Genomic DNA, 55063 nt, shown 5'->3' on the forward strand with positions numbered 1-55063 from the left:
CGGGGGCCCGTCCGTCGAGCTGGATCCAGATCCGCACCTCGGTGCCACCGAGCACGGAGGAGCCGATGCGTACATCGCCGCCGGTGGACTCGGCGAGCCTGCGCACGATGTCCAGGCCCAGCCCGGTCGATCCGTCGGTGCCGGAGCCCCGGCCGCGGGCCATCGCCGCCTCCGGGTCGGGTATGCCGGGGCCCGCGTCGGAGACCAGCACGATCACCGCGTCGTCGCCGTTGTGCACGTCGACCGCGAAGGCGGTGCCCTCCGGGGTGTGCCGGAAGACATTGCCGAGCAGGGCGTCCAGGGCGGCGGCCAGATCGGCGCGGGCCACGGGTATGCGCACCGGCCGGTCGACGCCGGCCACCCGCACCTTGCGGCCCTCGTCCTCGGCGAGAGCCGACCAGAACGCCATCCGCTCGCGCACCACTTCGGCCGCGTCGCAACCCGCGCCCGGACCGGCCGCCTGGGTCTGCGGCTTGGCCTCGCGGGCGGTGCGGATGATGGTGTCGACCTCGCGCTCCAGCTGGGCGACGGCGGCCCGGGTCTGCTCGGCGGCCGGTCCGTCGCCGAGCGAGGCGGCGTTGAGCCGCAGCACGGTCAGCGGGGTGCGCAGCCGGTGCGACAGGTCGGCGGCCAGCTCCCTTTCGTTGGCGAGGAGTTGGACGACCTGGTCGGCCATGGAGTTGAACGCGGCGGCGGCCAGCCGCAGTTCGTTCGGCCCCTCCTCCGGCACCCGGGCGCCCAGCTTGCCCTCGCCCAGTTCGTGCGCGCCCTCGACCAGGCGCTGCGCGGGCTGCACCATCCGCACCCCGAGCCGGTCGGCGACCGCCACCGAGCCCACGATCAGGGCGATACCGACGACGGCGAGGACCGCCCAGGCCGTGGCGACGCCATTGCTGACCTCGGACTCGGGGACGTACACCTCCACGACGGCGATCTCGGCGGAGCTGACCGCGACGGGCTGGAGCAGGGTGGAGCCGCCGGAGACCTCGGTGGTGGAGGCCCGGCCCAGCTCGCGCACGGTGGCGATGTCGTCGTAGTCGGCGCGGCTGCGGCCGATGTCGACGGCGTCGGCGCCGTCGCCCGCCGGTATGTGTACGGCGATGTCCGACCCGGATCCGGCGGCGGCCACCACCCGTTCCAGCTGGTCGCGGTCGGTGGTGATGGACAGCGCGGGGGCGACGGCGGCGGCCTCCCGCTCGGCGTTGGAGAAGGCGCGGTCGCGGGCCATCTCCTTGATGACCAGGCCGAGGGGTACGGCGAAGGCGAGCACGACCATCGTGGTGACCGCCAGCGAGACCTTGACCAGGGCCCATCTCATCGCGGCGGCCCTTCCTGCGCCGGTGGTTCCAGCTTCACCCCGACCCCGCGCAGGGTGTGCAGATAGCGGGGGTTGGCGGCGGTCTCGCCGAGCTTGCGGCGCAGCCAGGACAGGTGCACGTCGATGGTCTGGTCGTCGCCGTAGGACTGCTGCCAGACCTCGGCGAGCAGTTCCTTGCGCGGGACGACGACGCCGGGTCGGCCGGCCAGGAAGGCGAGCAGGTCGAACTCGCGGCGGGTCAGGTCCAGGCGTACGCCGTCCAGTTCGGCCTGGCGGCGCAGCGGGTCGACGGTGAGGCCGCCGACGCGCAGCACCGACTCGGGGGGTGCCTCGCCGACGGTGGCCCGGGACCGGCGCAGGACGGCGGCCATGCGCGCGGACAGGTGCTCGACGGAGAACGGCTTGGTGAGGTAGTCGTCCGCGCCGGCGTTGAGCAGCCGGACGATCTCCGCCTCGTCGTCTCTGGCGGTGGCGATGATCACAGGGACGTCGGTGATTCCGCGCAGCATCTTCAGGGCCTCGGACCCGTCCAGATCGGGCAGTCCGAGGTCCAGGATGACCACGTCGAAACGGAAATGGGCGACCTCGCGCAGCGCCTCAAGGGCGGTGCCGACACTGCGCACGGTGTGCGCGGCATCGGTCAGATGCCGGATGAGGGCGGAGCGTACGAACTGGTCGTCCTCGACCACGAGCACACTTGCCATGCGCCGCACCGTACGCCATGCGGGGGACACCGGTCCGGACCTGTGGACAACTCCCCTGTTGGGGACAGCGGGGCGACACGTGTGGGGCTGGTGGTGCAGTATGGCCCGCGATGCGCAGAGGACTCGTACACGCGTTGGCTTGGTCGCTCGCCACGGGCGCGGCGGTCACGCTGTCGTGGTGGGGTGTCCACACGGTGATGGCCGGTACGGCCTACGACCCGCCGCGCGCCCTGCCCATCGCGGCGGCGGACGCCACCACGCAGGAGTCGAAGCCGGTGTCGTCGTCGACCCGGCGGGCGGCCCCGTCGTCCAAGTCCACGAAGGGCCCTTCGGCCAAGCCGTCCCCGTCGAAGACCCCGGCCCCCTCCACCACCCCCACGCGCACCCCGGACCCCTCCCCCACCGCCTCCGGCGAGGTCAAGGCCTACGACACCAAGGGCGGCCGGGCGGTCTTCGAACTGCACGACACCTACGCCACGCTGGTGTCGGCGACGCCGGGTCCTGAGTGGTCGATGCAGGTGTGGAAGACGGAGTCGTGGATCCGGGTGGAGTTCGCCAGCGGCGCGGACCGGGTGTCGGTGTTCTGCACCTGGCACGACAGCGCGCCGCGGGTGGAGATCGGGACGTACTGACGTCCGGCTGACGTCTAGCGGAAGACGGACGCCGGGGGCGCCGGGGAGGCGACGGCGGCCGCGTCCGTGACGGGGGTCGCTCCGCCCGTGAAGTCCGTGAGTGTCCTGCCGTGTTCGACGCGGCCCGGGTGCGGGTCGGAGGCGGCGCGGCGGGTCAGTTCGGCGACCGGGAGCGGGTGGTCGGCGGCGACCAGGACGGCGTTGCCGAAGCGCTTGCCGCGCAGCACGGTCGGGTCGGCGACCAGGGCCAGCTCCGCGAACCGGGCGGCGGCGGTGGCGATCTGGCCGCGCAGATGCGCCAGCGGCGGCCCGTCGGCGAGGTTGGCGGCGTACCAGCCACCGGGGCGCAGGGCCCGGCGCACCTCGTCGAGGAACTCCGTCGAGGTGAGGTGGGCCGGGGTGCGGGCCCCGCTGAAGACATCGGCGATGACGAGGTCGGCCCAGCCGTCGGGCACCTTGGCGAGCCCTTCGCGGGCGTCGGCCGAGCGCACCCGGATACGGGCGTTGCGGTCCAGGGGCAGTTCGCGCCGGACCATCTGGGCCAGGGGCCCGTCCCGCTCGACGACCTGCTGGGTGGAGCGGGGGCGGGTGGCGGCGACGTACCGGGCGAGGGTGAGGGCGCCGCCGCCGAGGTGGACGGCCTGGACGGGCTTCCCGGGCGGGGCGACGAGGTCGATGACGTGCCCGAGGCGCCGCTGGTACTCGAAGGAGAGGAAGCCGGGGTCGTCCAGGTCGACGTGCGACTGCGGGGCGCCGTCGATGAGCAGGGTCCAGGCACGGGCCCGGTCCCGGTCGGGTATCAGCTCGGCGAGTCCGCCGTCCACGGCCTCGACGACGGCGGCGGCCGCGTCCTGGCGCCGGGATTTCTTGGACTTGCCCATCAGGCCATTATGCGGAGCCCACCTCGATCACGCAGACGCGCCTGAGCACGGACGAGGGACGACGGACCCACGGCGACGAGCCCGGCACGCGCCCGCCACACCGGGCCCCGCGGCGACACACAACGGGCCCACGCCGACGAGCCCGCCACGCATCCACCACGCGGGCCCCCGCAGGCGAAGCACAGCGAGCCCACGGCGAAAAGCCCGGCACGCACCGGCGAAAAGCCCCGCACGCACCCGCCACGCAGGCCCCGCAGGCGCCTGTGCGGCACGTGCTGCCAGCCGTGGCGGTGGCACCAGAGCTGCGCGGGTCCGCGCGGGCGCCCGCGGGGCACGTACTCGCCCGGCCGCGGCGGTGACAGGAGGGATACGAGGGCGCCCGCGTGGCACCCGCCCCGCCTCGCCCGCCCGCCGGAGGTCACCGGCAGTTGTCCGCCGCCTCGATCAGCCGGGCCGCCTCCCCGAGCGCCGCGCGCAGGACCGCGGGGTCCGTCGCGAGGTCCGCCTCGCCGGGGGGCAGCAGCCAGTCGGAGCCCTCCACCGGGGGCTCGGGGGCGAGGCTCAGGCCCCGGCCGTCGGTCTCCGTGCAGGTGCTGCCGGGAACGTCCCATCCGGCGGCGGTCCCCGGCGGGACCACGAACCCGAGGGTGTCGCAGCCGTCGTCGTGCAGGACCGGTCCCACCGCGTCCCCCGCGCCCCGGCGCAGGATGTCGACCGCCTCAAGTCCCTGCCGCGTCGGCACCGTCACCAGATCGCACCGCTGACTGTTCTCCATCCCGGCCTCCACCACGGAACCCTCCTCGAACCGAGCGGGTCGGGAGTCGGGCGGCTCCCGGTCCACGTGGTTCAACGCGGCCGTCTGTCAACGGCTACGGCGCAAGTCCGCCGCAAAGGATGGCAGTTCATGGCAGATGCTGGATGAGATATCCGGTTTGTAGCCAAACACCGCGTGACGGGTCCGGTACAGCAGGTACGTTCTTGCCCGCCGGGCACCGGGGGTACGAAGCGAACAAAACGTTCAACTCACCATCGGTCCGGCATGGTTCGACGGTTCGCACGAGAGGACCCGGCCATGACGTCGTCGGAGCTGAACTCGTCCCGGCCCACCAGGCCGCCCCGACCGAATCTCGCGTTCCGGGAGTTGCGCGGTCAGCGCTCACCGGCCGAGTTCGCCGCGGCGGTACGCAGGGCCGCACGCGAGATCGGGGAGCGGGTCAGCTGTGACGCGCGCTACATCGGACGGGTCGAGGCGGGCGAGATCCGCTGCCCCAACTACGCGTACGAACGGGTGTTCCTGCACATGTTCCCCGGCCGCACGCTGACCGACCTCGGCTTCGCGCCCCGCGCGTCCGTACGCGGACGCCGGTCGCGCGAGGCGGAGGACGCGCCCGCGGGCCCGTTCGCGAGCCCCGCGCTCGCGGTCCGTGAGACGCGCGGGGCGCGCGAACCGTATGACACGCAGGACCCGTACGACACGCACGAGAGACCCGAGGAGAGCGACGTGCTGCGTCGCGCATTCATGACCGGCTCCGGTGCCACCGTGGCCGCCGCCTCGCTCAGCCCCTTCGGGCTCGCCATCGACGCGACGGCCGCGGAACGCCCCGCGCGGCGGATCGGCACCAGCGAGGTGCAGGCCCTGGAGGAGGCGGTCCGCAGAATCCGGCTGCTGGACGACCGGCACGGCGCGGACGGCCTGTACCGCCGCGCGGCCGCCCCGCTGCGCGCCGCCTACGCGCTGCTGGACGCCGGCACCACCCGGCACGCCACCGGGGAACGGCTCCACTCCGGCGCCGGTGAGCTGGCCATCTCGGTCGGCTGGCTGGCCCACGACTCGGGCCGCTTCGACGACGCCCGCTCGCACTACGCGGAGGCGCTGGCGACCGCCCGGATGGCGGGCGACCCGGCCCTGGAGGCGCACGCCTTCTGCAATACGTCGTTCCTCGCGCGGGACGCCGGCCGCCCGCGTGAGGCGGTGCGCGCCGCACAGGCCGCCCAGCGCGTCGCCCGCTCCCTGGGCTCCGACCGGCTGATGTCGCTGCTGGCGATGCGCGAGGCGGGCGGCTGGGCGGGGCTCGCCGACCGCACCGGCTGCGCCCAGGCCCTGGCACGGGCCCAGGCCCTCTACGCGCGGGGCGGCTCGGACGCCGATCCCGAGTGGATGAGCTTCTACGGCGAGGCCGAGCTGGAGGCCCTGGAGGCGCAGTGCTGGTCGACGCTGGGCGACTGGAACCGGGCGGCACGGCACGCGGGCCGGGCGGCCCACCTCCAGAACCCGCACTTCACCCGCAACATCGCCCTGTACACCGCGGAACTCGCCGACGACCTGGCGCGCGGCGGGCGCCCCGACGAGGCGGCGGTGGCCGGGATGCGGGTGCTGGACCTGCTGACCGAGGTCCAGTCGTCCCGCGTCCAGACCATGCTGGCGGGCACCGCGCGCGTACTGCTACCGCACCGGAGGGCGACGGGCGTGTCCACGTTCCTGGAGCGGCACGCGAGCCTGCCGAAGGCGGTGTGAGCGAGCTGTCAGCCCGCCAGGTGTCCCACGTCGTTCCAGTTCTCCAGCGCCGGCTCCCCGTACGCCCAGCCCAGCACCGACAGCGAGGTCGGGTTCAGGCGGATGCGGGCCGCGAAGTCCAGTGGCAGGCCCAGCCAGCGGGCGCCTATGGAGCGCAGGATGTGGCCGTGGGCGAAGACCAGGACGTCCCGGTCGGCGGAGCGCGCCCAGGCGACCACCTCGTCGGCCCGCGCGGTGACCTCGGCCAGGCTCTCGCCCTCGGGGACGCCGTCGCGCCAGATCAGCCAGCCGGGGCGCAGGTCCTGGATCTCTTCCGGGGTGAGGCCCTCGTAGGCGCCGTAGTCCCACTCCATGAGCGTGTCCCAGGAGGTGGCGCGGTCGCCGAACCCGGCGAGTTCGCACGTCTCACGCGCGCGTGCCAGCGGGCTGGTGCGCACCTCCACGCCGGGCAGCCCCTCCAGGGGAGCGCGGTGGAGGCGCTCGCCGAGCAGTTTCGCGCCCCGGCGCCCCTCCTCCAGCAGCGGCACGTCCGTCCGCCCCGTGTGCTTCCCGGCCAGTGACCACTCGGTCTGCCCGTGCCGGGCCAGCAGTATGCGCGGTGCCATGCGGTCGAGTGCCTTTCCAGGAAATTGCGAGGCGGAGCCCGTCCATCATCCCGCACCCTGGACAGGGGCAACCCGGGGGGCGATCTCAGCGTCTATCAGGGCCGGGGGCGCCCGACACGGGCGTGCACGTACAACGTAGAGTGGCCCGTCCGCGCAACCGGCGCCACGAGCAGAAGGGGGAGGCGATCGGATGCCGCACGCCGAGTCACCGGGCACTACGGCGGCACCACGAGGCCGTCTCCGCTGGTGGACCGAGCTGCCGCTGATCCTTCTGGTGTACGCGTGCTACTCCGGCGGGCGCCTGCTGGCCCGCGGCGACGTCGCCTCGGCCGTGGACCACGGCCTGACGATCCTGCGCGTCGAGAAGCTGCTCTACCTGAACGCCGAGCACCCGCTGAACCGCCTCTTCACCCGCGAGCCGTGGCTGGGCGTGCCGGCGGACTTCTGGTACGCCTCCCTGCACTACCTGGTGACCCCGCTCGTCCTGGTGTGGATCTTCAGGTCCCACGCGGTGCGCTACCGCGTGGCGCGGACCTGGCTGATGACGTCCACGTTCATCGGCCTGATCGGCTTCACCCTGCTGCCCACCTGCCCGCCCCGGCTGCTCGCCCCGACCCACGGCTTCGTGGACACGATGGCCTACTACAGCTCGTACGGCTGGTGGGGCGGCGAGGCCAGCGCCCCGAAGGGCCTGGGCGGTCTGACCAACCAGTACGCGGCCATGCCGAGCCTGCACTGCGGCTGGGCCCTGTGGTGCGGCGTCATGCTGTGGCGCTTCGGCGGCAACCGCATCACGAAGATCGCCGCGGTGATCTACCCGGTGGTGACGATCATCGTGGTCATGGGCACCGCGAACCACTACTTCCTGGACGCGGTCGCCGGCGTCGCCGTGATGGGCGCCGGACTGCTGCTCACGCCGTACGTGCTGCGCGCCGCGGACCTGGTGCGGGCCCGCTTCGACGGCCGCGGCACGCTGGTCGCGGCGCACTCCGCGCAGGGCGCCGGCGAGTCGACTCCCGCCACCAAGGCCTCAATTGTCAGTGGTGGATGCCAGACTTCCGCGGGTGAGCGATTTCCACGGCAGCGCGAGTCACGGTTCGAGCCCGGAGCCGAGCCGGGTGCCTCCCCCACGGACGCGGGGGACGGCGCTCCGGCAAAGGCTCGCTGAGCTGCGCGGTCCCGAGGTACCGGCCAAGGCGCTGGACGCCCGCGCCCTGGCCGCCCTGGCCGCCAACCCCGGGTGCAGACGGCGCGCGATCCTGGACGGCGCCGGGGTGAACAAGACGGCGCTGGCCGACGCCCTCGGCGCTCCCTCGGCCTTCGGGCAGTCGCAGTTCGCCCTCACCCGGGGCAACGCCTTCGAGGCGAAGGTCAAGGCGGACGGCGGCGCCGAACTGCTGCGGCTGGTCCACGCCAAGCTGGACCGCGCGGCCGAGCCGCCCGAGCGGGCGCACGTGCCCGACCTCACCGCGACGGGCCCCGAGGGCCGCGCGGCCCGTACGGCGCTGGCGCTGCGCGAGGCCGGGGAGGCGCCCGGCGCCTGGACGCTGCTGGACCACCCCATGCTGGCGCTCGACGTCGCGGGCTCGCCCGCGTTCCTGGAGCCGGACGCGGTGGTGGTGCACCCGGACGGCTCGTGGACGGTCGTGGAGATCAAGTCCTTCCCGATGCTGGACGGCTCCGCGGACCCGGCGAAGGTCGGCGCGGCGGCCCGGCAGGCGGCGGTGTACGTGCTGGCGCTGGAGGAGGTCGCCGCGCGCCTGGCCGAGCACGGCCCCGCCCCGCGCGTACGCCACCGGATCCTGCTGGTGTGCCCGAAGGACTTCTCCAACCAGCCCACCGCCTCCGCGGTCGACATCCGCAAGCAGCGCGCGGTCACCGCACGGCAGCTGGTCCGCCTCACCCGCATCGAGGACATCGCCGACACCCTCCCCGAGGGCACCTGCTTCGACCCGGCCCTGCCCGCCGCCGAACTGACGGCGGCCGTGGAGTCGGTCCCCGCCACGTACAGCCCCGAGTGCATGTCCGCCTGCGAACTGGCCTTCCACTGCCGCGACCGCTCCCGCGCGGCCGGCGCGGTCACCTCCCTGGGCCGGGCGGTCCGCGCCGACCTCGGCGCCCTCTCCACGGTCGAGGACGTCCTGGCGGCGGCACACGGCACGGCGGGCGACCCCACCGACCCGGCGGTGGCGGCCCTGCGCAGAGCGGCCCGGCTCCGCGCGGAAGCACTGGGCACCCGGGAGGCGCTCGCGTGTCCCTGACCACCCACACGGGGCAACCGTCCCCCGCCGATCCCATCACCCCCGAGGGCCGGCCCCGCCCGACCACCGCCACCCCGCACAGGGCAGCCGCCCGGCACCCGGGAAGCGGTCGTATGCCCCTCGCGAGGTGGCCGCACCCGACCGACAACGCCCTCACGACAGCCCGCGCGACCACCGAGGACCGGCCCCGCCCGACCACCGCCACCCCGCACAGGGCAGGCAGTCGGCGCCCGGCAGACCGTGCCGTGCCCCGGACCACCGCCCCGCGCGGAGTCGCGCCGTCCCGGTGCCTCGGCAGGCAGGAGGCGCTCCCGTGTCCCTGATCACCCACCTCGCCCGGCTGGAGGCCGTCAGCGCCGGGCGGGCGCAGCTCGCGGCGACCGTGCGGCACCGGCATCTGTCGGAGCGGCCGCTGGTGTTCGTGCCGCTGACCACCGCCGGTGAGACCGGGGCGCCGCTGGGGGCGCTGGTCGGGACCGAGCGGGACGCGCCCCGGCTGCTGGTGGTGCCGCAGCCGCGCGACCGTGACCTGCGCTTCCAGTTCCTGGCCGACCTCGCGGACGTGGTGCTGCCGTACATCGAGGGGCACAGCGAGGTCGTCGAGGCGGCCGAGCGCACCGACACCGACCCGGAGACCGGCAAGCGGGTCAAGGTCGAGGTCGACCTGTGCGCGGACGCCGCCCAGCTGATCGTGCCGAGCCGCGCGGGCCTGGAGTACGTACGCCTGCTCGGCCGCTCCATGCGCTTCCGCCGTACGGCGGAACAGGACCCGGACACGCCCTACCCGGCCCCGCCCCGCGTACCGCTGCTGGGCCGCTGGCTGACCCACTACGGCGAGCGCTCCCGCGTACCCGGCTCCTCGCTGCTCCTGGCCATGACCGACGTGCTGTCCCGGCACTGGGCGACCGGCCAGTCCACGCTGGAGGACCAGCACCTGGGCGCGCTGCTCGCCTGGATCGACCCGCCCGAGGGCGCGACCGGGGCCGAGGCCGCCCTGCGCCGGGAACTGACCCGCGACGAGCGCGGCCAACTGCTGTGGCCGCCCGCCGGACCGGCCACCGACCCGGCGTTCGACAACAAGCTGCTCGCCCCCGCCCTGGAGCGCTACGACCGGGCGCGCACCGCGCTGGCCGCCGCCGAGGACGGCCTGGAGGCGGACACCCGGCTCGGTGTGCTCACCGCCGCCGAGCAGGAGATCCGCGCCCTGGTCGAGGCGTGCACCCGGCCCACCTGGGACGCGGTGTGGCAGGGCCTGGACCTGCTGCGCGAGCGCCTGCCCGAGGAGGGCGCGCACGTCGAGGAGCGGTGGACGCGCGACCGCTGGTCGTTCACCGCCCACCGGGACCGGATCACCGCGGGCGAGCCCCCGCAGCCGCGCCGCGACGACGCGGTGACCGCGGCGAACAAGCTGGCCGCGCGCGAGCGCGAGCAGGCCCGCCTCGACGCCCAGGAGGCGCTGGACGACCCGCTGGTGATGGCGGCGCGGCGGCTGTCCGGGGAGGCGTTCGCGGGCGAGGTCACGGATGTGGTGATGGCGTACAGCGAGGGCAGGCGGCCGAGCCCGCGCCCGCTGGTGACGGTCCGCACCGACGACACCCCGCAGCTCGCCGAGCGGGTGAAGGTGTACCGCTCGCTGGGCGGCAAACCGCAGTCGGCGGAGTTCGTCGAGGCGGACGGCGACCAGCTGACGCTGCGGATCCTGGACAAGATGGGCCGCGGCAAGGAGCCGGAGCCGGGTTCCGTGCCGGAGAAGGGCGACCGGGTCTGCTTCACCCTCTTCGAGCACGACCAGCGCGGCGGCCCGAAGCTGCCGGACCCGGAGCAGACGCCGTGGACACACGGCGGGCCGCCCGGTGAGCCCGTACCCGAACCCGCCGACCTGCCCACCGAGGAGGACATCCTTTGACCGCCGTGTTCGACCCGGGCGCGGCGGCCGCGCGGGCCACCGACGCGATCCTCGCGGACACCCTGCACAGCACCCACCGCGGCGTGGTGGTCGACTCCCCGCCCGGTGCCGGGAAGTCCACGCTGGTGGTGCGCGCGGCGCTGGAACTGGCCGACGCGGGCCGCCCGCTGATGGTGGTGGCGCAGACCAACGCGCAGGTCGACGACCTGGTGATCCGCCTCGCCGAGAAGAACCCCGACCTGCCGGTGGGCCGCCTGCACAGCAGCGACTCCGACCCGTACGACAAGGCGCTGGACAACCTGCCGAACGTACGCAAGTCGGCGAAGGCCGCGGACCTCACCGGGCTCCCGGTGACCATCTCCACGGCCGCGAAGTGGGCGCATGTGAAGGTGGACGAGCCGTGGCGGCACGCCATCGTGGACGAGGCGTACCAGATGCGCTCCGACGCGCTGCTGGCCGTGGCCGGGCTGTTCGAGCGGGCGCTGTTCGTGGGCGATCCGGGCCAGCTGGACCCGTTCTCGATCGTGGGCGGCGACCAGTGGGCAGGCCTGTCCTACGACCCCTCGTCCTCGGCCGTGACCACCCTCCTGGCCCACAACCCGGAACTGCCCCAGCACCGCCTGCCGGTGTCCTGGCGCCTGCCCGCGTCGGCGGCACCCCTGGTCTCGGACGCCTTCTACCCGTACACCCCCTTCCGCAGCGGCACCGATCACGGCGACCGGCGCCTCACCTTCGCCGTCCCGTCCGACGGATCCGGACCGGACCGGGTGATCGACGAGGCGGCCGAGGCCGGCTGGGGCCTGCTGGAACTGCCCGCCCGCCTCACCCCGCGCACGGACCCGGAGGCGGTAGGGGCCGTGGCGGCCGTGGTACGACGCCTGCTGGACCGGGGCGGCGCGACCACGTCGGAACGCTCCCCGGACCCGTCCCCGCTGACCGCGGACCGGATCGCGGTCGGCACCGCCCACCGCGACCAGGCGGCAGCGGTCCGCGCGGCGCTGGAAGCCGTCGGCGTGCGGGACGTCACCGTGGACACCGCCAACCGCCTCCAGGGCCGCGAGTACGACGTCACGGTCGTCCTGCACCCGCTCTCCGGCCGCCCCGACGCCACCGCCTTCCACCTGGAGACGGGCCGCCTGTGCGTCCTCGCCTCCCGCCACCGCCACGCCTGCATCATGATCTGCCGAGCGGGCGTGACCGACCTCCTGGACGACTACCCGTCCACGGAACCGGTCCAGCTCGGGACGGTGGTGAAGTTCCCTGATGGGTGGGAGGCCAACCATGCGGTGCTGGCACGGTTGGGGGAGCATCGGGTGGCCTGGCGACCGTGAGCTGCGGTGACGCGCGGGCAGTCAATCAGTCCTCAGTCAGTCCAGGGACGCCAGCGCACCGGCTATGAGAGCACGTGCAGCCGCTCCCCTCACGGCATCCTGTGACAGCCGTTCAAAGGCTCGGCTGTACAGCTCCACCTGGCTGGGCTGCGTGAGAGTGGCGGCAGCATCCAGGGTGTCCGCGTGCACCCTGATGTCGTCGAAGATCGTGAAGGTGGGCATGGGCCACACGGCTCGTTGAGCCGAGAACGGGATGAGCCCCACGGCAACGTTCTGGAGGTCCATGACTCCGAGCAAGTGACCAAGCTGTGCCGCCATGGTCTCCGCGCTGCACAAGCGGTACCGCAACACCGATTCCTCCAGCACGAATGAGAACCGGCGTGCGCCGTTGGCCAGCACCTCGTTTCGCCTCATCCGGGCCGCCACGGCATCGCTCACGTCGTCCGGAGTCCCCCGGAAGTGTGCGATGGAGGACAGCAGGGCGGCGGCGTATCCGGGTGTCTGAAGAAAGCCGGGGATCACATCGGAGACGTAGACCCTGAATGTCTTTGTCTGTCGGTACAGATCCCCGGTGGACTCCTGCAAACGACGGAGACCGCTTCGCTGGAGTCGCCTCCACTGCACATAAGCATCTGCGGACTGCCTGTTGGCTGCGATCAGGTCGGGGGCTTGGTCATCAGCGCCGCAGGCTCGGCACCAGGCTTTGATGTCCGCGTCGGAGGGCGGGGTCTTGGCGTTCTCGATCCGGGATGACTTCGACTCCGACCAACCGCACCTGACGGCCAGCTCCCGCCCGCTGATCCCCGCGTCCTTCCGGATCTCCCGCAGGCGGCCGGCCAGTTCTTCACGGGCCTTCTGCACGTGTGAGGAGGGGTGTGGGGGCATGGAGCCGGCTTTCGTCAGATCTCGTACAGGTGGTGCGGGATCGCTCGCTCCCAGACCGCTTCGAAGGCTACGGAGCACAGCTTCACGGCTTCCGGGTCCGCCGTGATCTCGTCGTCCACCACCACTCCATCACCTGAGAAGTGGTGCACCCGCAGCAGGGTGCCATCGAAGAGCCAGAAGTCATTGCCCGGCAGGGCGATAGTCGTGGCCCGTCGCCGTGGCAGCCACCGCACCTCCTCACCGGCCATGACGTTGGCGCGGGTGACGTAGTGCTCCCAACGGATGTAGTCCGATACCGGCTCGGAGATGACCCGAGCCCGGCGGATCACCACTCCCCGGGCCACGGTGTCCGCGAGCCGTTCGCGGGGCTACTCGCCTCACACTCCGCCTGAGTCTCGGTGCTCGGCTTCCACCCCTGCAACAGGATCTCCTGAGCGTCCGCGTCCGCCCACACGGTGGGGCAGTGATCCCGGTCCGTGTCGGGGTCGATCCCAATGAACTCTACGGCCATGACTGGCTCCCTGGTCTAGGCGCTTGCTCAGGCTTGCATCACCTCGATTGAACTGTGGAGACACCGTCAATGGCACTACTGGCAAGCCAATTGATGTGCAAGTTCATGCAAGTTTGTGGAGCCCCGGACACGTCGCCTCCTAGCGTCCTTGCATCGCGTCAGATGAGCCGGGGAGGAAGCAATGTCACAGAAGCCGCAGGGCCACCACCTAGCCGAGCTACCGGCCGAGCCCTCCGCCGTGCCTGGCTGCTCGGACTGTCTGTCCCTCTCGGTCAGCAGAGAGAACGCCCGCTCCCGAAGTGACTACAGCGCCGTATCTGACGCGAACGTGGAGCTGCGCCAGCACCAGGAAAGGGCGCACTGATCATGGGCGGGAAGACCTACGCCCAGCTCGTGGCTGAGCGCCCCTTGATGACGCTTCGGGTATCGCATGACTCGGGTCGGACCTGGAGTCCAGAGCGGGCCGTATTTGCTACCGCTGACCTCCCGCCTCTGATGAGGAACGCGTGGCCTCCCTGCGAGTGCTGGCGCTGTGCCGGTTCCGGCCGGCGCCCCAAAACCTGAAGCGTGCTCCATGCCCTTGAACCTCCGCCCGGCGTGGGCGGCGGCGGTCAGCCATGGCCGCGATTAGTTGAGCTGGAAGGTGCAGTGATGCTGAACGGAACCGACCTGTACGCGCTCGACATCGACGGGGCCGCATTCGTGAAGGCGTGTGGCGGTCCCTGCACCGAAGGGTGCGTGACCCTGGCCCGGATCGGTGACGACGCTTGGGCTCTGGGCGACAGCAAGCGGCCGGACGCGCAGCCGCTGCGGTTCACCACGGAGGAGCTGGACGCGGCCGGGATCGACCCGGCGCGGTTCGGCCTGAACGTCTGACCCTCCGCCCCGCCAGCCGGCCCGGTCCCCTCCACACAACCGGGCTGGCTGGCCCCGCACCCCCACCACCGAACGGGATCAACTGGTGCACCACCACGGATATCTGTGGACCGGCCCGAAACAGCGTTTCGACCAGGAAGCGCTACGGCGGCCCCCGCACCCCGAGCCGCCCCCGTCCGGCAGCAGGCCCGATCTGATCCAGCGCTACCGGGACGTGGCAGCGGAGTTCCCCACGTCTGATCTGCCACCGCTGGAAACGGCGTACTGGCTCATCAAGCCCCGTTCGCTGGTTCGTGGCACCTGGGACGAGCCCAAGGAAGCGGCAGCATGGATCGGGGAACGGCTGACCGAGTACGCGCCCAGGTTCGCATCGGAGAGGGACCGGGACACCACGCGCCTGGCCCGACTGGTGAGCGCTGCTACTGAGCGGCTGCACACGGGGAGGGATGTGTCCTACGGCTTCTACCTGGAGCGCCCCTCGTATCTGTCCCTGGCAGTGGTGACGTGCTCCCCGCATCACTCGAACCCCGAGTTGGCCTGCCCGGTCGCATAGTCGAATTAGCAAAATAGCCCCGCCCAAAAGCGGCCGGGGCTGTCAGCGGTTCGTCAAAGCAGCGCGAGAAACGGATCTTTGCCCCTGAGCGGTTCCGACCGCTTCGGTTCGAGCACAGGCTTTGGGCCAGCTTGGGTGTCTGGCGGTAAGTGCCCAGACGGACGACGTGGGCGCCGTTCTACTCACGCGCCGCGCTTGTCGACCGCACCTCTGCGTGACCGGAGGCGCCCCGGTTCTGCTCACCCTCCGCGCTGGCCGGCTGCGGCGCAGAGTCACCAGAACTGTCCCCGCGGAGCGTGAAAACGGTGGCCGGTCGGCCGGTCTTCCCCGCCCACTCGACAGTGACGACGAATCCGGACAGCGCCTTGACCTCTGCTGCGGTCGCTCCCACGTACGGGAGTACCTGGGAGGACGTGGCCCGGCCGCCAATTTGGTGACCATGTTTTCCCCGGGCTGGGAGGCGAACCATGCGGTGCTGGCACGGCTGGGGGAGCATCGGGTGGCCTGGCGACCGTGACGCCCACCTCCCTTGCGTCGGCGCGCCTCGCGGGGAGCACCGGGTCGTATGGAAGCCGTAAGCGCTGACCTGCGGTTCGAGGCCCTCTTGCGTGGGCGCGGGACAATGGACGGTGGCCCGCTTTCCCAGGGGGTCACCCTTACGTACGAAGGAGAAGACATGGCGGAGCCCACGCCGCGTCGGAACGAACCGCGGCTACGCCCCGCGCCCCTGCTCTTCGAGCCCACTCAGGCGGCGGCCGACCCGGAGCACTTCTTCGACCTGGAGTCGATCGAGGACCCGCGGGAGCTGCTGTCCAGGGCCACCGAGCTGACGCTGGCGTTCCGCGCGGCGGCCGACCGCGCCGTGGAGTTCCAGGCCATCGCGGCGGCCCAGCTCGCCGACCCGCGCCGGTTCGACCGGCTGACCACGGCGGACATCGCCGAGCGGGCGGAGTGGACCGAGGACTACGCCAAGAAGATGGTCGAGTTCGGCAGAGACCTTCTGCGGGGGACGGTCGAGGGCCAGGAGCACGTCGACCCGGTATGAGTCGCGGCGCCCGCCGTACCGGCATATGCCAGGTGGGCAAGAGGCGGGCAAGATACTCCCCCGCCCCCGCTCCTGTCCCGGTTTCCGGCAACCCTCGGAAACCGACCGCTCACGATCGGTACATCTACTGGACATGAGCAGTTGCCTCGACGCCACGGGCGTCACCCCGGACGGAGCCGCCTGGCTGGCCTCGGCAGGAACGTATCCGCGTACCACCCTGGCGCACTGGGAGGAGCGGCCCGGCGCCCCCGTCGTGCTGCCCTGCGGCTCGGTCTTCGACGTGGTGAGTGCCCCCGCGATGTTCGGGCGCCGCATACTCGACCGGCTGTGGGAGGAGGGGCCGGGCTCCGGGCCGGTGGCGGTGTTCCGGGGCCGGATGCTGCTGTTCGCCGCGCCGGGCACGGCCCAGCGGCTGCCCTCGCTGCTCGCCTGGGAGGAGTTCGGCCGCACCGAGCACATCCCGCCCCTGCTGTGCCACGGCAATGGCGACGCGGTGACCGTCCCGGCACCGGGCGGCGCCCCCGAGTCCGCGCCCGCGGGCGCCCGCTGGCTGGTGGCCCCGGACACCCGCCACCCGTGGCTTCCGGGCCCTGAGATCCTGCTCTGGGCGGCCGTCCGGGCGGCCCGCGCGGCCGTGCGGATATCGATTTTTCCTCCCGCCGACCAGGATGCTAAGGTCTACGACGTCAGCAGGCGCCGCTAGCTCAGTTGGTTAGAGCAGCTGACTCTTAATCAGCGGGTCCGGGGTTCGAGTCCCTGGCGGCGCACAGACAGCGAAAGGCCCTCCGCAAGCGCGGGGGGCCTTCGTCATGCGGGCAACCCGTCCTCGACGCCACCGGCGCGGCCGGGGGTCCGGGGGTTGCCCCCGGATGATGCAGCATCAGCGGGTCCGGGGTTCGAGTCCCTGGCGGCGCACAGACAGACGAAGGGCTTCTCGCGAAGGCGAGGGGCCCTTCGTCTGTGTCTGAAAACCTCCCCCTACCCCGTCACAATCCGCACCGTCCAAGCCCCCGCCCCCGTCCTCCCCTCGACCTCCACGCGGACGTCCTCGCCGGGCACCGTGAACGTCTCCCCCAAGGACACCGGGGCGTCCGCCAGCGGTGGGTACACCGAGTTCTCCCAGCACGCCTCCGTCTTCGGGTGGGCGTCGATGACCTCGACCGGGCCTCGGCCCGACTCCTCCGCGCTGCTGATGCGGTAGACGAGGATGCCCTCCCGGCAGGCCTCGGCGTCGTTGCCGACGCGGCTCCGGGCCTCGAAGGCGAGGGCGCTGTCGGCGCCGGTGCGGACCACCGCCAGCTTCGTGCCGCCGCCCAGGCCGAAGGCCGGCGCCCCGGCGGCGCCCGCGAGCACGGCTCCCGGCCCGGCGCCGAGCGGTTCCAGGGTCAGCCGCGTACCGCCCCGCTCCCGTACGCAGTGCACCTGGTCCGGGTCCAGCCAGCCGAGCTTCCACTTGTGCCAGGCGAACAGGTCCGGCGCCAGACCGAACTGGCTGCCCATCAGGTCCCAGTCCCCGACGTACGTGTCCCAGTCGCCCTTGCCGTCCAACGGCCGGTGGTAGAGGTCCGGCAGGTCGAAGACGTGCCCCGTCTCGTGCGCGAGCACCAGCCGGTCCGGCGGATGCTGCTCGAAGACCGTGACCACCCGCCGGATCGCGGCACCGTCGGCGCGCAGCGGAGTCTCCAGGTTGACGACCTTCGTGGCGTCGGAGTCCACCCCGGGCGCGTCCGGATCGGCGACGAAGTACACGACGTCGTAGCGCGAGAAGTCCACCCGGCGGTCGGCCACCGCGAGGGCGTCGCGGAGGTAGGCGGAGCGGTCCGCCGGGTGCCAGTCGCGCTGTATGGCGTACGCCGTCGAGGGGCGCGGCATCCGGATCCACTCCTTCAGCGGATGCGCCCGCAGGGAGAACCGGCCGTAGGAGGCGCGTTCGAAGAAGCGGCCGGTGGCCGGGAAGTGGTCGGCGGTCAGCTCGGCGGGGCCGGCCAGCGGGATGGAGTCGGGGAAGGACAGGAACACCATGACCGCGTCCAGCGAGGTGTCCGGGCGCGGATAGGCGGCGTTCCAGGTGTCCAGGCCCTCCGAGTGGTGGGCGTCGGTGCGTTTGAGGGCGCAGGGCGCCGCCGCGAACGGCTCGGCGACCGAGGGCGCGGAGAGCAGGGAGGTCGCCGCGAGCGCGGACATGGTGGTGAACAGGGCCGCGGTGGTGCGCAGTCGGGGCCGCTCGCGCAGCCGGTCGCCGATGCCCCGGAACGTCGCACGGGTGAGTTCCCTGAGCGGGAGCTGACGCGGCACGTGGACCTCCGGGAGCGGTTCGCGGGACACCGCACCCAGCCTTGTGGAGATTGTCGTACTACGCCTTGTTTGTCTGCACCGGACGGGTGAGGAGGGGCGGGAGTGACCGATCCGCGACGGGAGTGATCCGCGCGCGACACCCCCGAAACGCTCACGGACCGTCACAAGTGGTCGAGGGGGCGCTGAACCCGTCCAGTGGCGGGCAGAAACGAATTGTCAGATCGGCGGCCCGGCCCAGGACACTGCAGAGTGGCTGGAAGGCCCCGAACCCAGCCTCTATGATCGGCACACTTTCCTGACCTTTCCTGTACTGTCTGATCCCTTTCCTGCACGGTCCGGCCCGGCGGCCGTCAGGTCGGTCGGCCAACTCCGACGAGACCCATCCGAAGATCGAGTGCACTGCGGGAGCGAGCGGTGAGCGGAACGTCCGAAGGGCCGGCGCCCGCGGCAGACCTCATCGGGCCGGTCGTCACAGAGAGTTACGAAGAAGCATCCTCCGAGTCCACCCCCTTCCGGTCCGCCTTCGACGCCTCGCCCCTGGCGATGGCCGTCGTCGACCGGGAGGGCCTGGTCACCGGCGCCAACCCCGCCCTCGGCGCGCTGCTCGGCAGCACGCCGAAGGAGCTGACCGGGGCAGTCGCCGCCGATCTGGTGGACCTGACCTCGGACGCCCGCACCTGGCACGCCTACCGCGAGGTTCTGCGCGGCCGGCAGGCCCGGCTGCGCTGCACCCGTCGGCTCAAGCACCCCGACGGGCACTGCCTTTGGGCCCAGGTCTCCATCGCCCCCCTGCCCGCCGCGCGCGAGGGCGGAGTGCTGCTGTCGGTCGCCGACATCAGCGCCCGGCGTGAACTCCAGGCCCAGTTGCGGCACTTGCAGAACCACGACCCGGTGACCCGGCTGCCCAACCGGACCCTGTTCTTCGAGCGGCTGTCGGCCGCGCTGGAGGCGGAGTCGTACGAGGAGGGCACCGGGCGGATCGGGCTGTGCTACCTGGACCTCGACGGGTTCAAGGCCATCAACGACACGCTCGGGCACCGGGTCGGCGACCGGCTGCTGGCCGCCGTCGCGGAGCGGCTGACGCGGTGCGCCGACGAGTGCGGGTACGCACGCGCCAGCACCCCGCTGGTCGCCCGGCTCGGCGGTGACGAATTCGCGCTGCTCGTCGAGGACTCCACCGGCACCGAACAGCTCGCGGACCTCGCCGAGTCCGTACTGGCCGCGCTCCGCGCGCCGTTCGACATCTCCGGGCGCCGCCTGTCGGTGTCCGCGTCGATCGGCGTGGTCGAGCGGCACGCGGCCGGGACCGGCCCCACCGCCCTGATGCAGGCCGCCGACACCACGCTGTACTGGGCGAAGGCCGACGGCAAGGACCGCTGGACCCTCTTCGACCCCGAGCGCAACGCGCACCGCATGACCCGCCAGGCCCTCGCCTCCACCCTCCGGCCCGCCATCGACCGCGGGGAGTTCGTGCTGGAGTACCAGCCGCTGGTGTGCATGGAGGACGGGCGGCTGCGCGGCGTGGAGGCACTCGTCCGGTGGAATCATCCGCAGTTCGGACTGCTGACGCCGAATCGGTTCATCGGACTGGCTGAGGAAGACGGCTCGATCGTGCCGCTCGGCCGCTGGGCGCTGACCACCGCCTGCCGCCAGGCCCGCGACTGGCAGCTCGCCCACCCGGACGAGCCGCCGATCTTCGTCAGCGTCAATGTGGCGGTCCGCCAGGTCTGGGACTCCGACCTGGTCGCGGACGTGGCGCAGACCCTCGCCGAGACCGGACTCGCCCCGCACCTGCTGCAGTTGGAGCTGACCGAGTCCGCCGTGATGGGCTCCGGCGGCCGCCCCCAGCAGGCCCTTCAGGCGCTCAGCGACATGGGCGTGCGCATCGCCATCGACGACTTCGGCACCGGCTACTCCAACCTGGCCTACCTCAGCCGCCTCCCGGTCTCCGTACTGAAACTGGACGGGTCCTTCGTCAAGGGCTTCCAGTACGACGGCGAGGGCATCGCGCCCAACCCGGCCGACGAGGTGGTCGTGGAGGCGATGATCCAGCTCGCGCACCGGCTCGGGCTCACCGTGACCGCGGAGTGCGTGGAGACCTCGGCGCAGGCGTCCCGGCTGCGGCGGATCGGCTGCGACACCGGCCAGGGGTGGCTGTACTCCCGGCCGGTGACGGCGGATCGTATCTCCGAGCTGCTGCGCTCGCCGGGGGTTCAGGCGGTGGCGGGCAACCCGTAGGCGCCGGCTTCGGGTTCAGGCGGTCGCGGGCAACCCGTAGGCGCCGGCTTCGTGTTCAGGCCAATGCGCGCAATCCTCAGGCGTCGGCCCGGTGTTCAGGCCGACGCGGGCAATTCGTAGGCGTCGGCGATGAGTTCGTACGAGCGCAGGCGCAGTTCGCCGCTGTGGGCGTGGCTGGTGAGCATCAACTCGTCGGCGCCGGTGCGCTTGTGGAGCTCGTCGAGTCCGGCGCGGACCTCCTCGGCGGTGCCGTGCACGATGTTGGCGCCCCAGGAGGCGATGAACTCCTCCTCCATGGCGCTGAACCGGTGCGCCTCGGCCTCCTCGGGGGTGGGGAAGAGCCCGGGGCGGCCGGTGCGCAGCCGGACCATGTTCAGGCCGGTGGCCCGTACCTGCCGTGCCGCCTCCTGCTCGTCGTCGGTGGCGAGTGCGGAGACGCCGATGAGGGCGTAGGGCTCGGCCAGGACGTCCGAGGGCCGGAAGGACTCCCGGTACAGCTCCAGCGCCGGGATGGTGTTGTGCGCCGAGAAGTGGTGCGCGAAGGCGAAGGGCAGGCCGAGCTCACCGGCCAGGCGGGCGCTGAAGCCGGAGGAGCCGAGCAGCCAGACCGGCGGGCGGTGCGGTGACTGCACGCCGCCGGGCGCGCTCGCCTGGACCGGGCCGGGGACGGCGTGGATCCGCCGGTAGGGGTGGCCGTCGGGGAAGTCGTCGTCGAGGAACCGGGTCAGCTCGGCGAGTTGCAGTGGGAAGTCGTCGGCGCCCTCGTTCAGCCGGTCGGTGCGGCGCAGGGCGGCGGCCGTGGCCCCGTCGGTGCCCGGCGCCCGGCCGAGGCCGAGGTCGATCCGGCCCGGGGCGAGCGCCTCCAGGGTGCCGAACTGTTCGGCGATGACCAGCGGGGCGTGGTTGGGCAGCATGACGCCGCCGGAGCCGAGGCGGATGCGCTCGGTGTGGGCGGCGAGGTGGGCGAGGATCACGGCCGGTGAGGAGGAGGCCACGCCCGGCATGGAGTGGTGCTCGGCGACCCAGTACCGGTGGAAGCCGCGGGCCTCGGTGAACCGGGCCAGCGCGACGCTGGTGCGCAGGGCGTCGCTCGCGGTACTGCCCGAGCCGACGGTGACCAGATCCAGTACGGAGAGCGGGACGGGGGCGGTGCCGTGTGCCGCGCCCCGGATCTCATCTGCCGCCATCGGTGCCTGCCTCCTGCTGGTGTGCCGTACGCCTGTCCGACCGGCGATAACAGGAGGGTGTCTCCGGTTTATTCCCCGAGGCCCGCGCGAAGCCCGTACAAGGCCCGCGCCAGGCGCTCAGACCTGCACGATCGGCTCCCGCGTGAACAGCGTCCCCAGGGACGGGGCGTTCACCCTGCGGTCCGTCAGGCGCAGGGCCTCCCAGACGGTGACCTGGTTGGCGGTGAGGACCGGTTTCGACAGCTCCTTCTCCAGGGCGGGGAGCAGGGCCACCGTGTGCAGGGCGGTGTCCGGGAGGAGGACGGCCTCCGCCGACTCGCGGTCCGCGCGGCGGGCCAGGGCCAGCACGTCCTCCTCCGTCCAGCGGCCGACCTCCGCCGCCGTGACGATCCCGGCGCCCTCCACCGAGACCACCTCCAGGCCGCCCCTGCGCAGGAAGTCCGCGAACAGCTCCGCCACGTCGTCGGGGTAGGTCGCGCCCACCGCCACCCGGCGCACCCCCAGCTCGGCCGCCGCGTGCACGAAGGCGAAGGAGGTGGAGGAGGCCGGCATGCCCGCGGTGAGCGCCAGCGTGCGCACCTGCTCGTGGGCGCCGTCCCAGCCGTGCACGAAGCCGCCGCTGGTGCAGGCCCACACCACGGCCTCGGCGCCGGCCAGCCTCAGCTGCTCCACCCCGGCCGCCAGGCGCTCGGGCGAGCCCAGTTCCTTCAGCGCGTCCACCCGGTGCGCGTCCTCGCCGATCTCGGTGTGCACCAGGTCCACCCGGATGTCACTGCCCAGGAGCTGCTCGATGCGTGGATAGTCGTCCTCGGCGGAGTGGCCCGGGTAGAGGAATCCGAGTGCCGTCATGTCGAACCTTCCTGCTGCTGTTCCACGTCCGGAAGTGCGGGACCGCTGCGGGCCGCCGGGTCGGTCAGCGACTGGTACGGCCCCACCGCTCGGGTACCCAGCCGCCGCAGCGCCGCCCACATCGTCACCTGGTTGGCCGAGATCACCGGTATCCGCAGTTCCGCCTCCAGTTGCGGGATCACGTCGTACGTCGGCAGGTTGGTGCAGCTGATGAACAGACAGTCCGTGCCGCGGCGCACCGCCCTGCGCGCCATGTCCACCACATCGCGGTACGGCACTTTCCATATGTGCCGCGTCAGCCCCATGAACGCACACCCCGTCACCCTGACGCCCGCCTCGGCCACGTACTCCTCAAGTGAGCGGGTCACCGAGACCGTGTACGGCGTGACCAGTGCCACCCGGCGCGCCCCGAGGGCGGCCAGCGCCTCCAGCAGCGCCCCGGAGGTGGTCACCGCGGGCACCGCGCCCGCCCTTGTCATCGCCGCGCACATGGCCCGCTCGCCCGCGAGGCCACCGACGAAGCTGCCGGAGGTGCAGGCGTAGGCGACCACTTCGGGGCTGACCGCGATCAGCGCGCGGACGCCTTCGGTGAGGGTCTCGTGCTCGCTCACCAGCCGGGCCAGGTCCAGGCTCACCTCGACCGGGACGTACGGCGTGCGCGTCAGGTGCAGCGACACCTTGTCCGGCACCCAGCGCCACAGCTCCCGGTCCAGGGCGAAGTCGAAGGGGGCGACCACTCCGACACCGCGCTGCGGCCGGGGTCCGCCGAGGAAGGACACGTCCATCGCAGGCACCGCCCTCATGAGGAGTCGGGGGAACCGCGGACAGTGCGGGCGTCCGTGTTGACGAAGGTAGATTCGGGTGCGAGCGTGGTCAATCCGCGCATGTCAGACGCCCGCTCCCGACCGAAGGAACGGCATGACCACGCCCACGCTGCTCGTCCTGGACGCCGAGCCCCTCCCCCGGCTCGGGAGGCTCACCGGCCGGGCGCGGATCGAGCACACGGACGAGGCGTCGCTGGCGGAGAAGCTTCCCCGCGCGGATGTCCTGCTGGTGTGGGACTTCACCTCGCAGGCGGTACGGCGCGCCTGGCCCGGCGAGGGGCCCCGGCCGCGCTGGGTGCACACCGCGAGCGCCGGTGTCGACCACCTGATGTGCCCCGAACTCACCGCCTCCGACACCGTGGTCACCAACGCGCACGGTGTCTTCGACGAGCCGATCGCCGAGTACGTCGCCGCCCTGGTGCTGGCCATGGCGAAGGACCTGCCGCGCACGCTCCAACTCCAGGGGCAGCGGACCTGGCGGCACCGCGAGTCGCGGCGGCTGAAGGGCACGCGCGCGTGCGTGGTCGGGTCGGGGCCGATCGGGCGGGCGATCGTCGCCACGCTGAAGGCGCTCGGGGTGACCTGCGCGCTGGTCGGGCGGGAGCCCCGGACCGGTATCCACGGCCCCGAGGACCTGGACCGGCTGATCTCCCGCGCCGACTGGGTGATCGCCGCGGCCCCGCTGACCGAGCGGACCACCGGCATGTTCGACATCCGCCGGTTCGGGATGATGCAGCCCTCGGCGTGCTTCATCAACGTCGGACGGGGCGGGCTGGTGGTCGAAGAGGCCCTGGTGGAGGCGCTGTCCAAGCGGTGGATCGCGGGCGCGGCACTGGATGTCTTCCGGCACGAACCCCTCGGTGCGGACAGCCCGTTGTGGGATCTGCCGGGTCTGATCGTCTCCCCGCACATGAGCGGCGACACGGTGGGCTGGCGGGACGAACTCAGCGCACAGTTCGTGGAGTTGTACGAGCGCTGGGAGGCGGGCAGGACTCTGCCGAACGTGGTCGACAAGGAACGCGGATACGTGCCGGGACGCTGAACTTCCCACCGCTGGAGGGCGTATGACCGACCTGACCGGACTGACCGCCGTACAGCTCCTCGACGGCTACCGCACGGGCGCCTTCAGCCCCGTAGACGTCACGCGCGCGGCGCTGGAGCGGGCCGAGCTGATCCAGCCGGAGGTGAACGCGTTCGTGCGGATCACCGCCGAGCAGGCGCTGCAGCGGGCCCGGGAGTCGGCGGAGCGGTGGCGGCGCGGGGAGCCGGCCGGGCTGCTGGACGGGGTGCCGGTCACCGTGAAGGACATCCTGCTGATGCGCGGGGCGCCCACCCTGAAGGGCTCGAAGACCATCGCGACCAAGGGCCCCTGGGAGGAGGACGCGCCCTCCGTGGCCCGGCTGCGCGAGCACGGGGCGGTGTTCCTCGGCAAAACCACCACCCCCGAGTTCGGCTGGAAGGGCGTCACCGACTCGCCGCTCACCGGGATCACCCGGCATCCGCTGGACCCGACGCGCACGGCGGGCGGCTCCAGCGGCGGCGCCGCGGCCGCGGTGGCGCTCGGCGCGGGCCCGCTTGCGCTCGGCACGGACGGCGGCGGCAGCGTCCGTATCCCGGCCGCGTTCTGCGGGATCTTCGGGCTCAAGCCGACGTACGGACGCGTGCCGCTGTATCCCGCGAGCGCGTTCGGGACGCTGGCGCACGTCGGGCCGATGACCCGGGACGCGGCCGACGCGGCGCTGATGCTGGACGTCATCGGCGTGCCGGACTCCCGCGACTGGTCGGCGCTCGGACCGGCCGCCGGTTCCTTCACCGGGGCGCTGTCCGGCGGGGTGCGCGGGCTGCGGGTGGCGTACTCGCCCTCCCTCGGCGGCCAGGTGGCGGTACGCCCCGCGGTGGCCTCCGCGGTACGGCGGGCGGTGGAACGGCTCGCGGGACTCGGCGCGTTCGTGGAGGAGACCGACCCCGACCTCACCGACCCGGTGGACGCCTTCCACACCCTGTGGTTCGCCGGCGCCGCCCGCGTCACCCAGCACCTCGGCCCGCACCAGCGCGAACTGCTCGACCCCGGCCTGCGCGAGATCCGCGCGCTCGGCGCCCAGTACAGCGCCCTGGACTATCTGGCCGCCGTCGACGTCCGCATGGAACTCGGCCGCCGCATGGGCCGCTTCCACGACGCCTACGACCTCCTCCTCACGCCCACCCTGCCGATCACGGCGTTCGAGGCGGGCGCCGAGGTGCCCAAGGGCTCCGGGCACCGCCGCTGGACGGGGTGGACGCCCTTCACGTACCCCTTCAACATGACCCAGCAGCCCGCCGCCACCGTCCCCGTGGGCACGGACGGCGACGGGCTGCCGGTGGGCCTGCAGATCGTGGCCGCCCGGCACCGGGACGATCTGGTGCTGCGGGCGGCGCACGCGCTCATGTCCGGCGGAAGCTGAGCGTCTCCCCCGCGGCGCCCGAGCGCCACAGGTCGTTGCAGGCCTGAGCCATCTCGTCCAGGCCGTCCACGACCTCGCCCCACACGGTGCCCGGCACCCAGCCGACGTCGCCGTTGAGGAGCAGGTTGTTGCGCTCGTAGAACAGGGCCAGGTCGATCAGGGTGGCGCCGGGGCGGACCTCACGGTCGTAGCCGTAGGCCTTGGTGCCCAGTTCGGCGCCCGCGAAGGCGAAGTAGCAAAGGTCGCCGGGGATGGGGGTGACGGTCGGGTTCTCCAGGGGCGGCTCCGCGTGGGCGAACGGCGGGAAGAGGGCGTAGATCTCGTTGCGGGCGTATTTGGCATGGTAGACGTCGCCGCCGAGCGGGAGCGCGTCCCAGACAGCGGCGCAGGTCAGCGGGGCGCGGTCGGTAAGCAGCCGCGCCGTGCAGTGGATGTCCCGCTTCAGAAGCGAGACCTGGACGAACCGTTCGGTCATGAAATCCAGGGTGCATACATCGCATGGAGTCGGGTAGCCGCGCCGCCATGGCTCCAGCACTGGAACGCAGCAAACACAGAGAACACCCGTCCGCCCCCACCCGCCGAACGCTGCTCGCGGGGGTGGCGGCGCTCGGTGCGCTGGGCGCGGCGGGCTGCTCCCGGGTGGCCACCGCCTCCACCGAGGACGGCGGCGACCTGCTGGAACGGCTGCGCGCCGCGGGCGTGGTGCGGCTCGGTATCGCGGGCGAGATCCCGTTCGGCTACATCGACAAGGACGGTGAGCTGACCGGTGAGGCGCCCGAGCTGGCGAAGGTGATCTTCAAACGGCTCGGAGTGGACAAGGTGCAGCCGGTGCCGACCGAGTTCGGGTCGCTGATCCCGGGCCTGAACTCACAGCAGTTCGACGTCGTCGCGGCCGGGATGTACGTCAACCCCGAGCGCTGCGAGCAGGTCATCTTCGCCGATCCGGACTACCAGATGCTCGACTCGTTCATCGTGCGCAAGGGCAACCCCAAGGGCCTGCGCACCTACGAGGACGTGGTGGAGAAGAAGGCCCGGTTCGCCACCGGCACCGGGTACGCGGAGATCCAGTACGCGGTGGACGCGGGGTACCCGGAGGGCGACATCCTCATCGTGCCGGACCAGGTCGCGGGGCTGAACGCGGTGGAGGCGGGCCGGGCCGACGTGTTCGCGGGGACCGCGCTGACCACCCGCGAGGTGGTGAAGAAGTCCTCGAAGGCGGAGTCGACCGAGCCGTTCAAGCCGCTCGTGGACGGCGAACCCCATGTGGACGGCGGCGCGTTCGCGTTCCGCCCGACCGAGACCAAGCTGCGGGACGCCTTCAACACCGAGCTGCACAAGCTGAAGAAGAGCGGCGAACTGCTGCGCATTCTCCGCCCGTTCGGGTTCACCGAGGCCGAGATGACCGATCTGACCGCGAAGGAGCTGTGCGGCGGATGACTTCGGGACTGTGGGAACTGGTACTCAAAGGCGTCTGGGTCACCCTTCAACTCCTGGTGTGCAGCGCGCTGCTGGCCGCGGCGGTCTCCTTCGTGGTGGGCGTGGCGCGCACCCACCGGCTGTGGATCGTCCGCTTCCTGGCGGGCTTCTACACCGAGGTGTTCCGCGGGACCTCGGCACTGGTGATGATCTTCTGGGTGTTCTTCGTGCTGCCCCTCGCCTTCGGCTGGCAGCTCGTCCCCCTGTGGGCGGGCACGCTCGCCCTCGGTCTGACCTACGGCGCCTACGGCTCGGAGATCGTGCGCGGCGCGCTGAACGCGGTGGACCCGGCGCAGGCGGAGGGCGGTATCGCGCTCAGCTTCACGCCCTGGCAGCGGCTGCGGCTGATCCTGCTGCCGCAGGCGGTGCCGGAGATGATCCCGCCCTTCTCCAACCTGCTGGTCGAACTGCTCAAGGGCACCGCTCTGGTGTCGGTGATGGGCATGGGCGACCTCGCCTTCAGCGCCAACCTGGTGCGCCTCGCGCTCCAGGAGAGCGCGGAGATCTACGCGTACGTGCTGGTCATCTACTTCGTGATCGCGTTCGCCCTGACCCGGGGGATGCGCGGCCTTGAGAAGAAGCTCAAGGCGGGGGTCGGCAAGCAGCCGGAGCAGAAGATCGTCGTGTCCGAGCCGGTGGGCGGTGGTGTCAGGTGAACTGGGACTGGCAGGCGGTATCCGACTTCATGCCGCAGTTCTGGGACGGACTGCTGGTCACACTGCAGGCGCTGGTGCTCGGCTCGCTGATCTCCTTCACGCTGGGCCTGGTGTGGGCGCTGCTGATGCGCGTGCCGACCCGCTGGGTGACCTGGCCGGTAGGGGTGTTCACGGAGTTCATTCGCAACACCCCGCTCCTGGTCCAACTGGTCTTCCTCTTCTACGTGCTGCCCGAGTGGGGCGTGACCTTCTCCGCCCTGACCACCGGTGTCCTCGGCATCGGGCTGCACTACTCGACGTACACGATGCAGGTCTACCGGGCCGGTATCGAGGCGGTGCCGGTCGGCCAGTGGGAGGCCGCGACGGCGCTGAACCTGCCGCTGACGCGGACCTGGACCGCGGTGATCCTGCCGCAGGCGATCCGCCGGGTGGTGCCCGCGCTCGGCAACTACGTGATCGCGATGCTCAAGGACACGCCGATGCTGATGGTGATCACCGTGCTCGACATGCTCGGGCAGGCGCGGCTGTTCTCCCAGGAGCACTTCCAGTTCACCGAGCCGCTGACGGTGATCGGCGTGGCCTTCATCGTCATTTCCTATCTGGCCTCCCTTCTTCTGCGAGCCCTGGAGCGACGCCTTGTCCACTGACGTCCAGCACAGCCCCGACATGAACGACCCCGCCCGCAAGCGCGCGGACAGCGAGCTGATCCGGCTGGAGCGGGTGACCAAGCGGTTCGGGGACCACACCGTCCTCGACCACCTCGACTTCGCCGTCGAGGCCGGCAAGCATGTGACGCTGATCGGCCCGTCCGGCTCGGGCAAGACGACGATCCTGCGGCTGCTGATGACCCTGATCAAGCCGGACGAGGGCACGATCACGGTCGACGGGGAGCGGCTGTTCCCGGCGTCGGAGAAGCAGATCCGCGAGGTCCGCAAGAAGATCGGGATGGTGTTCCAGCAGTTCAACCTGTTCCCGAACATGACGGTGCTGAGAAACATCACCGAGGCCCCCGTCACCGTGCTCGGCCTGTCCAAGGACGAGGCCGAGGAGCGGGCCCGGGACCTGCTGGAGCTGGTCGGGCTCACCGACCATGTCGACAAGCACCCGGCGCAGCTCTCCGGCGGCCAGCAGCAGCGCGTCGCGATCGCCCGCGCCCTCGCCATGCGCCCGCAGGTGCTGCTGCTGGACGAGGTGACCTCGGCGCTGGACCCGGAACTGGTCGCCGGTGTGCTGGACGTACTCCGCGACATCGCCCGCTCCACCGACATCACCATGCTCTGTGTGACCCACGAGATGAACTTCGCCCGGGACATCTCCGACCGGGTCCTGATGTTCGACTCCGGCCGGGTCATCGAGGCGGGGACACCGGAGAAGATCTTCAGCGAGCCGGAGCACGACCGGACCCGGGAATTTCTCAGCGCGGTGCTGTGAGGGTGTCCAGGTCATGGCTGTGTCATATGCCAGAGGGTTATCACCGCAGTTGGCGGGGGTGGAATCTTGCCAACAGCCGCTCACGGAAAGCGCTTTGGCGGCTATCGTGGACACGATTGGCTGACCGGAATCCGGCCCAGGGGGAACCGTGGCGCTGAAGCACGAGCCGACCGCGCCGTACCACTCGGCCCAGGACGCGCTGCGCGTCCTGGAAACGGTGGCGCGGCACACCACCGGAATCAACGACACCGAGCTCGCCCGGCACACCGCCCTCAACCCGGAGCGCCTGACCAGCCTCCTGAGGATGCTGCGCCGCGAGGGATACGTCGAGCAGGTCGCCGACGGCGGCTATGTCACCGGCGAGGCACTGACCCGCCTGGGCGCCGCCCGGGACCGCGAGGAGGCCCTGCGCGAAAAGCTCCAGCGCACCCTGAACCGGCTGCGCGACTCGGTCGGCGCGGCGGTGTACATCAGTCGGTACGTCGACGGTGAGGTGAAGGTCACACAGTACGCGGACAGTCCGGCCACTCCGGCGGTGAACGAGTGGGTGGACTTCCGGTACTCGGCGCACGCGACGGCGGTGGGCAAGAGCCTGCTCACCCAGCTGGACCACAACGGCCGCCGGGACCATCTCTCCCGGCACAAGATGGCGCGGCTCACTTCCCGCACCATCACCAGCGACAAGCTCCTGCTCTCCCGGCTTGAGGCCCAGCCCGCGACGGTGCCCGTCCTGGACCTCCAGGAGTACGCGATCGGCACGGTGTGCGCGGCGGTGCCCATCACCGCGGGCTCCTCCGTGGGCTGCCTGGCCCTGTCCCTCCCGGTCGAACACGCCCACCGCCTCCGCCAGGCGGCGGACACCCTGAACCGCAACGCGGCGCCCGTTCTCCTCTCCCTGGCGATCTAAACCTCGGTGGTACGGAGCACCCCCGAGGACCAGGTAGTATTTTTCTCGTCGCCAGCCGCGAGACATCGGATCGCACGGTTGGCGCGAGTCATGCGCCGCTAGCTCAGTTGGTTAGAGCAGCTGACTCTTAATCAGCGGGTCCGGGGTTCGAGTCCCTGGCGGCGCACGGTAGCGAAGACCTCTCGTGGGAGCGAGGGGTCTTCGCTTTTTCTACGACTTCTGCAGCCCCGGCGAGACTGCCGGGGGTCCGGGGGTCGCCCCCCGGGACATGCAGCATCAGCGGGTCCGGGGTTCGAGTCCCTGGCGGCGCACATAAGAAGGGCCTCTCGTGGGAGCGAGGGGCCCTTCGGCGTCCCCCGGCGTAAGCAAGCGGTACGCCCACTCCCCCGGCGGGCGCCACCAGACCGGATCCGGACAACTGTGGACGCCCTCCCGCCTCAGCAGCGCCCGGTGGATCTTATTCGTAGCGGTGACCGGCATCCGGTCGACAACCCGGACAAACCTGGGCGCCATTTTCGTACCCAGGTCCGGCTGGGCCCGGAGAAAGGCCGTGAAGCCGTCCGGGTCGAAGGCGCCGGCCAGTGCCGCCATCACCTGGTCCCCGGTCACCGGGTCCGGGACCGCGTACACGGCCACCGCGCTCGCGCCCTCGTACCGGGCGAGGATGTTCTCGATCATCGCGGCGGCCAGGTTCTCCCCGTCCACCCGGAGCCGGTCGTCCGCCCGCCCCGCGAAGTACAGGTAGCCGTCGGCGTCCTTGCAGAACAGGTCCCCGGTCCAGTACGCCCCGTCCCGCCGCCGCTCGGCCTCCGCCCCGGGGTTGCGCCAGTACCCCTCGAAGGGGCTCGGCCCCCGGTTCACCAGCTCCCCGATCGCCTGGTCCCCGTTCAGCAGCCGCCCGCCCGCGTCGAACCGCGCGACCGGCCGCTCCCGCCCGGTCTCCGGGTCCAGTACGACCAGACCCGGCGTCGCCCGTCCCACCGCCCCGGCCGGGGTCCCGGGCGACCACTGCACCGCCGCCCCGCCCTCGGAGGACCCGTACCCCTCCACCAGCCGCACCCCGAACCGCCGCTCGAAGGCCGCCGCGTCCGCCGCCCCCGCCTCGGTACCGAAGCCGAGCCGCAGCGGGTTGTCCCGGTCGTCGGGGCGCGGCTCGGTGGCGAGGACGTACTGGATCGCCCGGCCCACGTAGGTGAAGTACGTGGCCCCGTACTGCCGTACGTCGTCCAGGAACCCGGACGCCGAGAACCGCCGCCGCAGCGCCACGCCCGCCCCGGCGGCGAGGGCGGGGGCCCAGTCGGCGATGACGGCGTTGCCGTGGAACATCGGCATGCAGATGTAGTGCACGTCGTCCGGCCGCACCCGGAACTGTTCGGCCAGCGAGCGCCCGGCGGCGGCCAGCCGGCCCTGGGTGCAGATCGCGGCCTTGGGGGCGCCGGTCGAACCGGAGGTGAAGTAGAGCAGCAGCCGGTCGCGCGGGGTGGCGCGGGAGGCGTCGGGGCGGGCGTCGGCGTACGGCGCGAGCAGGGCGTCGTACTCCGGCGAACCGGTGACCAGGATGCGCACGCCGGGCAGGTCGAGGCCGCGCAGGAGTGGCAGCTGCCTCGGCTCGGTGACGATCACCCGGCACTCGGTGTGCAGGATGTCCCGCGCGAGTTCCGGTCCCCTGCGGGTGGGATTGATTCCGGCCACCGCCGCCCGCGCGAGCGATGCCCCGGCGAGCCAGAGCGGGAACTCCGGGGTGTTGTCGAGGAGGACGCCGATGTGCGGCTCGGCGCCGGTCGGCAGCAGGTCCTCCAGCAGTGCCGCACGCGCGGCGGCACCGACGGCCACCTCGTGGTGCGTCAGTGCCCGCCCCTCGCACCACAGCCCGGGCCGGTGATCCCCCCAGCGCGCGGCGACGAGTTCGGCGATGCTCGTGGACTCCATGGGCGCGCACGGTAATTGACGGGTCGTCAGATTGCTAGAACCAGAGGGTCAGCCAGAAGACCGCGAACACGACCAGCACCCCGAGGAACACGAGCACACCGAGCGCGCCCGCGGCCGACTGTGCGCGGCGCGGCGGCAGCGCCGTGGCCGCCACCGCAGGGTCCGCGCCGTAGTACACGGTCACGAAGTCCCCGGCGCACCTGCTGCCGGGCCCGCCCGCCTCCTCGAACCGGACATCCCGGCCGTCGGCGGTCATGAACTCGTACACGTGGTACTGCACGGTGTGCTCCCCGCGCTGCTCACCGACGCGCCGGGTCGAGGTGTACGCCCGCAGACAGCGGCCCTCGGCCGTCCGTCCGCTGCCCCACGCCCTGTGCAGCCGCAGCCAGTCGCGCAGGGTCTCACAAGCGATGTACACAGCGAGGCCGATGAGGAGCGACGCGATCACGAGCACGAAGACGAGCACGGTCATGGTCGGTTCCCCCGTAGGTCGGTCCTGGTCCCCCGTGCGTCCGGCCGGGCCGGGGCACACGGGGGGCCTACCCGCGGGGGGAACCGTGTTCGCTCAAGCGGTGCTCAGAACGTGACGTCCGAGCACGCGTAGAACGCGTTGCCCGTGTCCGCGATCGTCCATACCGCCAGGATCACGTGCCGTCCGCTGAGCCCGGACGGCAGTCGACCGCTGTGCGAGAGGGTCTGCGGTGGCCGCTGGCCGTTGTACGGCACCGTCAGGAACGGGGTGAGGTTGAGGTCGGACCGGGCGAGGTTGTGGTTTTGGTTCCAGCCCGGCTTGGTCACGTAGTACTTGAAGTCGGTCGTGGCGTGCATGGCCGTGAACTGCCAGCGGAACGTGTAGCTCTGACCGCCCGTCACCTTGGTGGCCGGCCAGGCGCCGCCGTTCGGTGTGCGCGGGGAGCTGAGCTGGCTGAACTGGCCGAGCCCGGCGTTGCATATCGTGCCGTCGGCCGGGCCGCCGCCCGGGAAGCCCTTGGGCCCCTCGACGCTCTGCGGTTCCCACTGGATGGGGCCGCAGTTGGTCACGGTGCCGTTCTGGCAGAGCTTCTGCCTGCTGATGGGGAGGTCGGTGTAGCCGTGGCCGGTGGCCCCGCCGGACGAGAGCACAAGTGCTCCGGTGGTGGCGAGGCCGACCACGGCAGCGGAGAGCTTGGTCTTTCTGCGCATGCTGCCGCTCCTGGGAACGTGGGGAGGTTCTGTGAGCTGTGCAGGTAGGTCTAGACCAAGTTCGAGCGTATTGCCGTTAGTTGAACATGTCCATACCAATCAACCGGTTGTTTCTCCGCGCCCCGAGCAGAACGCGACCGTCAGGTCCTTCACCAGCGCCTTGCGTTCGTAGTCGTCGAGTTCGACCAGCCCCCGCATGGTCAGCCGGGTCACCGTGTCCTCCACCGAGTCCACCACCGAGCTGAGCACCGAGGCCCGGTGCTGGGCGTCCAGCGCGGCGATCCGGCGCCGGTGCATCGCGGCGGCGACCTCGGGCGCGTACTCCACCCGGACCGGCTGCACCGAGAACACCTCGACCCCGACCGGCGCCGCCTCCGCCGCGACCAGCCGGGTCAGCGCCTCCCCGGCCGCGCTCACCGAACCCCGCCCCGACCCCGGCGCCTCCACCGGCACCCGAGCCAGCGCCGCCTCCACGCACTCGCGCAAGTACGCCTCGTGGTCCTCCACGCCGAGAGTGGCCTTCGCGGTGTCCCGCACCCGCCACACCGCGAGCACCACCACCCTGAGCGCCACCCCGCTCGCGTCCGCCGCCGGCATCGGCTCGCTGCGCCAGTGCCGCAGCCGTACGTCCACCCGGCGGCGCAGCAGCAGCGGGTTGACCCACATCAGCCCGGTGCGCCGGACCGTCCCCCGGTAGCGGCCGAACAGGCCGAGCACCCAGGCCCGTCCGGTCCGGCCGCGGGCCAGCCCGCCGAAGCCGACCAGGCCGAGGGCGCCGGCTCCGGCGTAGGCCGCCCACTGCGCGGGGCCGAGGCCCGCTCCGGCGGACAGGGGCAGGCCGAGCGCCTCCACCGCGAGGTGCGGCAGGGTCCCCGCCCACCAGGAGGTGACCGCGCAGCCCGCCAGACCGCAGGCCCCGGCGAGGACACCGGCCGCGCCGGGCAGCACCCTGGCCCGGCACTCTGCCAGGTCCGGGTCGACCTCGGGCAGGGCTCTGGCCTGCACCGGGCCGGGGCGGCGCAGCCGCGGCTGCTCCCCGGTGCCCTGGCGGCGGCCCACCACGGCGGGCGCCAGCGGGACCGTCACCGGGTCGGGGTCGTCACGGAAGAGCAGGTGGACGGGGATCTCGGTGGTGACCTCGTTCTGGATCAGCCGGGCGGGCCGGGACGGCCCCTCGGACTCCGGTGTCGGTGAAGTGGTCGTGCTCATGCGTGCCTCCAGCCTCCGCGCCAGATGCGTCACAACAAAGGGGTTCCGAGCGGCCGGCCCGGCAGCGGGCCGGCCGCGGGAACAGGTCGGCCGAACGGCCGCTCAGAGGAACAGCCGCCGCCAGGTCTCCGGTCCCGGGTATCCGTCCGCCGCGCCGCCCCGCCAGCCCTGGGCCCGCTGGAACGCCTCGACATTGCGCCGGTCCGCCTCGCCCCAGCGGGGCCCGGGACCGGTCGTGTAGTACGTGCCGAACCCCTTCTTGACGAGTTGCTGTCCCAGCCGGGTGACATGGGCGTTGTTCGCCCCGGGCCGGAAGTACGCCCGCCCCGGATACCCGGGCACCCCGTGCGAGGCGGGGGGCGCGGGCGGTCCGGCCGCCCCGGGGACGATGTCCTTGCCCTTGCCGCCGACCAGCAGCGCCCAGGTCTGCGGCCCCGGCAGCCCGTCCGCGTCGGCGCCCCGCCACCCCTGCGCCTGCTGGAACGCCTGGGTGGCCCGCCGGTCGGCGTCCGTCCAGCGCGGTCCGGGCCCGGTGGTGTAGAAGCGGGCCGCGCCGCGCGCCACGAGCATGCGGCCCAGTTCGGTGACGTACTTGTTGTTGGCGCCGGGACCGAAGTAGGCCCGCCCGGGGTAGGGCGTCTTGGCCTCCTTCTCCGGTTCCGTCGCGGGCTCGGTCGGTTCCGCGCCGCCCGTACCGCCGCTGACCAGCCCCTTGTAGCGGTAGGGGACGTACCGGTCGGAGTCGCTCCAGTAGGCGTACGGGGTGGACTGCCTGCGGGCGTGCGGGGGTGTCTGCTCGTAGGCGATGTAGTAGGTGTGGGTGTAGTCGGTCCAGCCGCCGAAGATCACCACGTGCGAGCCCTTCTGGGGGTCCGCCGGGTTGTGGAACAGCAGCATGTCGCCGGGCTGGAGCTCCTCCTTGGTGATGCGCACGCCGTACTGGTCGAGCGAGCCGGTCCACTCGTTGCCGGGCAGCCCCCAGGCCATCGAGACGAACCCCGAGCAGTCCTGCCGGTACCCGTCCGTCCAGTAGCGGTACATGCTGTACGGCACCTTCGCCGCGACCCACACCTTCGCCCGGTTGATGATCTCCGCCCGGGTGGTGGCGGGTGCCTTGGCGGGCTTGGCCGGGGCCCCGCCCGGACCGTGCAGCGGGGCCTTGCCGCCCTGCGGGGTGTCGGGCTCGTCGGCCCCCGGCAGGCCGGCCAGACCGGCCGGCCCGGGTGCCTGCGGGGCCGCCAGCGCCGGTACGGCATGGCCCGCGCCGAGCGCCGCCGAGGCGGCGGCCGCCACGATCACCGTCCGGTGGGCGGGGTGGATACCGGTGCGGCCGGTGGCGGCGTAGGGCAGGACGCGCCGCCAGTGAACGCATCCGGGGCAGTCGCAGTCGCTCGCGGGTTCGATCTCCTCGAAGACCGGAGTCTCCATGCGATACCCCTCACATTCCGTGTGGAAATGTCCGCGTGTGTACACATTCGTCAGTTTCTCAACTGTCTTCCGGGCCCGCATGCTGACGGTCCGAATGATGTACGTCACCCCGCCGACCGGGGCCGCGGTGGGGCTGGAGTGGTCAGAAGCACCTCCCGGGGTCCGGTAGAGTGGTGATGTCAGCAGGCGCCGCTAGCTCAGTTGGTTAGAGCAGCTGACTCTTAATCAGCGGGTCCGGGGTTCGAGTCCCTGGCGGCGCACAGACCGGGAAGCCCCCCGCCAACGCGGGGGGCTTCCCGTATATCCGGATATCGACCGCCCTGGCTGGGAGTCCACCAAGGGCACACAGTTCCCCCACAGGCGCCCCAATGAACGCGTATGACCGGTAAACACCGCGTTTCGCATCTTGCGATCATGCTGAACGCCGTAGAACCCTGGTTGCTTCAAGCTGCTACTGATGTGCGGCACTTGGGGGGCAAGAAACCGGTTGCCGGATCGACGGGGAGAGGGGGCCCCGTTTCATGAGGTGATGCCGAGGGGGGCATCATGCAACCGGAAGGTCGCGTTTCCATGTCTAAGAAGTGGAAGATGTGGTGACGGTGACCCACCACTGATACGGATGTGAAGGTCGAGGGGGACCTAAGCAGCCGAAAAGGAACCGACAGACACGCGGTGACCCTGCGTGTGGGGGGATGACTCATGACGTCGACGCCGACGGGCGCCCGGCCGAACTCCGACCCGTCACAGACCACTCAGCTCAGAGTGCCATCTCATCGGACCGGAGCGTTCAGGCGCATCAAGAAGACGCTGCCGAAGTACGACTACGAGCACTACAGCCGGCTGGCGGGTCCCCTCACCCAGCCCGATCCGAACAAGCCGTACCGCGTGCAGTACCGCTCGCTGATCTCCCAGGAGCCGCACCGCATCCGGGTCGCGCTGATGCTCGCGGCGGCGCCGCTGCTCTCGCTCGTGCTGCTGGCCTGGCTGCTCCAGCCCGAGCACTGGACCGAGCGCGACTACCCCGCCTACGACTTCCTCCCGGCGCTCGACATAGTCATGCTCGTCTCGATCGGCCTGATCGAGTTCTTCCGCTGCATGAACGTCCTGTCGAACGCGCACGCCACGCTGGTCGCCCGGGACCCGATCCCGGTGGTGCCCGAGACCGGCACCCGGGTCGCCTTCCTGACCTCCTTCGTGCCCGGCAAGGAACCGCTGGAGATGGTCACCAAGACCCTGGAGGCCGCGGTCAAGCTGCGCCACCGGGGCCTGCTGCACGTGTGGCTGCTGGACGAGGGCGACGACCCCGAGGTCAAGGAGGTGTGCGCCCGGCTCGGCGTGCACCACTTCTCCCGCAAGGGCGTCGCCAAGTGGAACCAGCCCAAGGGCCCGCACCGCGCCAAGACCAAGCACGGCAACTACAACGCCTGGCTGGACGCGCACGGCGACGACTACGACTTCTTCGCCTCCGTCGACACCGACCATGTCCCGCTCCCCAACTACCTGGAGCGCATGCTCGGCTTCTTCCGCGACCCCAACGTCGGCTTCGTCATCGGCCCGCAGGTCTACGGCAACTACGACAACTTCGTCACCAAGGCCGCCGAGTCCCAGCAGTTCCTCTTCCACGCCCTGATCCAGCGCGCGGGCAACAAGTACGGCGCCCCGATGTTCGTCGGCACCTCCAACGCCGTGCGCATCAAGGCGCTCAAGCAGATCGGCGGTCTGTACGACTCGATCACCGAGGACATGGCGACCGGTTTCGAGATCCACCGCCACAAGAACCCGGCCACCGGCAAGAAGTGGCGCTCGGTCTACACCCCCGACGTGCTCGCCGTCGGTGAGGGCCCGAGCGCCTGGACGGACTTCTTCACCCAGCAGATGCGCTGGTCGCGAGGGACCTACGAGACGATCCTCAAGCAGTACTGGAAGGGCTGGTACTCGCTCCCGCCGAGCAAGCTCTTCAACTACACGATGATGATCATCTTCTACCCGATGGCGGCCATGAACTGGATCCTGGCCGCGATCAGCTGTGCGCTGTTCATGGGTCTGGGCGCCTCGGGTGTGAACATCGACCCGGTGGTCTGGCTGATGCTCTACGGCAACGCCTCCGCCCTGCAGATCGGCCTGTACGTCTGGAACCGCCGGCACAACGTCTCGCCGCACGAGCCGGAGGGCTCCGGCGGTGTGGCCGGCATGGTGATGTCCGCGCTGTCGGCGCCGCTGTACGCCAAGGCACTGATCGACTCGCTGCTGCGCCGCAAGAGCAAGTTCGTGGTGACCCCGAAGGGCGACTCGGCCAGCCCCGACCGCTGGTTCGGGACCTTCCGCTACCACTGGTACTTCATCGTGATCTTCGGCGCGTCCATCGCGGCCGGCTTCGTCTACGGGCACGCGCACCCCGCGATGGTCACCTGGGCGACGTTCGCCATGCTGATCACCGCCACACCGATCTTTGCCTGGCGGCACATGCTGCGCCAGGAGAAGAAGAAGCCGCGGGTTCCGGCCGCGCCGGAGCAGGACGCGCAGGCGTCCGAGTACCAGGCTCAGCCGCTGCCGACCCAGTCGGCCGGCCACCACAGCCCGCAGCACAAGCCGAGTTGGGCCGCCTCACAGGACGGCAACGACCAGACCATGCAGATCGCCCTGGGTGGACTTGGGGGACGTAAGGAATGAAAGACCAGGCCGGCCGCCGCCGTGTCCGTCGACTCGCGATAGGCACGGCGGTGGTGCTCGCGCTGGCCGGGATGAACGGTCCGTGGCTCTACCGCTTCGGCACCGAGAAATACCACCAGTACCAGATCAACCGACCGGAGTACAAAGCCGACAACGGCCACTGGGAGATCGTCGACTTCCCGGAGGAGTACCGGCAGAACACCATCCACGCGGCGCTGCTGCGCACCGGCAAGGTGCTGCTCGTCGCGGGCTCCGGCAACAACCAGGAGAACTTCGACGCGAAGAAGTTCGACACCCGGATCTGGGACCCGGTCAAGGGCACGATCAAGAAGGTGCCGACGCCCAACGACCTGTTCTGCACGGGCCACACCCAGCTCGCCAACGGCAACCTGCTGATCGCGGGCGGCACCAAGCGGTACGAGAAGCTCCAGGGTGACGTCACCAAGGCCGGCGGCCTGATGATCGTCCACAACGAGAACCCGGACAAGCCCATCACGCTGCCCGCGGGCACCAAGTTCACCGGCAAGGAGAACGGCAAGACGTTCGTCTCCAAGGACCCGGTGCTGGTGCCGCGCGCGAAGAAGGTCTTCGACAAGCAGACCGGCGAGTTCCTGCGCAACGACCCCGGTCTCGGCCGGATCTACGTCGAGGCGCAGAAGAGCGGCGCCAAGTACGAGACCGGCACCGAGGACAACTACGAGGTGCAGGGTCTGAGCGGTACCGACGCGCGTAACACGTACGGGATAGCGCAGAAGCTCGCCCTGGACAAGAAGGACTTCCAGGGCATCCGGGACGCCTACGAGTTCGATCCGGTCGCCGAGAAGTACATCAAGGTCGACCCGATGAAGGAGGCCCGCTGGTATCCGACGCTCACCACACTGAGCGACGGGAAGATCCTCAGCGTCTCCGGGCTCGACGACATCGGCCAGTTGGTGCCGGGCAAGAACGAGGTCTACGACCCGAAGACCAAGAAGTGGACCTACACCGACAAGGTCCGCCAGTTCCCGACGTATCCGGCGCTGTTCCTGATGCAGAACGGGAAGATCTTCTACTCCGGGTCCAACGCGGGCTACGGACCGGACGACGTCGGGCGTGACCCCGGTGTCTGGGACGTGGAGACCAACAAGTTCACCAAGATTCCCGGGATGAGCGACGCCGACCGGCTGGAGACCTCCGGCACCGTGCTGCTGCCTCCGGCGCAGGACGAGAAGTACATGGTCATCGGTGGTGGCGGGGTCGGTGAGTCCAAGGACTCCAGCAACAGGACCCGGCTGGTGGACCTGAAGGCGGACAACCCGAAGTTCGTGGACGGGCCGTCGCTGGAGAAGGGCACCCGCTACCCGCAGTCCTCGATCCTGCCCAACGACGAGGTGCTGATCTCCGGCGGCTCGGAGGACTACCGGGGCCGCGGCGACTCCAACATCCTTCAGGCACGGATCTACGACACCGAGAAGAACGAGCTGCGCCGGGTCGCCGACCCGCTGGTGGGCCGGAACTACCACTCCGGGTCGATCCTGCTGCCCGACGGACGCGTGATGTTCTTCGGCTCCGACTCGCTGTTCGCGGACAAGGCGAACACCAAGCCGGGCAAGTTCGAGCAGCGGATCGAGATCTACACGCCGCCGTACCTGTACCAGGGTTCGCGTCCGTCGCTGTCCAAGGGGACGGAGGAGATCGCGCGCGGTGAGACGGGCACGTTCACCTCGCAGCACGCCTCGTCCATCAAGAAGATGCGGCTGATGCGGCCGAGCGCCACGACGCACGTCACGGACGTCGACCAGCGGTCCATCGCGCTGGACTTCGAGACGGACGGCAACGAGCTGACGGTGACCATGCCGAAGAACAAGAACCTTGTTCAGTCCGGCTGGTACATGCTGTTCGCGGTCGACGACCAGGGCGTGCCGTCCGAGGCGCAGTGGGTGCACGTGCCCTAGCGGCGGTCCTTACGAAGAATCCCCGCGTCCCTTTCCAGGGGCGCGGGGATTTTCGTCTGCCGGGCTCGGCCTGCTGTCACTCAATGGCCTCGGCCCGCTGTCACTTGCTGGCCTTGGCCAGGTTCAGCGCGTACTCCGGCCACCACTCGCCGGCCTTGGGGCCGCCCTTGCACTCGCCGTCGGACTCGCCGGGGCGCTTGACCCAGACGTAGGCGTCGACCAGCGGGTCGGCGGTCTTCGTGGTGGGGGTCTCGCCGAGGGCGCGGCCGGGCGGGTTGCACCAGCGCTCGCCCTCGTCGCCCTCCTGGTAGGGGCCGTTGCCGTTGCGGCTGGTGTCGATCACGAACGGCTTGTTGCCGACCTTCGCCGAGAGGGTCTTGCCGTACTTGACGGAGTCCTCGGTGGTGTAGAAGTTCGACACGTTCACCGAGAAGCCGTCGGCCTTGTCGATGCCCGCCCACTGCAGCGGCTCGAAGATCTGGTCCGGGTTGCCCCAGCCCGCGTTGCCCGCGTCCAGGTAGACCTTGGTGTTCTTCAGCGACTTCAGCTTCTCGATCGCGCCCTTGAGCAGGTCGTAGCGCTCCTCGTGGAACTCGTCCGGGGTGCAGCCGTCGACCAGGTGCAGGACCGCGTCCGGTTCGAGGATGACGGTCGCCGAGCGCTCGCCGATGCCCGCGGCGACGCCGTCCACCCACTCGCGGTAGGCGTCGCCGTCGGCGGCGCCGCCCTGGGAGTACTGGCCGCAGTCGCGGTGCGGGATGTTGTAGAGGACCAGCAGGGCCGTACGGCCCGCCTTGTCGGCGGCCTCGGTGTAGCCGCGCGCCTCGTCCTCCGGGTTGTCCGGGCCGATCCACTCGCCGGTCGGCTGCTCGGCGATCTTGCGTATCTGGTCCGCCTCGGCGTCCTTGCCGTCCTTCTCGTACGCGGCGACCTGCTGGGCCGCGTTGCCGTCCGGGTTGACCCAGAACGGGTCGATCTCCTTCGGCTGCTGGGTGATCCCGGCCGCGTTCTCCGGCTCGTCACCCCCGCCGTCCGAGGAAGAGCACCCCGCGATCAGCAGCGCCGCCCCCAGCGCCATCGCGGTGGCCCCCCTGCGGGCACCCTTCGTGCCGTACATCCACTCCCCCTTGGGTGCACTGTTCCAAGCCCCAATCCTGACACACCCCCGCTGGGGCCAACGAGGTCGACCGAGCCTTGTCCGTGAGCTGTTACAGGCAGGGGGGCGGGGGTAGGTGCGCCGCTGGGCAGGCGGGCGACGGGCGAAGGGACGTGGGGAAACATGCGGGGCGAGAACCGGGAGGCGCTCCTGGCGGCGGCGCTGGTGGAGGCGGCGGACACACTCACGGACGGGTTCGAGACCGGCGACCACTTACGGCGGGTCAGCGACCGGTGCGTGGAGCTGCTCGGTGCCCGGGCCGCCGGGTTCATGCTGATCGAGGCGGGCCGGCCGGTCTCGCTGGCGGGCAGCGGCGGGCACTGCGGCCTCGCCCTGGACCTGCTGCGGGCCCAGTCCGGCGGCGGGCCCTGCCTGGACAGCTACGGCACGGGCCGCCCGGTGCCGCCGGTCCCCCTCGGCGCGGCGCACACCGGTTCCCGCTGGCCGGTCTTCACCGAGCTGGCGCTGCGGCACGGGGTGGCGGCGACCTTCGCGGTCCCGGTGCGCGGTCGCGGGCCGCTGCTGGGCGCCCTGAACGTCTTCACCCCCGCCCTCCCTTCCGACGCTCTCCCCTCCGACGCCCATCTGACCCTGGCCCAGAACCTGGCCGACGCCACGGCCCTGGGCCTGCGCAACCACCACGCCTACACCCACTGCCGCACCCTGGCCGCCCAGCTCCAGCAGGCCCTCTCCAGCAGGGTCCGCATAGAACAGGCCAAGGGAATGCTGGCGGAACGCTGGAACACCACCCCGGACACGGCCTTCCTGGCCCTGCGCGGCCACGCCCGCCGACACCAACTCCCGCTGGACACGGTGGCCCGGTCGGTCATCGAGCGTACGGAGGAAGGCGCGCGGCTCACGGGAGAGGGCTTGAACGGCCCTGACGGCAGGGGTGTCGGGCCGGACGGGCTCTAGGCCAGGGGCGTACGTCCGTTCTAAAGTCGTGTCTGACGGCCCCAGCCCCCGGTCTGTCGCCTCCCGTTGGGATGGCCACCCCAGCCTCCCGCGCCTGTCGCCGGGTTACTCCCGCAGCCCGAGCGCGCGCGGTCGAGGACCCAGCCCGGTCGGCGGCTTCGAGGGGAGCGGGTCGTCGACCGGGTCAGGTGGGTCACAAGCGGGTGCCGGTGCGGCATAGGCTCCGGTGCCGGTGGGGCATAGGTGCCGGTCCCGGTGGGTCACAGGCCGGTGCCCGTGAGGTACGCCGAGACCACCACGTTCGCCGTGTAGCTGCGGGTGGTCCGGTCGAAGGTGCCGCCGCAGGTGATGAGCCGCAGTTCGGCGCGGCCGGGCTCGCGGGCGCCGTACGCCTGGCGGGCGTCGAAGCGGTCGCGGGTGACGACACGGACGTCGTCGACGGTGAACTCCGCGACCCGCCCGTCGTCCCGGACCACCCGGACCGTCTCCCCGGGCTTCATCGCGCTGATCTTGTAGAAGACGGCCGGCCGGGTCTCGGTGTCGACGTGCCCGACCAGTACCGCCGCCCCGGCCGCGCCGGGCGCCGCGCCCCCCGCGTACCAGCCGACCAGGCCGGGCTGGTCGAAGGGCGGCGGGTCGACCGCGCCCTGCGGATCGAGGCCGCGGGCGACCACGGGTGCCTGGATGCCGAGCGCGGGGATGTCGACGCGCTGCGGACCGGCCTCGCCGAGCGGGCTGGCGGCGGGCGGCAGGTCGACGTCGGGCGGGCGGCCCACCGCCGCCATGTCGCCGGTGGTGGGCGTCTGCATCCCGGGCCGTACGTCGGTGACCTCCCGCCCCCACAGCCACAGCCCGAGCAGCAGCACCGCCCACGCCGTGCAGGTCACGACCCGGCCGGACACCGCGGTCACTCCGTCCCGCGGCTCCGGCGGGCGCTCCTGAGCGCCACGGCCGTCGCCGCGACACCGGCGAGAACCAGGCCGACCACGGCGTGTGGCGCGCCGGGGCCGGTCGCGGCGGACGGTGTCTCCTCACCGGCGAAGTGCGCCGCGGAGCCACCGCCGCCCGCCTTCACCGGCGCGACCGGGGAGGCCGGGGCGTCGGGTTCGTTGTCGACCGGCAGCGTGACCTTGTACTCGGTGTTTCCGCAGGTGACCTTGACGTCGTAGGAGCCGACCTCCACGGAGGACTGGACGCGGGTCTCGCCGACCAGCGTGCCCTTCTCGTCGGTGGCGGTGAGCTTGATGTCCGAGACGAACACCTCCGACACCGCTGTCGCGGTCTTCTCGGAGCAGCCCGTCAGGCGCAGCGCCACATCGGCGCCCGGGGCGGGCGAGGCGGGGTTCACGGAGATGCCCCCTCCACCGTCCGCCGCGTACGCCGCCGGGGTGAGCGCCGCCGCGACTACCGCGGCACCCGCACAGAGAGTGACTTTTATTGAGCCCATCGTGAACCTCCAGTTATCTGGAGCGTCCACCCGGGCTACGGGCCCCGCATCCTCAGCGGGGCCCGACTGCTCCGTACGGGTTGTTTTCCGTAGGGGGGAGGTTTCAGATCCGCTCGACGAGGTCCGCGATGGAGTCGACGACCTGGGAGGGGCGGTACGGGAAGTTCTCCACCTGCTCCGGTCGGGTCAGCCCGGTGAGCACCAGGAAGGTCTGCATCCCGGCCTCGATGCCGGCCAGTACGTCGGTGTCCATGCGGTCGCCGATCATGGCGCTGGTCTCGGAGTGGGCGCCGATGGCGTTCAGGCCGGTGCGCATCATCAGGGGGTTCGGCTTGCCCGCGAAGTAGGGCTGCTTGCCGGTCGCCTTGGTGATCAGCGCGGCCACGGCGCCGGTGGCCGGGAGGGGGCCCTCGGTGGACGGGCCGGTCTCATCGGGGTTGGTGGCGATGAAACGGGCGCCGTCGTTGATGAGCCGGACCGCCTTGGTCATCGCCTCGAAGGAGTAGGTGCGGGTCTCGCCGAGCACCACGTAGTCCGGCTCGTGGTCGGTGAGGATGTAGCCGATGTCGTGCAGCGCCGTGGTCAGACCGGCCTCGCCGATGACGTACGCGGAACCGCCCGGCCGCTGGTCGTCCAGGAACTTGGCGGTGGCCAGCGCGGAGGTCCAGATGTTCTCGATCGGGACTTGGAGGCCCATGCGGTTGAGCCGGGCGTGCAGATCGCGCGGGGTGTAGATGGAGTTGTTGGTCAGCACCAGGAACGGCTTGCCGGACTCGCGGAGCTTCTTGATGAAGGCGTCGGCGCCGGGGATCGGTACGCCCTCGTGGATCAGCACACCGTCCATGTCGGTGAGCCATGACTCGATCGGCTTGCGGTCTGCCATGTGCGGGACTCCTGGCATACGTACGGGATGGGCGAGAGGCGCCGGAACCACGGCGTACCGACGCCCTCAGCCTAGTCAGGAAGTCGCCGTCCTGACCCCGTCGATCACACAGTTCGCAGACCGCACGGACGTCAGCGGCGTCTGCGCAGGAGCAGCAGCGCGGCGCCTCCGGCCAGCAGCGCGGCGGCCAGGGTGGCGGCGACGGCCGCGGCGGGAGTTCCGGTGCTGGCAAGCTCGTTGGCGAAGGAGCGCGGGGGCGGGGTGGCCCCGGTGGAGGCCGCCGGGCTCGCCGTGTCCTCCGGGTCGAGCGGGGTCTCCGGGTCGGTGTCGATGCCGAAGCGGTAGTCGTTGGACTGCCCGATCCACTCGCCGTCGTCGTTGTGGCGCTGGACGATCGCGGCGTTCACGGTGACGCGGTTGGGCCGGGCGTCGGAGGTGACGGCGAGCCGCACCTTCACGGTGACGGTGTCGCGGGGGCCGACGGTGAACCCGGGGAAGTCGTCGAAGGCGCCGACGAGTTCGTGCTCGTCGGTGAGTTCGAAGCGGACGGGGTGGACCTCGTCACCGGCGTAGAACTCCAGCCGGGGCTGGGCCGGGGTGAGGGCCCGCCGTTCGTCGACGAGCACGACGACGGGGTGGACGTTGCGGCAGGTGCGGCCGGTCCGGTTGGTCAGCTCCAGTTGCCAGGTGCCGTACCCTCCCCCGGCCTCGTACGACGTGGGCCCGCCCCGGATGCGGGTGCTCAGCGGGAAGGCACGCCCGTCGGACGCGGCACAGGCGTCCTCCGCGTCGGCGGCGTGGGCGGCTCCGGGCGTCAGGAGCAGGCCCGCGGCACCGGCGAGGGCGACGGGCAGGGACAGTAAACGGCAGCGGGCGAGGGACGCGGGGGTGAACAGTCGCATGGACACATGACCATGTCGTACGACCGCTCGGGCCCGGGTACGCCACACCGGGCGCGCCTCCGTAACCGCCCGATCGGACGCCCCTCCCCTTCAGGCGATCCCCCGGCAGGTCGGCCCCTCAGCCGATCCCCCGGCCTGGTCGGCCTCAGCCGATCCCCCGCCCGAACGGACGCCCCTCACCCTCAGCCGATCCCCCGCCCGATCCGACGCCCCCTCAGCCGATCCCCCGGCCTGGTCGGCCTCAGCCGATCCCCCGCCCGAACGGACGCCCCTCACCCTCAGCCGGTCCTCCGCCCGATCCGACGCCCCTCACCCTCAGCCGATCCCCCGCCCGAACACCGGCCCCAGCAGCAGCTGCGCCGCCCCCTCCGCCACCTCCCGCCCGGCGCCGGGTGCAAGGCGCACCGGCACCGGCTCCTCACCGACTCTCCGGGCGCGTGCGGCGAGGACGTCCGCGACGCCCCGTACGAAGTACTCCGGGCGGGCCGCGACCGTACGGCCGCCCAGCAGGACCACGTCGATGTCGAGGAGCGCGACCAGGTTCTGGGCGCCCGTGCCGAGCACCCGGGCCGCCTCCTCGAAGTCGCCGCGGTCCACCGCCGCCAGGCACAGCGCCTCCACGCACCCGCGGTTGCCGCACTCGCACACCGGCCCGTCGAGCTGGATGACCTGGTGCCCGAACTCCCCGGCCCCCGTCCGCGCGCCGCGGTGCACTACGCCCCCGAGCACCAGTCCGCCGCCCAGGCCCGCACCGAAGTGCAGATAGGCGAAGGACTCCCCCGCCCCACCGGCCGCGAGCCCGAGGGCGGCGGCGTTCGTGTCCTTGTCGACCACTACGGGCACCCCGAGCCCGCCCTCCAGGGCCTCCCTGAGCGGGAAGCGGTCGAACTCGGGGTATCCGGTGACCTTGTGCAGCACACCGTGGGTGTGGTCCAGCGGGCCGGGCAGGCCCACGCCCACCCCGAGCAGCGCGCCGACCGCCCGCTCCCCGAGCAGCGCCTTCACCTCACGGGTGACTCCGTCCACGACCGCCGTACTGCCCGCGCCGAGCCCGAGCGGTGCCGTCCGCTCGGCCACCACCGTGCCGGTGAGGTCCACCAGCACCGCCCGCAGCGCATCCCGGTCCAGGTGGACGCCGACCGCGTGCCCGGCCTCCGGGACCAGGCGCAGCACGGTGCGCGGCTTGCCGCCGGTGGACGCCCGCTGCCCCGCCTCCGTCGCCATGCCCTCGGCCCGCAGCCGTGCGGTGATCTTGCTGACGGCCTGCGGGGTCAGCCCGATCCGCTCCGCCAGCTCCAGCCGGCTGATCCCGTCCGGACCGGCGGTCCGCAGCAGATCCAGCACCAGCGCGGCGTTGTGGCTGCGCAGCCCCGGCAGATTCACCCCGGCCGCCGCGCCGCCCACCCCCGTGCCACTGATTCCCCTTGTCCTGCTCACGCCCCCATTCTCTCCACCGCTTGCACTTTGGCAACAGCGTTGCGAAAGTAGGAGCCATGACTGGCACACCTCTGCGCACCGGCCTGATCGGCTACGGCCTCGCCGGCTCCGTCTTCCACGCCCCGCTGATCACCGCCACCGAGGGCCTGGTCCTCGACACGGTGGTCACCGCCAACCCGGAGCGCCAGCAGCAGGCCCGCGCCGGGCACCCGGACGTCCGGATCGCCGCGAGCCCCGACGAGCTGTTCGCGCGCGCCGGCGAGCTCGACCTGATCGTCATCGCCTCCCCGAACAAGACGCACGTCCCGCTGGCCACCGCCGCCCTGAAGGCGGGCCTGCCGGTCGTCGTGGACAAGCCGGTCGCCGGCACCGCCGCCGAGGCCCGTGAGCTGGCGGCGCTTGCCGAGGAGCGCGGGCTGCTGCTGTCGGTCTTCCAGAACCGCCGCTGGGACAACGACTTCCTCACTCTCCGCAAGCTGATCGCGGAGGGCGAGCTGGGCGACGTCCAGCGCTTCGAGTCCCGCTTCGAGCGCTGGCGGCCCCAGCTCAAGGGCGGCTGGCGCGAGTCCGGCGACCCGGCGGAGATCGGCGGTCTCCTCTACGACCTCGGCAGCCATGTCGTCGACCAGGCGCTGACCCTCTTCGGCCCCGCCGCCACCGTCTACGCCGAGTCCGACATCCGCCGTCCGGGCGCCGAGACCGACGACGACACCTTCATCGCGATCACCCACACCAACGGCGTCCGCTCGCACCTGTACGTCTCCGCCACCACCGCCCAGCTCGGCCCCCGCTTCCGGGTCCTCGGCTCCAAGGCCGGCTACGTCAAGTACGGCCTCGACCCCCAGGAGGCGGCCCTGCGCGAGGGCGAGCTGCCCGGCGAGGGCTGGGGCACCGAGCCGGAGGAGCTGTGGGGCCGGGTCGGCGCCGGAGAGTCCCCGCTGACCGGCGGCGGGCGCCCCGAACCGACCCTCCCCGGCGACTACCCCGCGTACTATGCGGCCGTGGCCAGGGCCATCGCCGAGGGCGGCACCAACCCGGTGACCGCTCTGGAGGCGGCCGCCGCCCTCGACGTGCTGGAGGCGGCGCGCCGTTCGGCCCGTGACGGAGTGACGGTGACGCTGTGACGGTCAAGAACGGGTTCACCCCGGAAATCACCCCGACCATCGAAGAGCTCCAGGCGCAGGAACGCCGCCTGGTCTTCCGGGAGTTCACCGCCGAGGACGCCTGGCGGCTCGGCTCCCTCCTGGTGGAACTGGCCCGCGAGCGCCAGGCGCCGGTGGCCATCGACATCCACCGCGCGGGCCAGCAGCTCTTCCACGCCGCGCTGCCCGGTGCCACTCCGGACAACGACGCGTGGATCGCCCGCAAGCGCCGGGTGGTGGAGCGCTACCACTCCTCCTCGTACCTGGTCGGCGCGAAGGCGCGGGCCAAGGGCACAACCTTCGAGGAGTCCTCCCGCCTCGACCCCGACGTCTACGCCGCGCACGGCGGCTCCTTCCCCCTCAGGGTGGAGGGGGTCGGCGTCATCGGCGCGGTGACGGTGAGCGGCCTGCCGCAACTGGAGGACCACCGTTTCGTGGTGGAGGCGCTGGAGGAGTACCTCAGCAAGTCGCAGTAGGAACCCGGATGTCGAGGGGTTAGGCGCTCTTGAGTTCCTGCCGCTGGCGGCCCAGCCCCTCGACCTCCAGCTCCACGACGTCCCCGGGCCGCAGGAACGGCTTCGGCTCGGGCTGCCCGAGGGCCACGCCCGCGGGCGTGCCCGTGTTGATGACGTCGCCGGGGTAGAGGGTCATGAACTGGCTGACGTAACGCACGACTTCGCCGACCGGGAAGATCTGCTCGGCGGTCGTGCCGTTCTGCTTCAGCTCGCCGTTGACCCACAGCCGCAGGGACAGGTTCTGCGGGTCGGGCACCTCGTCGGCGGTGACCAGCCACGGGCCGAGGGGATTGAACGTCTCGCAGTTCTTCCCCTTGTCCCAGGTCCCGCCCCGCTCGATCTGGAACTCCCGCTCGGACACGTCGTGCGCGACGGCGTATCCGGCGACATGGCCGAGCGCGGCCTCGGCGGACTCCACATAGCGCGCGGTACGGCCGATGACGACGGCCAGCTCCACCTCCCAGTCGGTCTTGGTGGAGCCGCGCGGCACGAGCACGGTGTCGTTCGGGCCGACCACCGTGTCCGGAGCCTTGAAGAAGACGACCGGCTCGGCGGGCGGCTCGGCGCCGGTCTCGCGGGCGTGGTCGTGGTAGTTCAGCCCGATGCACACGATCTTGCCGATCCGCCCGAGCGGCGGCCCGATCCGCAGCCCGGCCGGGTGCAGCACGGGCAGCTCCCCGGCGTCCGCCGCCGCACGGACGCGCGCGAGCGCCTCGTCGTCGGCGAGCAGCGCGCCGTCGATGTCCGGCACGACGCCCGACAGATCGCGCAGCACCCCGTCGCCGTCGAGCAGCGCGGGCCTCTCCGCGCCCGCCGTACCGACTCGCAGCAGCTTCATGGTCACAATCTCCCTCGATCGCGGGGGCGCCCGCCGACGCGTGCGGCTGCCGGAGGACTTGGCCGATCCTCCAAGGCCGAGGTCCACTCCGCAAGACCCGGTTCACGTACTGGACCGTTAGTCATCGGCTCCGGTACAGCACCGCCCGCTCCACGGCACTCCAGGTCGAGCTGGTCACCATGTACAGCCCGGCGGCGAGCGGGACGACTGCGACGGTGATCAGCGTGAAGAAGGAGACGTACGGCATGACCGCGCTGATCGCCCCGGCACCCGGGGTGTCCAGCGGCACGCTGTCGGCCATCTGCGCCTTGGTGCGGCGGTAGGTGAAGAGGGCGACGACGGTGACGAGCGCGAACAGCGCGCCGTAGACGAGCAGGGCGGTCCCGCCGTCGCCCAGCGCCCCGGCGAGCCGCCCGCCGAGCGGCGCGCCGAACAGCTCGTGCTCCAGGAGCCCATTGGCCCGGCCGCCGATCTCGGAGCTGGAGAACAGGTGGTAGAGCAGGAAGAACGCGGGCAGCTGGAGCATGCTCGGCAGACATCCCGCCAGCGGCGACACCTTGTGCTCGGCGTGCAGTTCCAGCACGGCCCGCTGGAGCTTCTCGGGGTTGCGCCCGTGCCGGCGGCGCAGCTCGGCGATCCGCGGCTGGAGCTCGGCGCGGGCCTTCTGACCCCGGGCGGCGGCGCGGGAGAGCGGGAGCACCAGCAGCCGTACGAGCATGGTGAACAGGACGATCGCGGCGGCGGCCGCCGAACCGTGGAAGAGGGGCTGGAGCAGCTCGGCGAGCTGCTCGACAAGGCGGGCGAAAGCGGACATGGGTGAGCCCTCCGAGGGTCTCGTCGTGCCGGGATGAGGACATGGCGGCATGACGACCCGCGCGGGGTCACAGCTGAGGGTGCGGCCCTACGCGGCGGTCGCCTGGAGGGCGAGTCCGGGGGCCCGTGGACGGGTGCGGCCCCGGGCGTCGGGGTCGCGTTGCGGCAGGAAGGCGGTACGCCGGTCCCGGTCGCGGATGGCCGTACGGACCCGGGTGGGCGGTACGGCGGGGGCGCAGCGCGCGGCGATGACCGAGCAGACGACGAGCGCGGCACCGGCGGCGGCCGTCGCGGCGAGGGCGACGGTGGCGAAGAGGCTGCCCGAGTCCAGGAGCAGGACGTCGAGGAGAAGGGCGAGGAGGAGGACGTGGGCGCTCCGGCGCTCGGTCAGCGCGGTCATCGCGATCCCCCCTCCTGGTGGTGCAGTTGCTCCCCGTTATACCGATAGTTATACCTCAGCGCGGTGGCGCGCGAGGGTCTGTGTTCCGGTGCCCGGCGAGGGCGAAGTCGCCGGGGCGGCCGGACTGTTGGGTCCGGGGGTGGTGGACTCCCGGGGTTCCGCCTCCGGATGCCGCTCCCACTCCCGCGGGCGCGGCGGGGTGAAGTCACCAAGGTTTCCGGGCCCGTTCGACACTTCGTACAGCGGTTTGAGAAAGGGCTGTCACAACCCTCGACAAGCCCTGCGGGCCACCCCGATGCTTCCTCGTGGCATGGCATGTACGGGACAGTCGAAGCGGCGAGGGCGGAGACAGACACCATGATCCGACGCAGAACTCTGCTGGGAGCGACGGCCGGAGCGGTCCTCGGCGGCGGCGCCCTGGCAACGGGCACCGCACACGCGGACGCGACGATCGCCGTCAACCCGGGAACCAGGTACGGCACCTGGGAGGGCTGGGGCACCTCGCTGGCCTGGTGGGGCAATGTCTTCGGCACCCGGGACGACTTCGCCGACCTGTTCTTCACCACCAAGTCGGTCACGTACAACGGCACTTCACTGCCCGGCCTGGGCCTGAACATCGCCCGCTACAACCTGGGCGCGTGCAGCTGGAACAGCGTCAACGGCGAGCGGATGGTCGAGTCGCCGAACATCCCCGCGTTCAAGCAGATCGAGGGCTTCTGGCAGGACTGGAACAACGAGGACCCCACGTCCTCGGCCTGGGACTGGACGGCGGACGCGGCTCAGCGCGCGATGCTGGTGAAGGCGGCGCAGCGGGGCGCGGTCACCGAGCTGTTCGCCAACTCCCCGATGTGGTGGATGTGTTACAACCACAACCCGTCCGGCGCCGCGGACGGCGGCAACAACCTCCAGAGCTGGAACTACCGCCAGCACGCCTCCCACCTGGCCGCGGTCGCCCTGCGCGCCCGCACCGACTGGGGCGTGAACTTCGCGACGGTCGACCCCTTCAACGAACCGGCGTCGTCCTGGTGGACCGCGACCGGCACCCAGGAGGGCTGCCACCTGGACCCGGCGGTACAGGCGGCCGTACTCCCGTACCTGCGCGGCGAGCTGGACAAACGCGGCCTGTCATCGGTCCGTATCTCCGCCTCGGACGAGACGAACTACGACACGGCGCGCAGCACATGGGCGAGTTTCGGCGCGTCGACGAAGGCACTGGTGTCCCAGGTGAACGTGCACGGCTACCAGGGCACGGGCGGCCGACGGGACCTGCTCCACACGGACGTGGTGACCACGGCGGGCAAGAAGCTGTGGAACTCCGAGACGGGCGACAGCGACGGCAGCGGCCTGAGCATGGCCCGCAACCTCTGCTACGACTTCCGCTGGCTGCACCCGACGGCGTGGTGCTACTGGCAGGTGATGGACCCGTCGACGGGCTGGGCGATGATCGCGTACGACGCGAACACGCTCCAGCCGACGACGGTGCAGCCGAAGTACTACGTGATGGCCCAGTTCAGCCGCCACATCCGCCCGGGGATGACGATCCTGGACACGGGGGTGAGCTACGCGGCGGCGGCGTACGACGCGGGAGCCCGCCGCCTTGTCCTGGTAGCGGTGAACACCTCCACATCCCCCCAGACCCTGACCTTCGACCTCTCCCGCTTCACGACGGTGACGGGCGGATCGGGCGGCGCGGTCCCCCGCTGGAACACGGTGACGGGCGGGGGCGACATGTACCGGGCGTACACGGACACCCGGCTGAGCGGGAAGTCGGTGAGCGTGCCGTTCGCGGCGGGCGCGGTGCAGACACTCCACGTGGACGGTGTGACGATCTGACCTCCGGCGGGCGGCCTGGCCTGCGCATACCTCACGCTCGCCGGGCCCCCGCAGTACGGTGTCCCTCATGCGCCCCGACACGCCTGCCGAGAACGTCGACCACACCGCCGAAGCGGCACGCCTGGAGCGGACCGCCGGCCTGTATCCCGCGGACGCCGAGGCCCTGCTCCTCCAGGCGGCGGCCCACCTGGAACTCGCCGGCGACCGCCCCGCCGCGAGCACCCTCTACGACCGCCTGCTGTCCTCCGACTCCTCCCTGGAGAACCCGCACCTGGTGCGCGCCCTGAAGGCGTCGAACCTGTGGGAGTACGGCCACGAGGCGGAGGCCCGCGCGATCATCGACGGAGTCCGGGCGGCGGCCCCCCGGAACCCGGCGCCCTGGGTGATCGTGGCGGAGGCCCTGGAGTCCCACGACGAACTGGAGGCGGCGCACGAGACGTTCACGCAGGGGGTACGGCTGCTCCTGACCGACGTACCGGAACCGCCGTACGCGACCCACCCCCTCCTCTACGGCCGCCACCGGGTGCGCCGCATGCTGGGCGCGCCGCACGACGACTGGGACACCCTGGCCGACACGGTGCACCTGTCCCAGGCACCCCCTTCCTCGGGCGTCTCCCTGGACGAACTCCACGACCCGAAACGGATCTGGTCCCTGGGCTCGAACAACCCGGCGGAACTGGAGGCGGAGATCAGCCGCCTGCGCGCGGAACTGGGCGCGTACCGGGAGGCCCTGTCCCGCCCGTTCCCGGTGGCGGTCCTGCACTGGCCGAAGGCGGAACTGACCGAACTCCTGGAGGCGTACCCGGCGCTGGCGGAGGAGTACCCCTCGCACGCCGCCCACCTGTCGACCATAGAGGCGTCCCTGCGCGAACTGGCCGCGTCCGGAACCCCGAACCTGGGCATCGTGACCGGCACGGTCCCCTCCTACGAGGCCTTCGCGGCGTCGGAGGCCACGTCCCCCAGCGAGGTGTCCCTCCTCCCCCAGTACGCGACGACGCTGGCGGCACGGGGCCGGGCGGTGGAGTGGCCGCCGCAGCGGGGGGCGGCGTGCTGGTGCGGCTCGGGCGGGACGTACGGGGAGTGCCACGGGGCGGGGTAGGAGGGGGTACGGGGTCACCTTCCCTCGGCGGCGAGGGCCACATCCGCCAAGTCCTTGGCGATGGCCTTCCTGACGGCACCCGCCCCCAGCCGCCCCATCACCTTGGCCAGGAACCCCGCCGCCCCGCCCGTCGGGGTCGCCGAGAAGGTCATGCGGACGGTAGTCGTGATCGGCCCGTCCGCACGCAGGACCCACTCGGAGACGTAGTGACTCCCGTGCGACTCGGCCTCCACGACATACCGCTCGGGCGCCTCGCACTCGGTCACCCACATCTCCTCGGTGGCGTCCTTCCCGAACATCCGCCGAGTCTCCCGCCACCGGGTCCCCACCCCGAACCCCTCCCCGGCCAGCACCTCGACCTTCGACACCCCGGAGAGCGTCCGCTCCATCCCCCGCAGATCGGTCACGACCCCCCACACAACGCCCTGAGCTGCGGCGATCCGGCGCTCTACGGTGACGGAATTGGTGGTCATGGGTCCATGTAAGCACCGAGACCAGACGCTCGCCCGATATCCGCGGCCCCACCACCAGCAAGCCGCTAAGCCCGCCGGGCGTGCCCACGAAGCCGACCGCGCCCCACACCCCGGCCCACCTCCGCAACGAGCCCTGCCCGTCCCCACCTGGCCACCCGCTTTTCGGGGCCGCCCGCTCGCTTCCCTTCCGTGCTGGAGGGGACCGGGTCAAGGGTCGGCCCTCGGCCGATCGCCGAAGGCGACGCGGAGCGCCCTTGACGCGGTCCGCGGAAGCACGACACTGCGAAGAAGCGGGCGGCCCAACGGCGCCTAATTCGCAGAGGGCGCGCCCTTCTGCTCCCAATATTCACGGTGGTCACGTACATAACCGGGGTGCACCTTATGAGACCGCTGCCTCTTCAGCTTCGGTCGAAGGTTCACACCGAGCAGTCCGGCCTGCAGGACGATCGACCAATCCTCCTCTATGACTATGGCCCCTCTATCGAACAGCACGTGGCAATTGGCGCAGAGACACAGGATGTTCGGTTCGAC

Annotated in this window: 53 protein-coding genes, 3 tRNA genes and 1 pseudogene (2 of these 57 cut by a window edge); 28 read left to right on the forward strand and 29 right to left on the reverse strand. The window is 71.6% G+C overall.

Annotated elements, in window-relative coordinates:
- Positions 1–1318, reverse strand: the 5' portion of a protein-coding gene (locus ACZ7L7_RS05490; RefSeq protein ID WP_285510903.1) for a sensor histidine kinase. The gene continues 83 nt to the left of window position 1, outside the view; only the first 1318 of its 1401 coding nucleotides appear in the window; the start codon lies at positions 1316–1318; its stop codon lies off the left edge, out of view.
- Complete coding sequence (locus tag ACZ7L7_RS05495) at positions 1315–2022, reverse strand: response regulator transcription factor (protein ID WP_093721240.1); 708 nt, start codon at positions 2020–2022, stop codon at positions 1315–1317. Before ACZ7L7_RS05495 ends, ACZ7L7_RS05490 begins: the two co-directional genes overlap by 4 nt.
- A 110-nt stretch (positions 2023–2132) precedes the next feature.
- Here ACZ7L7_RS05495 and ACZ7L7_RS05500 point away from each other — a divergent pair, with 110 nt between their 5' ends.
- Positions 2133–2654 carry a hypothetical protein gene (locus ACZ7L7_RS05500; protein WP_285510901.1) on the forward strand — a complete coding sequence of 174 codons (522 nt, stop codon included), beginning with the start codon at positions 2133–2135 and terminating at the stop codon, positions 2652–2654.
- Between the two features lie 14 nt (positions 2655–2668).
- Here ACZ7L7_RS05500 and ACZ7L7_RS05505 read toward each other — a convergent pair whose 3' ends face one another.
- Both ACZ7L7_RS05505 and ACZ7L7_RS05510 read right to left on the reverse strand, forming a co-directional pair.
- Entirely contained in the window at positions 2669–3535 is an 867-nt protein-coding gene (locus ACZ7L7_RS05505; RefSeq protein ID WP_472074965.1) for a spermidine synthase, read from the reverse strand.
- Positions 3536–3953: 418 nt separating this feature from the next.
- Positions 3954–4310, reverse strand: a complete 357-nt coding sequence (locus ACZ7L7_RS05510; RefSeq protein ID WP_285511292.1) for a hypothetical protein — start codon at positions 4308–4310, stop codon at positions 3954–3956.
- Positions 4311–4607: 297 nt separating this feature from the next.
- Here ACZ7L7_RS05510 and ACZ7L7_RS05515 point away from each other — a divergent pair, with 297 nt between their 5' ends.
- A complete protein-coding gene (locus tag ACZ7L7_RS05515) occupies positions 4608–6050 on the forward strand; it encodes a hypothetical protein (RefSeq protein WP_285510899.1) in 1443 nt (480 codons plus the stop codon).
- Between the two features lie 8 nt (positions 6051–6058).
- On the opposite strand, the gene ACZ7L7_RS05520 is transcribed toward ACZ7L7_RS05515, so the two are convergent.
- Complete coding sequence (locus ACZ7L7_RS05520) at positions 6059–6655, reverse strand: histidine phosphatase family protein (protein WP_453605846.1); 597 nt, start codon at positions 6653–6655, stop codon at positions 6059–6061.
- Between the two features lie 190 nt (positions 6656–6845).
- Between ACZ7L7_RS05520 and ACZ7L7_RS05525 the strand changes: the two genes are divergently transcribed.
- From ACZ7L7_RS05525 to ACZ7L7_RS05540, 4 genes are all read left to right on the forward strand, one after another.
- Positions 6846–7823 carry a phosphatase PAP2 family protein gene (locus ACZ7L7_RS05525; protein ID WP_285510897.1) on the forward strand — a complete coding sequence of 326 codons (978 nt, stop codon included), beginning with the start codon at positions 6846–6848 and terminating at the stop codon, positions 7821–7823.
- On the forward strand, positions 7774–8916 hold the full coding sequence (locus ACZ7L7_RS05530; RefSeq protein ID WP_472074967.1) for a hypothetical protein: 1143 nt from the start codon (positions 7774–7776) through the stop codon (positions 8914–8916). The genes ACZ7L7_RS05525 and ACZ7L7_RS05530 overlap by 50 nt, the downstream gene beginning before the upstream one ends.
- 313 nt (positions 8917–9229) lie before the next feature.
- On the forward strand, positions 9230–10822 hold the full coding sequence (locus tag ACZ7L7_RS05535) for a hypothetical protein (RefSeq protein WP_285510895.1): 1593 nt from the start codon (positions 9230–9232) through the stop codon (positions 10820–10822).
- Entirely contained in the window at positions 10819–12153 is a 1335-nt protein-coding gene (locus ACZ7L7_RS05540; protein WP_285510894.1) for an AAA family ATPase, read from the forward strand. The genes ACZ7L7_RS05535 and ACZ7L7_RS05540 overlap by 4 nt, the downstream gene beginning before the upstream one ends.
- 36 nt (positions 12154–12189) lie before the next feature.
- On the opposite strand, the gene ACZ7L7_RS05545 is transcribed toward ACZ7L7_RS05540, so the two are convergent.
- From ACZ7L7_RS05545 to ACZ7L7_RS05555, 3 genes and pseudogenes are all read right to left on the reverse strand, one after another.
- Positions 12190–13038 (reverse strand): helix-turn-helix domain-containing protein, encoded by an 849-nt coding sequence (locus tag ACZ7L7_RS05545; protein WP_285510893.1) that lies wholly within the window; start codon positions 13036–13038, stop codon positions 12190–12192.
- A gap of 14 nt (positions 13039–13052) precedes the next feature.
- Positions 13053–13394: pseudogene (locus ACZ7L7_RS05550) on the reverse strand (DUF6879 family protein); the annotation flags it as partial.
- Positions 13364–13549, reverse strand: coding sequence for a hypothetical protein (locus ACZ7L7_RS05555; RefSeq protein ID WP_472074970.1), 186 nt, complete (start codon positions 13547–13549; stop codon positions 13364–13366). The pseudogene ACZ7L7_RS05550 and the gene ACZ7L7_RS05555, both read right to left, overlap by 31 nt.
- Before the next feature lie 651 nt (positions 13550–14200).
- Here ACZ7L7_RS05555 and ACZ7L7_RS05560 point away from each other — a divergent pair.
- From ACZ7L7_RS05560 to ACZ7L7_RS05580, 5 genes are all read left to right on the forward strand, one after another.
- Entirely contained in the window at positions 14201–14425 is a 225-nt protein-coding gene (locus ACZ7L7_RS05560) for a DUF397 domain-containing protein (protein ID WP_285510890.1), read from the forward strand.
- A gap of 85 nt (positions 14426–14510) precedes the next feature.
- On the forward strand, positions 14511–14978 hold the full coding sequence (locus ACZ7L7_RS05565) for a hypothetical protein (protein WP_285510889.1): 468 nt from the start codon (positions 14511–14513) through the stop codon (positions 14976–14978).
- A 676-nt stretch (positions 14979–15654) separates the two neighbouring features.
- Complete coding sequence (locus ACZ7L7_RS05570; protein ID WP_453602761.1) at positions 15655–16023, forward strand: hypothetical protein; 369 nt, start codon at positions 15655–15657, stop codon at positions 16021–16023.
- A 133-nt stretch (positions 16024–16156) separates the two neighbouring features.
- Positions 16157–16726, forward strand: a complete 570-nt coding sequence (locus tag ACZ7L7_RS05575; protein ID WP_285510887.1) for a bifunctional DNA primase/polymerase — start codon at positions 16157–16159, stop codon at positions 16724–16726.
- Positions 16717–16790 (forward strand) — tRNA-Lys (locus tag ACZ7L7_RS05580). The genes ACZ7L7_RS05575 and ACZ7L7_RS05580 overlap by 10 nt, the downstream gene beginning before the upstream one ends.
- Before the next feature lie 211 nt (positions 16791–17001).
- Here ACZ7L7_RS05580 and ACZ7L7_RS05585 read toward each other — a convergent pair.
- Complete coding sequence (locus ACZ7L7_RS05585; RefSeq protein WP_285510886.1) at positions 17002–18348, reverse strand: M6 family metalloprotease domain-containing protein; 1347 nt, start codon at positions 18346–18348, stop codon at positions 17002–17004.
- Positions 18349–18732: 384 nt separating this feature from the next.
- Between ACZ7L7_RS05585 and ACZ7L7_RS05590 the strand changes: the two genes are divergently transcribed.
- Entirely contained in the window at positions 18733–20556 is a 1824-nt protein-coding gene (locus ACZ7L7_RS05590; RefSeq protein ID WP_453602766.1) for a putative bifunctional diguanylate cyclase/phosphodiesterase, read from the forward strand.
- 95 nt (positions 20557–20651) lie between these two features.
- Here ACZ7L7_RS05590 and ACZ7L7_RS05595 read toward each other — a convergent pair whose 3' ends face one another.
- From ACZ7L7_RS05595 to ACZ7L7_RS05605, 3 genes are all read right to left on the reverse strand, one after another.
- The gene (locus ACZ7L7_RS05595; protein WP_472074974.1) at positions 20652–21743 is read right to left on the reverse strand and encodes an LLM class flavin-dependent oxidoreductase; all 1092 of its coding nucleotides are present in this window, start codon (positions 21741–21743) and stop codon (positions 20652–20654) included.
- Positions 21744–21860: 117 nt separating this feature from the next.
- Positions 21861–22592 (reverse strand): maleate cis-trans isomerase family protein, encoded by a 732-nt coding sequence (locus ACZ7L7_RS05600; protein WP_285510883.1) that lies wholly within the window; start codon positions 22590–22592, stop codon positions 21861–21863.
- Positions 22589–23377 carry a maleate cis-trans isomerase family protein gene (locus ACZ7L7_RS05605; RefSeq protein WP_285510882.1) on the reverse strand — a complete coding sequence of 263 codons (789 nt, stop codon included), beginning with the start codon at positions 23375–23377 and terminating at the stop codon, positions 22589–22591. The genes ACZ7L7_RS05600 and ACZ7L7_RS05605 overlap by 4 nt, the downstream gene beginning before the upstream one ends.
- Before the next feature lie 133 nt (positions 23378–23510).
- Here ACZ7L7_RS05605 and ACZ7L7_RS05610 point away from each other — a divergent pair, with 133 nt between their 5' ends.
- Positions 23511–24458, forward strand: a complete 948-nt coding sequence (locus ACZ7L7_RS05610; protein ID WP_285510881.1) for a D-2-hydroxyacid dehydrogenase — start codon at positions 23511–23513, stop codon at positions 24456–24458.
- Between the two features lie 22 nt (positions 24459–24480).
- Positions 24481–25857 (forward strand): amidase, encoded by a 1377-nt coding sequence (locus ACZ7L7_RS05615; RefSeq protein ID WP_285510880.1) that lies wholly within the window; start codon positions 24481–24483, stop codon positions 25855–25857.
- Here the strand turns inward: ACZ7L7_RS05615 and ACZ7L7_RS05620 are convergent.
- Positions 25838–26332 carry a DUF3830 family protein gene (locus tag ACZ7L7_RS05620; protein WP_471591497.1) on the reverse strand — a complete coding sequence of 165 codons (495 nt, stop codon included), beginning with the start codon at positions 26330–26332 and terminating at the stop codon, positions 25838–25840. The two genes, ACZ7L7_RS05615 and ACZ7L7_RS05620, sit on opposite strands and share 20 nt — an antisense overlap.
- Positions 26333–26379: 47 nt before the next feature.
- On the opposite strand from ACZ7L7_RS05620, the gene ehuB reads away from it, so the two are divergent.
- The 6 genes from ehuB (at position 26380) to ACZ7L7_RS05650 (ending at position 30493) form a co-directional block, all read left to right on the forward strand.
- Complete coding sequence (ehuB, locus tag ACZ7L7_RS05625; protein WP_285511291.1) at positions 26380–27294, forward strand: ectoine/hydroxyectoine ABC transporter substrate-binding protein EhuB; 915 nt, start codon at positions 26380–26382, stop codon at positions 27292–27294.
- Positions 27291–27989, forward strand: coding sequence for an ectoine/hydroxyectoine ABC transporter permease subunit EhuC (ehuC, locus tag ACZ7L7_RS05630; protein WP_453602774.1), 699 nt, complete (start codon positions 27291–27293; stop codon positions 27987–27989). The genes ehuB and ehuC overlap by 4 nt, the downstream gene beginning before the upstream one ends.
- Positions 27986–28636 carry an ectoine/hydroxyectoine ABC transporter permease subunit EhuD gene (gene ehuD / locus ACZ7L7_RS05635; protein WP_471429041.1) on the forward strand — a complete coding sequence of 217 codons (651 nt, stop codon included), beginning with the start codon at positions 27986–27988 and terminating at the stop codon, positions 28634–28636. Before ehuC ends, ehuD begins: the two co-directional genes overlap by 4 nt.
- A 19-nt stretch (positions 28637–28655) precedes the next feature.
- Positions 28656–29420 (forward strand): ectoine/hydroxyectoine ABC transporter ATP-binding protein EhuA, encoded by a 765-nt coding sequence (gene ehuA, locus ACZ7L7_RS05640; RefSeq protein ID WP_453602843.1) that lies wholly within the window; start codon positions 28656–28658, stop codon positions 29418–29420.
- 148 nt (positions 29421–29568) lie between these two features.
- Positions 29569–30327, forward strand: coding sequence for an IclR family transcriptional regulator (locus ACZ7L7_RS05645; RefSeq protein WP_285510876.1), 759 nt, complete (start codon positions 29569–29571; stop codon positions 30325–30327).
- A gap of 92 nt (positions 30328–30419) precedes the next feature.
- Positions 30420–30493 (forward strand) — tRNA-Lys (locus ACZ7L7_RS05650).
- A 110-nt stretch (positions 30494–30603) separates the two neighbouring features.
- On the opposite strand, the gene ACZ7L7_RS05655 is transcribed toward ACZ7L7_RS05650, so the two are convergent.
- From ACZ7L7_RS05655 to ACZ7L7_RS05675, 5 genes are all read right to left on the reverse strand, one after another.
- A complete protein-coding gene (locus ACZ7L7_RS05655) occupies positions 30604–32256 on the reverse strand; it encodes an AMP-binding protein (protein ID WP_471591498.1) in 1653 nt (550 codons plus the stop codon).
- 34 nt (positions 32257–32290) lie between these two features.
- On the reverse strand, positions 32291–32728 hold the full coding sequence (locus ACZ7L7_RS05660) for a DUF3592 domain-containing protein (protein ID WP_285510874.1): 438 nt from the start codon (positions 32726–32728) through the stop codon (positions 32291–32293).
- Between the two features lie 104 nt (positions 32729–32832).
- Positions 32833–33438 carry a lytic polysaccharide monooxygenase auxiliary activity family 9 protein gene (locus ACZ7L7_RS05665; RefSeq protein ID WP_285510873.1) on the reverse strand — a complete coding sequence of 202 codons (606 nt, stop codon included), beginning with the start codon at positions 33436–33438 and terminating at the stop codon, positions 32833–32835.
- 99 nt (positions 33439–33537) lie between these two features.
- Positions 33538–34647: an SPFH domain-containing protein gene (locus tag ACZ7L7_RS05670; protein ID WP_472074979.1), complete on the reverse strand. Its 1110-nt coding sequence runs from the start codon at positions 34645–34647 to the stop codon at positions 33538–33540.
- 102 nt (positions 34648–34749) lie between these two features.
- Positions 34750–36075: a peptidoglycan-binding protein gene (locus tag ACZ7L7_RS05675; protein ID WP_285510871.1), complete on the reverse strand. Its 1326-nt coding sequence runs from the start codon at positions 36073–36075 to the stop codon at positions 34750–34752.
- A gap of 186 nt (positions 36076–36261) precedes the next feature.
- Between ACZ7L7_RS05675 and ACZ7L7_RS05680 the strand changes: the two genes are divergently transcribed.
- From ACZ7L7_RS05680 to glxA, 3 genes are all read left to right on the forward strand, one after another.
- Positions 36262–36335: transfer RNA gene (locus ACZ7L7_RS05680), tRNA-Lys, on the forward strand.
- 439 nt (positions 36336–36774) lie between these two features.
- Positions 36775–38745: a glycosyltransferase family 2 protein gene (locus ACZ7L7_RS05685; protein ID WP_285510870.1), complete on the forward strand. Its 1971-nt coding sequence runs from the start codon at positions 36775–36777 to the stop codon at positions 38743–38745.
- Positions 38742–40679 carry a radical copper oxidase GlxA gene (glxA, locus tag ACZ7L7_RS05690; RefSeq protein ID WP_471591499.1) on the forward strand — a complete coding sequence of 646 codons (1938 nt, stop codon included), beginning with the start codon at positions 38742–38744 and terminating at the stop codon, positions 40677–40679. Before ACZ7L7_RS05685 ends, glxA begins: the two co-directional genes overlap by 4 nt.
- A 100-nt stretch (positions 40680–40779) precedes the next feature.
- On the opposite strand, the gene ACZ7L7_RS05695 is transcribed toward glxA, so the two are convergent.
- The gene (locus ACZ7L7_RS05695; RefSeq protein WP_285510868.1) at positions 40780–41796 is read right to left on the reverse strand and encodes a glycoside hydrolase family 6 protein; all 1017 of its coding nucleotides are present in this window, start codon (positions 41794–41796) and stop codon (positions 40780–40782) included.
- A 162-nt stretch (positions 41797–41958) separates the two neighbouring features.
- Here ACZ7L7_RS05695 and ACZ7L7_RS05700 point away from each other — a divergent pair, with 162 nt between their 5' ends.
- Positions 41959–42750 (forward strand): ANTAR domain-containing protein, encoded by a 792-nt coding sequence (locus tag ACZ7L7_RS05700; RefSeq protein WP_472074982.1) that lies wholly within the window; start codon positions 41959–41961, stop codon positions 42748–42750.
- A 260-nt stretch (positions 42751–43010) separates the two neighbouring features.
- On the opposite strand, the gene ACZ7L7_RS05705 is transcribed toward ACZ7L7_RS05700, so the two are convergent.
- The 5 genes from ACZ7L7_RS05705 to ACZ7L7_RS05725 form a co-directional block, all read right to left on the reverse strand.
- A complete protein-coding gene (locus ACZ7L7_RS05705) occupies positions 43011–43652 on the reverse strand; it encodes a class F sortase (protein WP_285510866.1) in 642 nt (213 codons plus the stop codon).
- Positions 43653–43657: 5 nt separating this feature from the next.
- Positions 43658–44197 carry a hypothetical protein gene (locus ACZ7L7_RS05710; protein ID WP_285510865.1) on the reverse strand — a complete coding sequence of 180 codons (540 nt, stop codon included), beginning with the start codon at positions 44195–44197 and terminating at the stop codon, positions 43658–43660.
- Between the two features lie 103 nt (positions 44198–44300).
- Positions 44301–45080, reverse strand: a complete 780-nt coding sequence (locus ACZ7L7_RS05715; RefSeq protein ID WP_285510864.1) for an HAD-IIA family hydrolase — start codon at positions 45078–45080, stop codon at positions 44301–44303.
- A gap of 131 nt (positions 45081–45211) precedes the next feature.
- The gene (locus ACZ7L7_RS05720) at positions 45212–45982 is read right to left on the reverse strand and encodes an LPXTG cell wall anchor domain-containing protein (RefSeq protein WP_285510863.1); all 771 of its coding nucleotides are present in this window, start codon (positions 45980–45982) and stop codon (positions 45212–45214) included.
- A gap of 315 nt (positions 45983–46297) precedes the next feature.
- Positions 46298–47419: an ROK family protein gene (locus tag ACZ7L7_RS05725; RefSeq protein ID WP_471591500.1), complete on the reverse strand. Its 1122-nt coding sequence runs from the start codon at positions 47417–47419 to the stop codon at positions 46298–46300.
- 56 nt (positions 47420–47475) lie between these two features.
- Here ACZ7L7_RS05725 and ACZ7L7_RS05730 point away from each other — a divergent pair, with 56 nt between their 5' ends.
- Together ACZ7L7_RS05730 and ACZ7L7_RS05735 are read left to right on the forward strand one after the other, a co-directional pair.
- The gene (locus ACZ7L7_RS05730) at positions 47476–48543 is read left to right on the forward strand and encodes a Gfo/Idh/MocA family oxidoreductase (protein ID WP_472074985.1); all 1068 of its coding nucleotides are present in this window, start codon (positions 47476–47478) and stop codon (positions 48541–48543) included.
- Positions 48540–49037 carry a heme-degrading domain-containing protein gene (locus ACZ7L7_RS05735; protein WP_285510860.1) on the forward strand — a complete coding sequence of 166 codons (498 nt, stop codon included), beginning with the start codon at positions 48540–48542 and terminating at the stop codon, positions 49035–49037. The genes ACZ7L7_RS05730 and ACZ7L7_RS05735 overlap by 4 nt, the downstream gene beginning before the upstream one ends.
- Before the next feature lie 19 nt (positions 49038–49056).
- Here ACZ7L7_RS05735 and ACZ7L7_RS05740 read toward each other — a convergent pair whose 3' ends face one another.
- The 3 genes from ACZ7L7_RS05740 to ACZ7L7_RS05750 all read right to left on the reverse strand — a co-directional run bounded on the left by ACZ7L7_RS05740 (position 49057) and on the right by ACZ7L7_RS05750 (position 51127).
- Positions 49057–49914, reverse strand: coding sequence for a fumarylacetoacetate hydrolase family protein (locus ACZ7L7_RS05740; RefSeq protein WP_471429032.1), 858 nt, complete (start codon positions 49912–49914; stop codon positions 49057–49059).
- A 121-nt stretch (positions 49915–50035) separates the two neighbouring features.
- Positions 50036–50728 (reverse strand): YidC/Oxa1 family membrane protein insertase, encoded by a 693-nt coding sequence (locus ACZ7L7_RS05745; protein WP_471429030.1) that lies wholly within the window; start codon positions 50726–50728, stop codon positions 50036–50038.
- Between the two features lie 87 nt (positions 50729–50815).
- Positions 50816–51127, reverse strand: a complete 312-nt coding sequence (locus tag ACZ7L7_RS05750; protein ID WP_453602789.1) for a DUF6412 domain-containing protein — start codon at positions 51125–51127, stop codon at positions 50816–50818.
- A 357-nt stretch (positions 51128–51484) separates the two neighbouring features.
- Here ACZ7L7_RS05750 and ACZ7L7_RS05755 point away from each other — a divergent pair, with 357 nt between their 5' ends.
- Together ACZ7L7_RS05755 and ACZ7L7_RS05760 are read left to right on the forward strand one after the other, a co-directional pair.
- Positions 51485–52960: a glycoside hydrolase gene (locus ACZ7L7_RS05755; protein WP_472074988.1), complete on the forward strand. Its 1476-nt coding sequence runs from the start codon at positions 51485–51487 to the stop codon at positions 52958–52960.
- A gap of 67 nt (positions 52961–53027) precedes the next feature.
- Positions 53028–54059, forward strand: a complete 1032-nt coding sequence (locus ACZ7L7_RS05760; RefSeq protein WP_472074990.1) for an SEC-C domain-containing protein — start codon at positions 53028–53030, stop codon at positions 54057–54059.
- Between the two features lie 14 nt (positions 54060–54073).
- Here the strand turns inward: ACZ7L7_RS05760 and ACZ7L7_RS05765 are convergent, their stop codons facing one another.
- Both ACZ7L7_RS05765 and ACZ7L7_RS05770 read right to left on the reverse strand, forming a co-directional pair.
- Positions 54074–54532, reverse strand: coding sequence for an SRPBCC family protein (locus ACZ7L7_RS05765; RefSeq protein ID WP_453602792.1), 459 nt, complete (start codon positions 54530–54532; stop codon positions 54074–54076).
- 309 nt (positions 54533–54841) lie between these two features.
- Positions 54842–55063 carry the 3' portion of a YDG/SRA domain-containing protein gene (locus tag ACZ7L7_RS05770; RefSeq protein WP_472074992.1) on the reverse strand. 777 nt of this gene lie beyond the right edge of the window, so the window shows 222 of its 999 coding nt (coding positions 778–999); its start codon lies beyond the right edge, outside the window; the stop codon is at positions 54842–54844.

The sequence above is a fragment of the Streptomyces sp. NPDC110618 genome (assembly GCF_055657065.1).

What these genes read in the sequence shown, in the direction of transcription:
- ACZ7L7_RS05495 (WP_093721240.1), bottom strand. Translation starts at nt 2,022, where the DNA reads ATGGCAAGTGTGCTCGTGGTCGAGGACGACCAGTTCGTACGCTCCGCC.
- ACZ7L7_RS05500 (WP_285510901.1), top strand. Translation starts at nt 2,133, where the DNA reads ATGCGCAGAGGACTCGTACACGCGTTGGCTTGGTCGCTCGCCACGGGC.
- ACZ7L7_RS05505 (WP_472074965.1), bottom strand. Translation starts at nt 3,535, where the DNA reads ATGGGCAAGTCCAAGAAATCCCGGCGCCAGGACGCGGCCGCCGCCGTC.
- ACZ7L7_RS05510 (WP_285511292.1), bottom strand. Translation starts at nt 4,310, where the DNA reads ATGGAGAACAGTCAGCGGTGCGATCTGGTGACGGTGCCGACGCGGCAG.
- ACZ7L7_RS05515 (WP_285510899.1), top strand. Translation starts at nt 4,608, where the DNA reads ATGACGTCGTCGGAGCTGAACTCGTCCCGGCCCACCAGGCCGCCCCGA.
- ACZ7L7_RS05520 (WP_453605846.1), bottom strand. Translation starts at nt 6,655, where the DNA reads ATGGCACCGCGCATACTGCTGGCCCGGCACGGGCAGACCGAGTGGTCA.
- ACZ7L7_RS05525 (WP_285510897.1), top strand. Translation starts at nt 6,846, where the DNA reads ATGCCGCACGCCGAGTCACCGGGCACTACGGCGGCACCACGAGGCCGT.
- ACZ7L7_RS05545 (WP_285510893.1), bottom strand. Translation starts at nt 13,038, where the DNA reads ATGCCCCCACACCCCTCCTCACACGTGCAGAAGGCCCGTGAAGAACTG.
- ACZ7L7_RS05555 (WP_472074970.1), bottom strand. Translation starts at nt 13,549, where the DNA reads ATGGCCGTAGAGTTCATTGGGATCGACCCCGACACGGACCGGGATCAC.
- ACZ7L7_RS05560 (WP_285510890.1), top strand. Translation starts at nt 14,201, where the DNA reads ATGCTGAACGGAACCGACCTGTACGCGCTCGACATCGACGGGGCCGCA.
- ACZ7L7_RS05570 (WP_453602761.1), top strand. Translation starts at nt 15,655, where the DNA reads ATGGCGGAGCCCACGCCGCGTCGGAACGAACCGCGGCTACGCCCCGCG.
- ACZ7L7_RS05575 (WP_285510887.1), top strand. Translation starts at nt 16,157, where the DNA reads ATGAGCAGTTGCCTCGACGCCACGGGCGTCACCCCGGACGGAGCCGCC.
- ACZ7L7_RS05595 (WP_472074974.1), bottom strand. Translation starts at nt 21,743, where the DNA reads ATGGCGGCAGATGAGATCCGGGGCGCGGCACACGGCACCGCCCCCGTC.
- ACZ7L7_RS05600 (WP_285510883.1), bottom strand. Translation starts at nt 22,592, where the DNA reads ATGACGGCACTCGGATTCCTCTACCCGGGCCACTCCGCCGAGGACGAC.
- ACZ7L7_RS05605 (WP_285510882.1), bottom strand. Translation starts at nt 23,377, where the DNA reads ATGGACGTGTCCTTCCTCGGCGGACCCCGGCCGCAGCGCGGTGTCGGA.
- ACZ7L7_RS05610 (WP_285510881.1), top strand. Translation starts at nt 23,511, where the DNA reads ATGACCACGCCCACGCTGCTCGTCCTGGACGCCGAGCCCCTCCCCCGG.
- ACZ7L7_RS05615 (WP_285510880.1), top strand. Translation starts at nt 24,481, where the DNA reads ATGACCGACCTGACCGGACTGACCGCCGTACAGCTCCTCGACGGCTAC.
- ACZ7L7_RS05620 (WP_471591497.1), bottom strand. Translation starts at nt 26,332, where the DNA reads ATGACCGAACGGTTCGTCCAGGTCTCGCTTCTGAAGCGGGACATCCAC.
- ehuB (WP_285511291.1), top strand. Translation starts at nt 26,380, where the DNA reads ATGGCTCCAGCACTGGAACGCAGCAAACACAGAGAACACCCGTCCGCC.
- ehuC (WP_453602774.1), top strand. Translation starts at nt 27,291, where the DNA reads ATGACTTCGGGACTGTGGGAACTGGTACTCAAAGGCGTCTGGGTCACC.
- ehuA (WP_453602843.1), top strand. Translation starts at nt 28,656, where the DNA reads ATGAACGACCCCGCCCGCAAGCGCGCGGACAGCGAGCTGATCCGGCTG.
- ACZ7L7_RS05655 (WP_471591498.1), bottom strand. Translation starts at nt 32,256, where the DNA reads ATGGAGTCCACGAGCATCGCCGAACTCGTCGCCGCGCGCTGGGGGGAT.
- ACZ7L7_RS05660 (WP_285510874.1), bottom strand. Translation starts at nt 32,728, where the DNA reads ATGACCGTGCTCGTCTTCGTGCTCGTGATCGCGTCGCTCCTCATCGGC.
- ACZ7L7_RS05665 (WP_285510873.1), bottom strand. Translation starts at nt 33,438, where the DNA reads ATGCGCAGAAAGACCAAGCTCTCCGCTGCCGTGGTCGGCCTCGCCACC.
- ACZ7L7_RS05670 (WP_472074979.1), bottom strand. Translation starts at nt 34,647, where the DNA reads ATGAGCACGACCACTTCACCGACACCGGAGTCCGAGGGGCCGTCCCGG.
- ACZ7L7_RS05675 (WP_285510871.1), bottom strand. Translation starts at nt 36,075, where the DNA reads ATGGAGACTCCGGTCTTCGAGGAGATCGAACCCGCGAGCGACTGCGAC.
- ACZ7L7_RS05685 (WP_285510870.1), top strand. Translation starts at nt 36,775, where the DNA reads ATGACGTCGACGCCGACGGGCGCCCGGCCGAACTCCGACCCGTCACAG.
- glxA (WP_471591499.1), top strand. Translation starts at nt 38,742, where the DNA reads ATGAAAGACCAGGCCGGCCGCCGCCGTGTCCGTCGACTCGCGATAGGC.
- ACZ7L7_RS05695 (WP_285510868.1), bottom strand. Translation starts at nt 41,796, where the DNA reads ATGTACGGCACGAAGGGTGCCCGCAGGGGGGCCACCGCGATGGCGCTG.
- ACZ7L7_RS05700 (WP_472074982.1), top strand. Translation starts at nt 41,959, where the DNA reads ATGCGGGGCGAGAACCGGGAGGCGCTCCTGGCGGCGGCGCTGGTGGAG.
- ACZ7L7_RS05710 (WP_285510865.1), bottom strand. Translation starts at nt 44,197, where the DNA reads ATGGGCTCAATAAAAGTCACTCTCTGTGCGGGTGCCGCGGTAGTCGCG.
- ACZ7L7_RS05715 (WP_285510864.1), bottom strand. Translation starts at nt 45,080, where the DNA reads ATGGCAGACCGCAAGCCGATCGAGTCATGGCTCACCGACATGGACGGT.
- ACZ7L7_RS05720 (WP_285510863.1), bottom strand. Translation starts at nt 45,982, where the DNA reads ATGCGACTGTTCACCCCCGCGTCCCTCGCCCGCTGCCGTTTACTGTCC.
- ACZ7L7_RS05730 (WP_472074985.1), top strand. Translation starts at nt 47,476, where the DNA reads ATGACTGGCACACCTCTGCGCACCGGCCTGATCGGCTACGGCCTCGCC.
- ACZ7L7_RS05740 (WP_471429032.1), bottom strand. Translation starts at nt 49,914, where the DNA reads ATGAAGCTGCTGCGAGTCGGTACGGCGGGCGCGGAGAGGCCCGCGCTG.
- ACZ7L7_RS05745 (WP_471429030.1), bottom strand. Translation starts at nt 50,728, where the DNA reads ATGTCCGCTTTCGCCCGCCTTGTCGAGCAGCTCGCCGAGCTGCTCCAG.
- ACZ7L7_RS05750 (WP_453602789.1), bottom strand. Translation starts at nt 51,127, where the DNA reads ATGACCGCGCTGACCGAGCGCCGGAGCGCCCACGTCCTCCTCCTCGCC.
- ACZ7L7_RS05755 (WP_472074988.1), top strand. Translation starts at nt 51,485, where the DNA reads ATGATCCGACGCAGAACTCTGCTGGGAGCGACGGCCGGAGCGGTCCTC.
- ACZ7L7_RS05760 (WP_472074990.1), top strand. Translation starts at nt 53,028, where the DNA reads ATGCGCCCCGACACGCCTGCCGAGAACGTCGACCACACCGCCGAAGCG.
- ACZ7L7_RS05765 (WP_453602792.1), bottom strand. Translation starts at nt 54,532, where the DNA reads ATGACCACCAATTCCGTCACCGTAGAGCGCCGGATCGCCGCAGCTCAG.